We start from the raw sequence: 57,671 nt of genomic DNA on the forward strand, positions 1-57,671 counted from the left end.
GAATCTGGACTTTTATGCTGAGTATCGGACCTATTTTTCTGAACGCATGGCACATCTGATTGAACGCTTAAAAACAGAAGATGATCCGAATGGCGGTAAGATGATTGATTCGACACTTGTCGTACAGGTCACAGATATGGGTGATGGTGGTTCCCATACTGGCTCTGATGCCGCTTTCATGTTTGCAGGTGGTGGAAATGCCGTTAACAGGGGAACGATCATCCCTGCGGACAACCATCATCAGCTGCTGGATACTGCTGCGGAATATATGGGTGTCTACGGAGTCATAAAACCGTATGATGCCAATGGTCCTGTGAGCGGGATATTGGTATAAGATAGCTTTTTTGGCTTTGGAAGAGATTTGATAATGAATAAACTGCTCCTGCCTTTATTGGTAATGGTGCTTTTTTGTCAGGGCTGCGCTCAGGTGAAGCCTTGGGAAAGAGGTAATCTTGCACGGCCTGAAATGGCCTTCAGTTCAGATGCACTGGAACAGAAAATCCAGGACCATATTTATCATGGTAAAGAAGCATCTCAAGCCGTCACTGCCGGAGCAGGCGGTGGTTGTGGTTGTAACTGAGGAAAACAGAATGCAAGATAAAAAATCTGCTCTTTTGAGCTTAAGTGCTGCGGCACTGCTGCTAAATACGCTATCAGAAACTGTGCGGGCGGACCCGCCCAATCAGAATAATGAAGTTGACTTCAGATACAGTCATTATCATGAAGGGGAGGTACCAGCGGGTAATACCAGTACTGGTAAGTCCTCTTCTCGTTATGATATCGATGTGTTTCAGGCAAAAGGTAAGGTTCCGGTAACTGCGGACACGGAATTGACCGTCAGCGGTATCGTCGAGACCATGTCTGGCGCTTCGCCATGGTATGTGGTGCCGGATGAGAAAGGTGATCCTGTACAGGTGATGAGTGGTGCAACCATTGACGACACACGGATGGAGGTCGGCGCAGATTTTCGTAGCTATAACCTGCGAAGTGAGTCCACTGTGTCTGCCAGTTATTCAACCGAAAATGATTACTCCTCACTCTCGTTCGGTTTTTCCGGGATTTGGCGCCTGAATAATAATCTGACGACTCTGAACTATGGTATGAGTGCAGGGAAGGATAATATTGACGCGTCTGATACCGATAAATACCCCACCAGACCAAGTGGAAAAGACAAATCCCGGGTGTCCGGTTTCGTTGGTTTTTCACAAGTCATCGATAAAAACCGCTTGGTAGGTGCTAATATCGGTATGACATCATTACAAGGATTTTTGTCTGATCCTTATAAATGGGTGACAGTTAATGGTATACAGGTTCAGGATTCACGCCCGGATAACCAGAGCCAGTTAAGTGGTTCGTTGCTATTCAGACAGTTCTTTAGTGATTATGATGCTGCTCTGCATACCGACCTGAGTTTTTACTACAGCGATTGGGAAGTGTTTTCACAGACGGCTGATCTTGGTTGGTACCAGAACTTTGGTAACAATTGGCAAATAGTCCCTTCCATGCGTCTTTATCATCAGTCTGCGGCTGCTTTTTACGAACCTTATTATAAAAATACTCGTCAAGATGGTTACTATTCCAGTGACTACCGATTGTCAGAATTTACGGCATTGAGTGGTCGTATCAAGCTGGAAAAACAATGGACGCAGTTTTACGGCAATGTTTCATATGAACATTATGGTGCGTTTGGAGATCATCCGGCATTGGTGAGTTTTGATGTCGTGTCCGTGGGATTTGGCATGAACTTCTAAATCATGTCATCGGCATTTTTACTCCATCATCATCAGTTCCGGGCAATGGGTAGCCCGTGTGAGCTCTATTATTACGCGCCGACTGAAGACAATCAGGAATTACTGGCAGCTGCTCGGCAGCGTCTTATTCAGCTGGAGAACAAATACACTCGTTATCGTCCTGACAGTATTACCAGCAGGATCAATACTGCATCCGGCAACGGTGAACTGATCGAAGTGGATAACGAGACGGTTGGATTGCTGCATTATGCGGCCACTTTGTATGAACAAAGTGAGGGGCTGTTTGATATCACGTCTGGTATTTTGCGCCGGGCGTGGGATTTTCGTTCCGGTTGCTTACCACCCCATGCCGATATAGAAGCTTTGTTACCATTGGTCGGTTGGTCAAATGTGCATTGGCAACCCCCGTTTTTCTGTTTGCCAAAAGCAGGAATGGAAATTGATTTCGGGGGATTTGTAAAAGAGTTTGCGGCTGATCAACTTGCTTCGGTGCTGCGTTACAGAGGGGTGGAACATGGACTGGTGAACCTGGGGGGGGACATAGCGGTTATCGGGCCACATCCGGATGGAAAACCCTGGATGATTGGTATTCAGCATCCCCGTCAGGTCGACCGCGCTATCGTCAAAATTCCCATGACTCATGGTGCTGTTGCCACCAGCGGTGATTATGAGCGTTATATGCTGATTGATGGAAAGCGCTATTGTCACATTCTTAACCCGCATACAGGTTATCCTATTCAGTCGCCATTTGCCGGGGCAACGGTTATGGCCGATCAGTGTTTGATAGCAGGTTCTTTTTCCAGTCTGGCATTATTGAAAAGTGAAGCTGATCCGAATTGGTTGCAGGAATCGGGTGTGGCATATTTGCTGGTGGATCAACAGATGTCGTTCACTTCCAATATTCAGATTGTGGATCAACGTTAGTTCAGCCGTATCTGTTAGCGAAAATAATGATTGTGGTGTTTGTTGACCGATAACAGAACACTTATTGACAGTTTTCGTTTTTTTCGACAGTCTAGCCCGACGTTCATCCAGCTCACTGTTTTTCCCAAATTGGCAGGATGTGCTGTTCCATTCCAGTAGTATTTCGAGTGTTAGCCATGTCATTACCATTAATCGATCTTAGTTTATTAACGTCTCACGACCCAGATATTCAACAGGCTGAAATCCAGCGGTTGGATTACGCTTGTCGTGAAATCGGCTTTATCTATCTGACCAATACCGGTATTTCCGAACGTCTGATGCAGGAAATTTTTGTAGCAGCAAAGCGTTTTTTTGCTCTGCCGCAGGAAGAAAAGCAAAAGATCGATATTGGTACGAGCACCAATCACAGAGGGTATGGTTCGATTGGTAAAGAAAAGCTTGATGAAACCAATCTGTCTGATTGGAAAGAAACATTTGATATGGCGTTGGATTTGCCACCTGACCATCCGATGGTTAGCAAGTATTCCAACATGTATGGTCCTAACCGTTATCCCGAAGATCCAGCCATAGTAGATACCTTGCTCAGCTATTATCAGGCTGCATTTACGGCATCTCAGAGTTTGCTAGTGGCCATGGCAAAAGCGTTAAAGTTGGAAGACAATTTTTTCACTCGTTGCTTCAATACTCATGTAACCGTTTTACGACTTATCCACTATCCACCGAGACCCTCGATGGAGCATGATAATGGTGCCGGGGCTCACACGGATTATGGGTGTGTCACGTTGTTATTACAGGATCAGGTGGGTGGTTTACAGGTACGTGCCCGCAACGGTGAGTGGATCGATGCACCACCGGTGGAGGGGGCGTTGGTGGTCAATATCGGTGACCTGATGCAGCGCTGGACCAATGACGAGTATGTATCGACAGCGCATCGGGTAAAGGCATCCATGCCGGATGTTCATCGCTATTCTGTTCCTTTTTTTGTAGAACCGGATTACGAAACCCTGGTTGACTGTGTACCCAGCTGTCAATCGGAACAAAACCCGGCCAAATATGAGCCTATATACAGTGGCGACTGGATTCAGTCACGTTTTGATGCCACTTATGCGTACCGTCGGGGTGAATAAAGCATGGCACGTGTCTGGATAAAGGAACCATTGGCGGTTTACCAGGATGCTGTTGCGGATTGTCGTGGCGGAATCGTGGTTGAACAATCCAAAATTGTCGAACTGCTGGGGTTGAACGAACAGCCGTCAGCGCCGGTAGACGAAGTTTTTGATGCCAGTAATCTGGTTATTACTCCGGGACTCATCAATACGCATCATCATTTTTATCAAACTCTGACCCGTTGCCTGCCTGAGGCAATGAATAAACCTCTGTTTCCATGGCTTAAAGCTTTATATCGCGTGTGGGAAAGGTTGACGCCGGAACTGCTGGAAGTGTCATCAGAACTGGCAGCCGCAGAACTGATGTTATCCGGTTGTACCACAATTTGTGATCATCATTACGTTTTTCCAAAAGGCCTGGAACAGGCCATTGATATCCAGATTGCCGCTGTTCAGCATCTTGGGGTTCGTGCCACGTTGACTCGGGGTAGTATGAGTCTTGGTGAAAGCCAGGGTGGGTTGCCGCCGGATTCTGTCATACAAACGGAAGCGGACATTATTGCTGATTCCGAGAGACTGTTAAAAAGTTATCATGATCCCAAAGAAGGCTCAATGGTACAGCTTGCTCTGGCTCCCTGTTCACCATTTTCGGTCAGCGAACAATTGATGAAAGATACTGCCGAGCTGGCACAGCAATATCAGGTGTCACTGCATACTCATCTGGCCGAAACCACGGATGAAAATGATTTCTGCGTACAGAAATATGGTATGCGCCCGACTGACTATCTGGAGCATTGCGGTTGGTTGCGTAAAGGTACCTGGCTGGCTCATGGCATCCATTTTTCTGAGCAGGAAATTTACCGCCTCGGTCAGGCTGAGGTGGGTATTGCCCATTGCCCCACATCCAATATGCTGCTGGCGTCGGGCACCTGTCCAACACTAGACCTGGAGCAGGCGGGTTGTCATATTGGTCTGGGAGTAGATGGTTCAGCCAGTAATGATTGCTCGAACATGATGCAGGAGGTTCGTCAGTCGTTACTGCAGCAAAGGTTAAAATATGGGACCGAGAAAATCACCCAACATACCGTTCTGAACTGGGCCACCCGTGGTTCTGCCAAGGTTTTGGGGCGTAGTGATATCGGTGCCATTGAAATTGGCAAGCAGGCGGATCTTGCCCTGTTTGCGTTGGATGAACTGCGGTTTTCCGGTGCTGCCGATCCGATTGCTGCGCTGGTACTTTGTGGTGCCCAAAAAGTTCGGCACTTAATGGTTGCCGGGCAATGGGCTGTGGAAAATGGATTGCTGCATATCGACCTGGAAGCGTTGAGATTACACCATATAGAACTGGCCAGGCGGCTATTATAGACCTCCTTTGCTGAGTCTCGCGTAGGGCTGTCAACGGAGCGAATGCGATACGATATTCTGTGCTCGTATTTTATCGGTCATATCGTCTCTGTTGGTGGAAAAGCGTAGCCTTGTTTTCCTATAATCCCACTCTTTTAAAAATTTTCTGAAACGACAATCGCATAATTGAGAGCATTCCCCCATGGAAAAAACCTATCAGCCTCAGGACATTGAGCAGAAACATTATCAGAACTGGGAACAAAGTGATTACTTTGCTCCCAAGGGAGAAGGCGAAGGTTATTGCATTGTCATCCCGCCGCCTAATGTAACCGGCAGCCTGCACATGGGCCACGCCTTCCAGCAGACCATTATGGATGCATTGATCCGTTACAAGCGTATGAGCGGTCATAAGACTCTGTGGCAGTCTGGAACTGATCATGCTGGTATTGCCACGCAGATGGTGGTGGAGCGTCTGCTCGCGGCAGATGGCAAAACCCGCCACGATCTTGGACGTAAAGCCTTCATAGATCGGGTTTGGCAATGGAAAGAAGAAAGTGGCGGCAACATCACCCGGCAGATGCGCCGTTTGGGGGACTCCGTGGACTGGTCCCGTGAAGCGTTCACCATGGATGATAATCTGGCTGCGGCAGTCAAAGAAACCTTTGTTCGTTTGTATGATGAAGGACTGATTTATCGCGGCAAACGCCTCGTGAACTGGGACCCAAAACTGCACACTGCCATTTCCGACCTGGAGGTCGAAAATAAAGAAGAAAACGGCAAATTGTGGCATTTTCGCTATCCATTGGCGGATGGCGTGAAAACCGCAGATGGCAAAGATTATATTGTTGTGGCAACCACCCGGCCGGAAACTCTGTTGGGAGATACCGCTGTTGCCGTGAATCCTGAGGATGACCGCTATCAGTCCATTATCGGCCAATATGTTGAACTACCGTTGGTTGGCCGCAGGCTGCCCATTGTGGCTGATGATTATGTCGATATGGCATTCGGAACCGGCTGCGTAAAAATCACCCCGGCCCATGATTTTAACGACTATGAGCTGGGTAAGCGTCATCGTGCACCGTTGGTGAACGTGTTTGATGCCAGTGCCAATATTCTGGATACGGCCCAGGCTTTTCATTATGACGGCAGTATCAACCCCGATGTTGCAGGCACTATTCCAGACGGGTATGCCGGCTTGTCTCGTTATGAGGCCAGAAACAGAATCATTGCGGATTTTGAACAGCTGGGACTGCTCGAAGGCATCAAGGATCACACCCTGATGGTGCCCCGGGGTGATCGTTCCGGTGAAGCGATTGAGCCCTGGTTGACTGATCAGTGGTATGTTCGCACTGCACCGCTGGCGGAACCTGCCATCAGGGCAGTAGAGAGCGGCGAGATCGAGTTTGTGCCGAAACAGTGGGAAAACACCTATTTTGCCTGGATGCGCGATATCCAGGACTGGTGTATTTCCCGACAGTTATGGTGGGGGCATCAGATTCCTGCCTGGTACGACCAGAATGGTGAAGTTTACGTGGCCCGTTCTGAAGCTGAAGTACGCCAGAAATATAAACTGGCGGATGATGTACAGTTAACCCAGGATGGGGATGTTCTGGATACTTGGTTCAGTTCTGGTCTGTGGTCGTTTTCGACGCTGGGCTGGCCGGATGAAACTGCGGATTTGAAAGAGTTTCACAGCACCGATGTACTGGTTACCGGCTTTGATATCATCTTTTTCTGGGTGGCACGGATGATCATGATGACTATGCACTTCATCAAAGATGATGATGGCAAGCCTCAGGTGCCCTTCAAAAAAGTGTATGTCACTGGCCTGATTCGTGATGAAAACGGTCAGAAAATGTCCAAGTCCAAAGGCAATGTGATTGACCCAATCGATCTGATCGATGGTATCAGTCTCGACGACCTGCTGACCAAGCGTACCAGCGGACTCATGCAACCACAGCTGGCTGCCAAAATTGAAAAAAATACCCGCAAATCATTTCCCAATGGTTTTGAACGTTCCGGCACCGATGCCCTGCGTTTTACCCTGACCTCATTGGCAGCTACCGGACGTGACATCAATTTTGATGTTAAGCGCCTGGAAGGCTATCGGAATTTCTGTAACAAACTATGGAATGCAGCTCGGTATGTTCGCATGAATACCGTGGAGGCCTATGACTCTGAGGCGCTGGCGGTTCAGGATCTGAACAATGAATCGTATGAGCTGTCGTTAGCCGACCGTTGGATCATTTCCCGCCTGCAGCGTTTGGAACTGGATGTCGCCCGTTACTTTGATAACTATCGCTTTGATCTCATGAGCCAGGCAATTTATGACTTTGTCTGGAATGAATACTGCGACTGGTATCTTGAATTGAGCAAACCGGTGCTGTGGCAGGAAGATGGAGCCGAAATCCTGAAACGTGGAACACGACGGACTCTGGTACGGGTATTGGAAGCCATTCTACGAATTGCACACCCGATCATGCCTTTCATTACCGAAGAAATCTGGTTGAATGTGCGAGATCTGGCCGGACAGGAAGGTGACACTATCATGTTACGTTCTTATCCCGTGGCGGATGAGGCCCGGTTGGATGAAAGCGCAGAGCAGGACATCGAATGGATCAAAGGTGTGATTGTCGGTGTGCGTAATATTCGAGGTGAGATGCAGATTTCACCAGTCAAGGCCATCGATGTGATTCTGAAAGGCGACAGTGTTGTTGATCAGCAGCGTTTACAGCAAAACTCCGAGTTCCTGATCAAGCTGGCCAAGCTTGAGAGTATCTGCTGGCTTAATGAGGATGACGAAGCGCCACTGTCTTCAACCGCGTTGGTCGGCGAGACCCAGGTGCTGGTGCCCATGGCTGGTCTGATCGACGTGGCTGCCGAACAGGCACGTCTGCAAAAGGAAATCACCCGAGTTACGCAGGATCTTCAACGTACCGAAGCCAAACTGAGTAATGAAAACTTTCTGGCCAAGGCACAGGAAACCGTCGTTAAGAAAGAAAAAGAAAAGGCTGCTGATTTGCAGAGTAAACTGGCGAGTCTGCAGGAGCAAGCTGACAAACTGGCTGCGTTAAGCTGATTTGTTCCATTCGAAACCTATTCTCCGGAGCGCGTACCTGTGGCCGCTTCGGAGAATCTCTGTTGCCATGTTGTCTTTTTAAATTTATGAATACTTAAAAGCTTTGATCTGTCTGTACCCGTTGTTTCTATACCAGGGCGCTGCATTTTAATTTGTGGTCATTTAAAGCAACACCCGGCAAATGAAATAGTTTACTAATGTATCGAAAATGCCGTTTAAGCAACCATTGAATGGTAACGGCCAATGGTGTCACGCAGCCATAGTCACATTTGGTATAGACCCATACCGTTGCTTCTGACGCGCAACCGACCGCTATGGGTATGTTCGACAATCATTACATATTCATAAGTGATTTTAACTGCCGATTATGCCAGCCACTTAACAACAGCAGACTGCATATTGAGCCGAGCAACGCATAGGCCATATCCGACTGGGTGTCCCAGACATAACCTTGAGTTCCCAGAAATGCCTCGGCACTGTCACCGGTCGCAATGGCTACCCACCATTCGATCAGTTCATAAAACGCGCTGAAGGCCAGGCAGAAGCAGACAATAAAAAACGAACTCATCATATTGCCGTTAATAATATGTTTGCGTTTGATAATTTCCCGGGCAATCATGGCAGGAACAAAACCCTGGACGAAGTGTCCGAGTTTGTCGTAGTTATTGCGTGCCATGTTGAAGTAGTCCCGAATGACATCAAACAGCGGAACCTCGGCATAGGTGTAATGTCCGCCGACCATCAGTACCAGACAGTGGATCAGAATCAGGCAATAGACTAAAGCGGTCAAGCGGAAGGAACGATAGGTGGCAGCCAGAACGACAGCGCCGATCATGGCTGGGATGGTTTCCAGAAACCAGGTAAATTGATCTTTGGGATGTATGCCTGACCAGATAAGCGTCAGCGTGAAAATACCGATCCAGAGTGCCTTCCCCATAATGCTTTCTATCCTTACTATTTTGATTGGTTGGTGTTTGGACCAGGTTTGCCTGCGTATAAGTCACGAATCTGTTGTCAGAAAACTAACAGGCCTGCGAGCAGAAACGTCATCAATACCAGTATAAATCCCTGTAGAACGGCAATCAGGATACCTTTCACAAAGCTGGTATCCAGTACCATCATGTAGGCCACAGCTGTCAGTGGCAGAGACAACAATATGCCCAGTTGCTCGCTCAACGCAGGAATGATTCTGATGGCAATCAACTGAATAATACTGGCGACAATAATTGCGCCCAGGCAGGTAAAAAAGCCGGTGTTTTTGGCACCGACCATGGATGCCGCGAGTTTAACAGGCACCACCATAACGGTTACCATAATCAGTAAGGCGAGCAGCAGCTCCATGTCGGGTTCTCCTTGAAATCGGGTTATACTGTTGCAGATGAGGGCAAAGCCCGCTGAAGTCAAATGTGCTTTACGCGAACCTGCTTCAGTTTGTTGTACACTGTAGCTCTATTGTGTCATGGGGTTGGAATATGGCTGGTGAAAAAAGCACGCCGGAAAAATTACTGGATCTTGCGGAGACGTATATTCGAACCGGAGGATACAGTTCGTTCAGCTTTCGCGATCTGGCCCGCGATACCGGCATTAAAAGTGCCAGTGTGCATTATCATTTCCCCACCAAAGGACATCTTGCCGCAGCGGTGGCATTGCGTTATCGCAACCGGTTTGAGCAGGCGTTAATGGATCCTGATTTGCCTGATTTTGATCCCGAAGCGGCACTGACTCACTACTTTTACATGTTCTATCAGGAAATGCTCAGTGCCCGGCAAATGTGTCTGTGTGCAGTCCTGAGCGTGGAAAAAACGTTGCTGCCGGAAGCCGTTATGATGGAAGTCCAGGCCTTTTTTACCTTAAATCTGACCTGGCTCAGAAAGACACTTGCGCGTTTTTATGACCTGCCAGAGGAGAGTCAACAGGTCAGCCAGCAGGCCGCTGTGGTCCTTGCGGCTCTGCAGGGTGCTTTGACTGGTGCTCAGGCTCTGGAGGATTCTGAATATTTTAAGCAGGTGGCAGCCGGTCTTTACCAGGGGATTTTCAACACCGGGCTGCTATTTCCTGAGGTATGAAGCCATGATTGCACCGATTAATCCCGCCGTTGATAACAGCAGAATAATGCTGTACAGGCTGATCAGGCCGGCCAATGCCCCCAAACCTCCTACCACGAGCAATACCGCACCGATAACCGTATTGCTCACTGCCACGTAATCAGTCCTTAGGTTCCCTTCAGCAATATCCACGACGTAAGTTTTGCGACCGATACGTACGCCCTGGTGGGCAATACTGAGAAAGAAATAACACACAGGCAGCAACCAGGGTAAGGCCAGCCACTCCGGTCGAAGCCAAACCAGCAGACACACCAGGAATCCCAGTCCAGCGGCAATGAACGACCCGACAGCCATCACCGTGGTGCTGGAAATATCGGCAAGTTTCCCCCAAACCGGCCCAGAGACCAGGCTGGCTGCACCACTGGCCAGAACAAACATGCCCAGTAACTGCAGCGGATTGCCTAATAGTTGCTGCGCCAGCGCCACATAGTAAGGAGCCGTTAACGCTGAACACAACAGCAACGCCCGGGCGACCACAAAGCGTCTGAACGGTCTGTCTGTAATCAATATACGGCTGCGTTGTAATAGCGACTGCATTACGTTATGAGGTTTGTGGATTTCGCCCGGCAGTTCGCGGATCCCGATAAATACCGCCGCCGCCGCTGTCCACAACAGACTGGCCATGAGAATCAGATAACCATAGCTGGAAGCTTCAAGCGGGTGTCCATTGTGTAACAGCAGCATTGTACCCATGATCAGAGTGATCAGACCGGAGAAGCTGGCAGACCAACCATTAACCTCGCCCCGCTGGCTTTTAGGGATAGTCTTGCCCAACACATCTTTGGAAGCTGTGGAGCTGAGGCCACGGGCCAGACTGAATACGCTTAACAGGGCAATGATCAGCCAGCCTGCCAGCGCTCCCGAAGCATGCCACGCTACCAGGCCGATACCGGCAATGGCCAGAGACTGAAAGAGGCTGCCGAAGACCCAAAACCATTTACGCAACCGATACCGGCTGATCCATTCGGCAATCAGTAATTGCGGCAGTAGTGAACCCGCCTCTCGTATGGGAACCAGAAACCCGAGTTGATAGAGTGGGGCACCGACACTGCCCATGATCCAGGGTAGGATGATTTTAGGGTTTGAAACGGCGTCACCCAGCTGTACCAGAAACTGGCTGATCAACAGGGTGACAAAGTTTCTGGGAATTCTGGCCTGTGCTTCCGGTGCCATATCAGCTGCTTTCCGGGTGACAGGATGACGAACCAGCTTTTCATAAATACGTGTACTGACAGATCGATTGGCCACTCAAATACCTGTGGTCTATGGGAAAAGGTTGTTATAGCAAATCCAGGCGCAGAGAACACCCAGTCAATCAATTAATCGTACCCAGGCGATGATCCGGCGACGACGTCGAATCCCATCCATAGGTAGCAAATGTCTCTGTCGTCTCCCTGGATAACCCCGATACGGCTCTGGTCTTCAGTTGAGGTCACGTAGATCAACAACCAGAGCAGCGGCGGTAATACCGGGGCCGGATCTACATAAACTCCACCGGAGGCGGAGGTGTTACAGGCGTGAATATGGCTGGACGATTCCGATTCAGATCTGCTTGACGGTGGTCAGTCCAGTATCTCTCATTAGCATTCAAGGGCATCAAAAAGCCGTCTTGGAATATCCAGTTCTGGTGGCAGTTACCTGCATCGTTGTCCGTTGGAAACTGCTCTGAAATCTAGATGCCCGCCAGATCTGCAATTGATAAACAAGCGTCTAGGCACTGATGCCGCTAAACCGGAATCAGCGACAGCAGCTCCTGCGGGTATTGCAGAATATGGCCGGGACGCTCTTTTTCCAGTTCCGCTCGGGAACCGTAACCCCACAGAACCCCGGCGCTATCGAGATGGTTATGATTAGCGGCATGCAGGTCATTGGAGCGATCACCGATCATAATAGAGTTGCGGCTGATAACACCGTCGTTCAACAGGTTTTCCAGCTGTTGCCATTTTTCAATGCCGATCTCTGCTCCGTTGACAAAGCTGAATAAGTCTATCAGACCAAACATATCGAGGATTTTGACAGCAAAATCACCCCGTTTGGAAGTACAGACCCCCAACTTACAGTTTTGACGGTCATGCAGTTCCATTAGGGTGCTTTCAATGCCCTCGTACAATACATTTTCACTGAAACCGATATCACCATAGCGTTCACGGTATTTCTCCACCAGCGAGGTAATTAGCCCGGGGTCGCTGTTTCGGGTGAGTTCGGCAAAGGTTTTATCCAGGGGAGGACCGATGAAGCGGCTCAGCTCATCCTGTGGTAAGGGATCGAAATGATGGTGTTCAAGAGCGTAGTTGATGGATTGTGTGATACCTGCTTTGGGGTCACTGATGGTGCCGTCCAGATCGAATACCAGATACTCATAATTCATGAAAAATCCAACTGCTGATTTAAAACCCTATTATCTTAGCTACTAACTGACAGTTTGCCAGTTTGATCTTAATGCATAGACAACGGTTTTCGAGCTGTATTTTCAGGAGGATTTGGTTATCCTCTGGCCCCATTTATTTAGGTTTGGCAAACATTATGAGTTTTCAATTCGATCCAAGACAATATATTCGCACCATTCCCGACTGGCCTGCTCCGGGAGTGCAGTTCCGGGACATCACCACGCTGCTGGAACATAAACTAGGTTTTCGCCAGACCATTGATTGTTACGTTCATCGTTATTTTGAAGCCGATATTGATGCTGTTGTTGGTATCGATGCCCGTGGTTTTATTATTGGTGCTCCGATTGCTTACGAGTTGCGTTCAAGCTTCGTTCCGGTGCGTAAAAAAGGCAAACTGCCGGGCGAAACGGTCTGTGAAAGTTATGAGCTGGAGTACGGCAGTGCCGAGATTGAGATGCACACTGATGCTCTCAAGCCGGGTAGCAAAGTGATCCTGGTGGATGATCTGATCGCTACCGGTGGAACAATGCTGGCGGCAGCAAGACTGATCGAAAAGCTGGGTGCCAGTATCGTCGAGGTTTGTGCAATCGTGAATCTGCCGGATCTTGGTGGTAGTCGGAAGCTTGAAGAGGCCGGATATAAGGTATTTTCGTTGTGTGAGTATGAAGGCGACTGACAGGCCCAACCTCTGAAGAATCAGAGGTTGTCGTATGACTGAATAATTTCCTGTTGCAGGGTTTCGGCTGCTTGTCCGAGCCCGCCCAGATTGAGTACCTGGGTGTATCCCATCTGCTCCAGAATTTTTTGTGCATGGTTAGCGCGATTGCCGCTGCGGCAATACAGCAATATCTGCTGGTCCTTATTAATTGGTTGCCGGGATATCTGTTCTGCCAGCTGATCCAGCGGCATGAGTGTAGCGTCCCGAAGGTGACCGGCGTTCCATTCTTGCAGGGTTCTGACATCAACGATCAGAGCCTTTTGATAGTCGAGCTCTTTGGCGGCGACATCGGAGCAGCCGACTATAGCTAACAACCACCACCCAAGCAGAAGTGTTCGTTTTTTCATTTCAATCGTCCATAAGTGTTGACGATAAATATGGTACCGTCAGTGCATAATAGAACAACCATACTTATGGCTCATAGAAGAGTTTACACATGGCAACATTTAAAGCATTTTTAGTAACTGAAGATAATGGTCAATTCAGGCAGGAAGTTGTGCAACGCAGCTTTGATGCTTTACCTGATAACGATGTGCTGATCAAGGTCAGTTATTCGTCCCTTAACTATAAAGATGCACTGTCAGCGAGTGGCCATAAAGGGGTCACTCGTGAATACCCTCACACGCCCGGTATCGATGCTGCCGGTGTCGTGGTATCTGATCGGACCGGACGTTGGCAGCCGGGCACTGAAGTAGTGGTCATCGGTTATGACCTGGGTATGAACACTTCAGGTGGTTTTGCTGAATTTATCAGTGTGCCGGCAGAATGGCCGATACAACTGCCCGACAACATCAGTCTGGAAGAATCCATGATGCTGGGAACGGCTGGCATTACTGCGGCATATTGCCTTGAAAAGCTTCTTGATAATGGGTTGGTGGCTAACAATGGTGAAGTATTGGTTACCGGGGCTACTGGTGGTGTTGGTGCTTTCGCTCTGACGATGTTGGCGCAGATGGGGTTCAGCGTAGTGGCCAGCAGCGGTAAGCCAGAGGCATCGGAATGGTTGCTCGAACTTGGCGCCAGCCGGGTGGTTGATCGCCATGAAATTGGTACACAGTCTTCTCGGCCAATGCTGAAATCAGAGTGGGCTGGGGCGGTGGATAGTGTCGGTGGTCATACACTTGAGAATATTGTCAAAAGTCTTAAATTCGGAGGCAGTGTCGCAGCCTGTGGAAATGTTGCTGGAGTTGACCTGCAAATGACTGTATTCCCGTATATTTTACGGGGAGTCAATCTACTCGGTGTTGCCAGTGCCGATGCCAGCCGGGATGATCGCATCCGTGCATTTGGCAAACTTGCCTCCATGTGGAAGCCTGTACAGTTGCGCAACATGGTGCAACATGTTGGTTTGTCAGGATTGTCGGAACAGATCCGGCAAATGCTGACTGGTCAGCATCAGAAACGGGTCGTCGTGGATCTGGCAAAAGAGTAAGATGCGCGTTTGATTTGCAACCTATACAGGAGGAACTGTTCTGAACACTGCAACTGTCAAACTTGAACCCAGTTGGCTGAGCCGGTTACAGGATCAGTTTGAGATGGATTATATGCAGTCGCTGAAGCATTTTCTGAAACATGAAAAGGCCAGCGGTAAACAGATATATCCCAAAGGTGAAGAATATTTCCGTGCATTTGACCTGACTCCGTTTGACCAGACCAAGATCGTCATTCTTGGTCAGGATCCCTATCATGGCGAGCATCAGGCACACGGCCTGTGTTTTTCTGTGCGGCCGGAAGTTAAAGTGCCTCCCAGTCTGGTCAATATTTATAAAGAGCTGAATCGCGATATTGGCTTCACTGTTCCCAATCATGGTTATCTGGAATCCTGGGCCCGCCAGGGGGTGTTGCTGTTGAACTCGGTGTTAACTGTTGAAGCTGGGCGGGCCGCCGCGCACCAGGGTAAAGGCTGGGAACAGTTTACCGACCGCGTCATTGCCGTGATCAACGAACAACTCGACAACGTGGTATTTATGCTTTGGGGCAGTTATGCCCAGCGCAAAGGGCAGTTTATCGATACTCGCAGGCATCTGGTGTTAAAAACCACTCATCCGTCGCCATTGTCCGCACATCGGGGATTCCTTGGCAGCGGCCATTTTTCCCAGGCCAATGCTTATCTGCAGCAATGTGGCCGAACTCCGGTCAACTGGCAGTTGCCGTTACAGGTCTGACACCCCGTCATGTTGAGCGTTCAGGATCTTATTAATGTCATTGTGCTGGTTATGGTGGTTGCCTGGATCTGGCATTTGCTTGGTATTCGTCAGCGAGCGGTTGTCGCTGCCAGGCGACATTGCCAGAAACTGCAATTGCAGTTTCTGGATGAAAGTGTGCACCTGCTGCGCTTTCGCCTGCGATGGGTAAATGGCATGCTCCGGCTGGTCCGTCATTATGGTTTCGAATTTGCCGTCACCGGCGAGCAGCGTTATCAGGGGGATGTCATCATGCTGGGTGGTCGGGTGCAATTGATTGAACTGGAGCCCTATCCGATGCCGGAAGATGAGTTCGACGACCTCATGCATCGTCTGCATTGACCGTGTTCGAAACGGTTATCCATAACTCTGACGAACAGACTGGTTTGGCGACTAAAATAGTCGGTATATATTGTTTGTTCACATTATCTCTCAGAGTATCCTGTTTGTCTGGTCAGTATCACGGTTTCATTTATTTGGGGTCATCTTTGTGATTGAATGAACCTTTGTTTATGGTTCCCCATATCACTGTTAGTTATATGGTTATTGTTTTTATTGAACGACCGGTCTTTACCATGCTCACTGTAGACATTCATTTGAAAACAAAATTCATTCGCAATACCATCAGCTGTCGGATTGAATGAGTTGGAAGTAATGGATTTGCAATGTAGTCATACTAATCAGAAATCACGCTTGCATGGCGATGGTTTGGGTGTCGGTTATGGTGACAGGACCATTTTGCAGGACGTGGATTTTGCTGTTGCTGATGGCCGTCTGACAGTGCTGGTCGGACCCAATGGCAGTGGTAAATCCACGTTATTGAAAACGATGGCCCGAATTCTGGTACCGCAATCCGGTCAGGTATTGTTGGATGGTAGAGATATTCACCACACCCGTACCCGCGAAGTGGCACAAAAGCTCGGACTGTTACCACAAGGGCCCAGTGCCCCCGATGGTCTGACAGTCCGTGAACTGGTGGCGCAGGGGCGATTTCCTCATCAAAGTCTATTACGGCAGTGGAGCTCCGAGGATGAACGAGCTGTCAACCAGGCGATGGACACGGCCCAGGTGTCCGGTTTTGCTGACCGGCCAGTAGATGATCTGTCCGGCGGACAGCGGCAACGCTGCTGGATTGCGATGGTATTGGCACAGCAGACTGATCTGATTCTGCTGGATGAGCCCACCACGTTTCTGGATTTGAAAGTGCAGGTGGATTTGATGCAGATGCTGGTTCGTTTGGCGCATCAACGGCACCATACTTTGGTGGTGGTGCTGCATGAGTTGAATCTGGCTGCAGCATATGCTGATACGCTGGTTATGATGCGTGATGGTCGGATCGTGGAATCTGGCCCGCCAGAACGGGTATTCAATCGTGAAAACCTCAAGACTGTTTTTGATCTCAATGCCAATGTAATTCGTGATCCTCACTCCGGATCGCTTTTGTGCGTGCCGGTGGTGACCGCCACCGATGGTTATGATGCTGATGTCGCTGGAGCTATCCATGAATCCTGAGAAGTATATTTTTTGTCGTGAAATCAGTCTGGAGCGTTCAGAGCCGCTAGCGGGTACAGGCGTACATCAAAGTTCTAATCTGTTGATCAGCTGGCCCATCGGCAAATGGCTGAAGAGTCTGCGCAAGACCAAAGATATGAGTGACGAACTACTGGCACTGGCCGATGCGATTGTAAGTGCTGGCCGGAGGATCAATCTGATTGACCGTAAAGATCAACCCGAGGATGTACATCGGGCTTATCTGATGCCGGAAAACCGGGTGTACGATGTGCCGCATGCGTCTTTAGTTGATTTTCTCACCGCAGTATTGGAAGGAACGCCTCTGTATCGCTGGTTTTCCGGATCAGTGAAGGGTTCTCTGGTACTGTGCTGCACTCATGGTAATAAAGATAAATGCTGTGCCAAATATGGTTATGCTGCCTATCAGGCGCTCGCTGCGGCGGCCGAGAAACTCGATGCACCTGTGGAGGTCTGGCAGAGTTCCCATCTGGGTGGTTGTCGATTGTCTGCCAGTGCGCTGGTGTTTCCACAAATGCATAAATACGGTCGTATTGAACCAGATCAGGCCGAAGCTTTGCTGACGGCTGAAATCAATGGCGAGATATATCTTCCAAGTTATCGTGGTGCCTGTCATCTGGATCCTCAGCAGCAGGTCGCGGAAGTGGCTGCCCGACAATGGTTGGCAGATCATCAGTTAACCAGCCAGGTCCAGCTTCAGGTGATAGAGCAACAGCCTGAGAAGGTAACTATTTTCTGGAGAGCACAAAGCTGGCGTGGATCGCTCATTGTCAGCGGCTATGAGGATAGTGTACAGCGCTACGGCACCTGCGCCGAGATCGATAACGACGAAGCAATGACGACAGTACCTGTCTGGCGGGTAACGGATGTACAGCCACTCAATCCATTCAATGGCGACGGCGATACAGCAGATAAATAAAGAACGGCGCACCGATTGCTGAAACGAATATCCCTGCTGGCAAATCCTGGGGCAAAAAACCGATACGTCCGATGAGATCTGCCAGTAACACGATCAACGCTCCCATAAGCCCCGAACCCAGAATACGACCAGGCATTGTTTGGCCGCAAATACCTCTGGCCAAATGAGGGGCAATCAGACCGACAAAGCCGATGCCGCCAGCGAACGCAACCGCCGAGCCGGCAAGGGCAACGCTGCCGGCAAGCAGAATCAGGCGGTTACGATTAACCGCCGCACCCAGCCCCACTGCCTGTGGATCGTTCATGCTCATCAGAGCCAGCGAACGTGCCATTACAATGGTCAGAGGCAGCAAAATAATCAGCCACGGTAGCATGCTCAACACGTCCTGCCATTGAGCCCCATACAGGCTGCCAGTCAGCCAGACATAGGTACTTACCGTTGTATTCAGGTCACTCATGACGATTGCGAGTGTGGCAATTGCTTTCAGGGCAGCAGCAATGGCGATTCCCACGAGTACCAGCCGGATGGGAATGACGCCGTTATTGTGTGCCAGACTGTAAATCAGCAACGCAGTCAAACCTGCGCCTGCCAGCGCAAATACCGGTAGCCAATGGATGCTGATGGCTCCGGCAAATATGGCCAGGAACAATACGGCACCGAGTGCAGCGCCATCGCTGATACCAATGATGTCCGGTGACGCGAGGGGGTTGCGAACCACCTGCTGCAGAATCACGCCGGAAATACCAAGAGCCATGCCCACTTCTAGCGCCAACAAGGCCCGTGGTAATCTGAGAATGTATACGGTGAAGGTATGATCACTGTCAGAAGGTGTCATTATTGCCTGAATGATCTGCAGTGGTGTCAACAGTGTACTGCCCAGACACAAATAACCCAGAACGACAAATATTAGAATGCTTAGCAGGCATACTACCCGCCAGAACGTGGTTCGATGAAACGCCAATGCCAGTCGTTCGGAACGGGAACGCAGCAGATAGTAGTGACTCATAAGGCGGGGCTTCGGCGTCGGGCGATTGCAATAAATACCGGCGTGCCGATAAACGCTGTCATGACTCCAACCGGTAGCTCCTGGGGTGGAACGACAAACCGTGACAATGTATCTGCCAGCAGCAATAAAATAGCCCCTAGCATGGCGGCGGCCGGCAGTACCCAACGGTGATCACGACCAAACAACATTCTGGCTAGATGCGGAATTATCAGCCCGACAAAACCAATCATGCCGGCCAGAGCAACGGATCCTCCAGCCAATACAATGACCAGGATGCCGAGCACCAGACGGACAACAATTACTCTCTGGCCAAGTCCCTTGGCGACTTCATCATTCAGTAACATCAGGTTCATTTGTCGGGTCATGATCATGGTCACTGTCCAGGTCAATACAAACAGCGGCAAAAACGGGGTAATCATGGTTATGGTCCGGCTGGACAGTGAACCGCCGAGCCAGAATAAAATACCTTCCAGGCTCTCGCGATTCAGTATTAACAGTCCCTGAGTGAACGCGACGAATAATGCTGTAATTGCCGCACCAGCCAACACAACCTGTATCGGTACAAAACCGATGTTCTGTTGATAGCCCAACACATACACCAGCAGACCGGCAATACAGGCGCCCATGAACGCGACCCAAATGTATTGCTCCAGTGAGGTGAGTGAAAAAAAACTGAATGCTGCGACAATGAAAAATAATGCCCCGGCATTAATGCCAAACAGACTTGGTGATGCCAGAGGGTTGCGGGTCAGAGCCTGTAGCATGGTACCGGCGCAAGCGAGGTTGATGCCAATCACCACAGCCAGTAATACCCGATTTAACCGACTTGACTGGATGATGATGTGTTCGGTGATATGGCTGTCGTAATGAAGCATTGCATCAATCACGACTTGTAAAGGGATACGGGTTTGTCCGAATGCAATGCTCGCTATTGCAGCGACGAGCAATACCAGGGAACAAATCAGCAAACCAGCGGTTTTGGCAGTAGTGGTATGCAGCACAGCATTGTTCCGGTTGTAACAGTTGGCACGATACTTCCGTGTATCGCAATTGCAGTAATGTGTGAGGCGGGTGTTTACTCGCTCAATTGATAGTGTTTGAAAATACTGTCCAGCATACGGCTGGCAGCCAGTGGACCCCCACCCATATTCCAGTCCACTTCGTTCACTTCATAAACATGTTGCTGTTTGACGGCATCAAGGGTTTTCCAGAGTGGGTGTTGAGTCCATTGCTGATAAGTCTGCATCACTGCTGGATCGGTTTTGGTCATGAAAATAAAGAATACATCTGCGTTCATACTGGGAATGCTCTCCTTGCTGGTCAGTTTGACTCCCCAGGTATTTTCACGGTGTGCGGGTGGGCGGGAGAAACCCAGCTCATTCAGGATCAGGCCGGCAAAACTGTTGTAGTAAATACGTGCATGATCACTGCGAAAATTCAGTAGTGCCACTTTTTGTGGCCATTGAATATCCGGGTTACGGGATACTGCATTGCTGAAATGCGCCACTCTGGCATCCCAGTCCGCCAGCCACGCTTGGGCCTGTTGTCTGTGACCGGTGGCCATGCCCATCATGTGCAGCGTTTCCTTGAACTTATAAACGGTTTCTAAAGTGATGGTGGGGGCAATCTGACTCAGTTGAGGATAGATTTTCTCATGGCGTAATTTAGCAGCAATAATCAGGTCGGGCTTCAGTTTGGCGATCTCCTCCAGATTGGGCTGGGTTTCCAGGCCGACATGAGGTACATCCTTCAAAGGTTCACGCAAATAGGTATACATGGGTTGTTCGACCCAGGACTCCACCACACCAACGGGTGTGATACCCAATGCGACGGCTGCATCGGTCGCACCCTGGAATAATGTCACGATACGCTTTGGAGGGTCATTCAGTACGGTAGTGCCCATGGCGTGATATATGGTGACTTCGGCATGCGCGCTGAATGCAGCGATAGCCATGGCAACAAACAGCCCAAGGCGTTTGACTGAAGCACGGAAATTTAACATAGCATCCTCTTAACAGGGCGGGGTAAAACAATTCAGTGAATAGCTGCGTCCGCCCAAATACGATTGAAGTAATCTGGCAGGATGTTATTGGACCTGCAGACCTTGGCTAACGATAGTCATGTTATTGATAGTTATTATCGTTTTCAATGAGAGCGGTCACAGAATATGTCTGCGGATTGAGGTTTGTCGCCCTCCCTGGCAAGAATCATCCTTAGTCACTGCTCACGGTCATGGGGTGCTCAGATAATCGGCTAAATTGATCACCCAATCGCAGACGCTGGACAATTGTTCATGATCATGACTGATCAGTATCAGGGAGCACTGTTGCTGTCGGCAGGCTGATACCATCAACTGTGTTACCGTCTGGGTAGTGAGAGGATCGAGTCTGGATGTGGGCTCATCGGCGACTAGCAATACCGGGTCCATTAGCAGTGCCCGGAGTATGGCAACTCGCTGTAACTCACCACCGCTGACCTGACTGCAGCTGCGTTGCAACAAATCGGCAGACAGCTGTAATTGCTCAAGTAGTACGGGAATCCGCTGTTCATCCAATTGATGCAGATCGATGAGATCCTGCAATAACTGCCTGAGTGGCGGACCATCGGCAAATGCGCTTGGAGGATCCTGATAGAGCTTCAGACATTGATGACGGTTCACCGGTTGCAGGTAGCGTATCTGGCCATGATCCGGTTTGAGCAGACCCAGAATGATATCTCCGAGAGTGCTTTTGCCACAGCCACTGTCCCCACACAGCCCAATAATTTCGCCGCGATTTATAGTGAGATTCAGGTTGGCGAACAGATCGTGTCCACCGCGCCGCATGGATAGATTTTCCAATTGCAGCAAGGGTTGCGGAGCAGCGAGGGTGTCCGGTTTATTGACTGGCCAGTTTCGCGGGGATGCAGCGATTAGCGCACGCGCGTAGTCTGACTGTGGATGATTCAAGATTTGATCGGCATCCCCCTGCTCAAGCACGCGGCCCTTTTGCATGACCATAATCTGGCCACCCAGCTGGCGCGCCACCTCGACATCATGAGTGATGGTCAGCAGCCCACCGGTGTTTGCGTGCTGTTTCAGCAGTCGAACAATGTCGTCACGGCGACTGGCATCCAGGCCTTTAGTGGGCTCGTCTGCCAGCATGATGTCGGCACCACCTGCGGTCGCTGCGGCAAATGCGACACGCTGGGCCATGCCGCCGGATAATTCACCTGGTCGTTTATGTCCGGCCTGTTGCAGGCCAAGAAACTGAAGCTGTTGTTCTGTGGCCACTAATGCCGGCACAGATGCCAGACCGCGAACATAACGAAATACATCTGCGATTTGCCGGTACGCTTTCATCAATGGGTCCAGAGAATGCCAGGGTTCTTGTGGCAACATCACCAGCGTGCGCCCCCAAAGTGCCTGTAACTCTGATCCGCTGTAATGATTGACATGTTTGCCAAGGATGTGGATATGGCCACTGCGGGTCAGGCCTTCCGGTAGCAGTCCCATAATTGCCTGTGCCAGCAGGCTTTTGCCGGAGCCGGTTTCTCCGAGGATCGTCAGTGGAGTGCCCTGTATCAGCTGTAATGACAGATCCTCGACGATAATATCGTCCCGACTGTGGATATGCAGATGGTCGATCTCGATCAGAACCGTCATGAGGATTTCCTCGCCAGCAGATTGAATCCCAGCACCATCATAAACAGTGCCAACAGTGGTTGGGCCAGCGCCCATGGGGCATCGGCATAGTATGGAAACAGCTCGACGATCATGAGCCCAAGTTCGGAGGCCGGTGGTTTGAGTCCGACATAGACGAATCCGACCGAGGCCATGGTCAGTACCGAAGTTGCGGCTCCAAAGGCTGCCAGAGTGAAAACATCCTGCTGAATCGAAGGCCAGATATGGCGGCGAAACAGATACCAGCGTCCGAACCCGAGCATGCTTGAAGACTGTATCTGTGGTCCATTTATAATGCTGAGCACCGAGGCTCTAACGATACGGAAATATTCCACCCACAGGGTCATGGCGATGGCAAAATAGAGCATAAAAAATGAACCCGGTACCAGAGCCGCACACAACAGCACCAGAACCAGTCCCGGCAGTGCCAGAATGGTGTTCACCAGAAAGTTCAAGCCATGGTCGACCCAACCGCCTCGCCAGGCTGCCCAGACTCCAAAACCAGTGCCGATGACGGCTGATGTTACCACGCAGGAAATACTCAGTATGAACGACAGACGAACCGCAGCGGCCATCCTGGCTACCATGCTGCGACCGAACTGGTCAGTGCCCAGCAGGTGTTCTCCACCGGGTAGTGCGAAACGGTTTTGCAGTGCCTGCCGGGCAGCATCATGGTGCCCAAGCAGGCTCTCTGCGATAGCGAACAGCATTAACGCCAGCAGCACTGCCAGCCCAAGGCGTTGAGCGCCGGAAAGACGGATAAACCAGTATCGGATCATGACCGTTGCCCCCGCGGATCCAGTAAATGACAGCTGGCATCCACCAACGTGTTCAATAAGACAAACAAAATCCCCATGACCAATGCGGTGCCCTGGAGCATGGGAATATCGCGGGAAAATACTGCATGGGACAAGCCATGACCGATACCCGGCCAGGCGAACAGGCTCTCGATCATAATCACTCCCTCGATCAGTCCTACCAGTTGTATGCCCATGAAGGCCACTACTGGCACTGCCATATTACGCAGCCCATGACGCAGAAATGTGGTGCCTCTGCCCAGCCCCTTCACTCTGGCAAACTGGTAGTACGCAGACGCCGCCACGTTGCGGACGCTGCCGCGAATCACCCGATTGGATATCGCCGCCAGACTCAGGGCCAGAGCCAGCGATGGCAATACCAAATGAACCGGATGACCAAACCCGGCGACCGGAAACCAGCGCAGTTGTATGGCGAAGAACAAAACCAGAATCAGCCCCACGCTGAAAACCGGTTGCGCCCGTATCAGTGTCGACAGGGTCAGCGTGGAATAATCCAGCCAGCCATTGGGACGCAAACCAGACAGGATGCCAATAGGCAGGGCAATGAGTGCGGACAACAGCAGGGCACAGACAGCCAGCAGTAATGAGTGGCCCAGTTGATGCTGAATTTCTTCGATCACCGGCGCGCCACTGATCAGACTATTGCCCAGATTCAGGGTAATCAGGTCACTCAGCCAGCTCAAATATTGTTCCCAGGCCGGGCGGTCCAGCCCCAGTTCTGCCCGGACTGCTGCAGCGGCCGCCGAGGACACAGCGTCCTCGCCATAGCGGCCGGCAGCTATTTTATAGGCCATGTCTCCTGGCAGCGATCGGGCCAGTACAAACGTCAGGGTGCCGACGCTCCAGGCCATCATGATGGCCTGAAATAATCGGTTAAGAATCATTCTGCTCATTGGTTGATCAGGCTCATTTGTGCGATGTGAAAAGAGCGCTCAAACGGATCAAAGTGGAATCCCTGTACCCGGTTGGCCACCGCGCTTTGTTGTACATAGAACGACACCGGAATCATGGGCAGGTCTTCTGCCAGTAATCTGGACAGTTGCTGGCGTTGTTGTGCCAGCACATTAGCATTGGACTCGGTCTTCATGGCTGTCAGTAGCGAAAATGCCTCTGTGTTGTTCCAGTTCATGGGCCCCCAGTCACCACCGGCTGCGGTACTGAAATCCGCCTGTATGGTGGCCAAAGGATCAGGTATGTTAGCGAAATTCCGGGCAATCAGTGCCAGTTGCAGAGAGCCATCGTTATGCCCCGAAGGAATGGCGCTGGCATTTTCCATGGAAACATCCAGCTGAATACCCAATTCTGCCCATTGGGCCTGGATGGCAGTGGCCACGAGCATGAGTTCAGGGCGGTTGGCGTAGGTAATCATGCGCACTTGAAACGGCTGACCGTTACGCACTAATGTGCCATCTTTGGATGGCTTCCAACCAGCTTCGGTAAGTAGCGTTTTTGCCTGTTTGAGGTCTTGTACAGGTTCTGGCAGGTCGTCCAGATGCCATTGATTCATGGTCGGGCCAAAAAACTGACTGGCTCCAGTACCGGGCGCGCCTAGGATGTTCGCAGCGATGCTTTGACGATCGATGGCCAGACTCAGGGCTTTGCGGGTCTTCAGATCTTTGAAAAAAGGATGTGCGTTATTCACTTTGATGAGAATGGAGCGCGGTATCATCGTGGAATCAATCTGTACCTGATCACTCTTTTTCAGCAGATCGACACTGGCTGGATCAAGGTTATAAACGATATCGGCTTCACCACTCTTCACCATCAGGGCCCGGCTTTCGGAGCGGTGACCGGTCAGATACTCAGCTTGCGCAATATTGGCCGGTGTGCTCCAGTAATCATCGAAACGACTGACTTTGACTTTGTGTGGCGGGATATATTCCGTCAGTTGATATGGGCCAGTGCCATAAAGTTCTACTACATCACCATTATCTGCATAGGATTCTGGTGCCAGAATGGCAGTACTGTAGTGCGCCAATACGGCAGTAAACGGCAAATAGGGTTGTTGTAGCTGAATGACCACAGTATTCGGGTCGGTCGCGCGGATACTGTCGATGCCTGCTTTCAGTAACGGTCCCGGATTGTTCAGAGCTGTTTTTAGGCTGTGAACAACCGCCTCAGCGGTCAAGGGCGTGCCATTATGAAAGGTGACCTCCGGGCGCAGATGCAGAGTCCAACGACGGTTTTGATCGTCGATATCCCAACTCTGGGCCAGACCGGGCAGTAGTTTCCCGGCATCATTGGCATTAATCAGGGTTTCCAGTATTTGCATTCGGGTGTAGACGTAGCCGGACTTCGAGGGTGCCAGACTAACTGCTTCAAACGGACCGCTGATGGTCAACAGGTCATCCGGCTGACGGGGATGACAGGCTGATAATAATAATGCGACCAACAGAGCGGACACAGATGTGCTCAATGACTTGTATAGCTTTGGGGACATGGGTATCAGATCCTTCAGTTCTCAAAATCGAAGTGAACTGGAAATTATGTTATAACATAACAAATCTGAAAAGAACTAATTTGTACGATGGTAATTTTATAAACAATAGTGTTTCGCAATGCCTGATGAGTAGGATAAAAATGTGCCTTGTCGGGCTCCGTATGAATTTGTTGACAGACAGGGTGGGTTGGCGCCTATCACAACTGAGCCGATGATAAGAATGACCGCCGGGCCTATGTCTGCAAATGAATAACTATCAGCGCGCGACGGTCGTTATGGCCATGATGGAGGCTATCGGTGAAAACACCTCCTGTGGGTGTTTCAGGGGTTGCAGGTTGCCGTCGGCGTATCCGCTACCACGGTGGCATAATGATAACTGTAGTCTCCATCGATAGCCTGAGTGCCTTCAGTGCCGGCAAACTGACCAATAATATAGGTTTCTGCTTTTGGAATACCTGCGTCGGCATAGGCTTTAATATCCGTCTGGGCATTGCCATAGGCGCGGATGATATTTACTCCGTTGTCGATGAGCTTTTGGAGGTAACGGGTTTTATAGCCTTGGGTATCGGGCGGAATCGGGCCATCACCATAGGGATTGGTGTGCAGGTGCCAGGCTGGAATCTGCTGAATGTCGAACCACTCGCGGGTATCTTTAGCTTGCCAGTATGGTCGTCCGGTGAGGTAAATCAACCGATAGTTCTTGTCTTTATAAGCGTTGACGGTCTCGGTGGCGTAAGAATGTGCCAGCGCCGTACGGATGCCAAGATAGTCTCCCACCGCTTCAAAGTCTGTCAGGGTCAGTGTTCCATCAATATCAAACAGGATGGCTTCGGTACCGGGTTCCACCACGCTTAAGTATCCTGTCGCACTGGTCAGATCGCCGGCAACGACCATGCGTACCAGATATTCACCGGCATCGCGATTGCCCACCGGCACATAGATTTTGCCGTCACTGTCAGTTCGAAAGCTACCGAGATATTCCCAGTCACTCATGCCGGTACCGTAGATGTAAGCATAAATCTGTTCGTCTTCCAGATCTTTGTGTAGAAAAATATCGTAGTCGAATTTGCCGACCATCGTTCCGGTGTCACCGGTAGCCACCAGTTCATCGTGAACCATATGATAGGGCTGATGAAAAGAGGAGAGAATTTTGTTGCCCAGATGTCTAAAGCTGATTTTTTCAGGCTGCGGTGGTTCGGGACTGTTATAGACGCTGTCCAGATCAGGGCAAATAAATGCCTGGGAAAGAGTGCTGAATCCAGTCATGGTGAGAGTAATTATTGTCCGGATAAAGAATTGTCGCATTTTGATTCCTCAGATTGTTGTTGTCATCCTTTTTTCACGGCTCCTGCATACATGCTATGTATCAGTGATGACGGTTTTATGGCTAAGGAGCCTCTGAAAAATGGCCTATTTTCGCGCAGGACGTTGTCAGCCCCGTCTCACATCCTCATTTATGCCAGTAAATTGCGGTGTTGCGAGTGGTGCTTCCTCGCCTGCATCAACACTATTCCTATTTTTCAGAGGCCCCCTAACACTGCATAGCTTTGTCGTAGATAAACTATCAAACCCTCATATATTTGTAGGAATGTCCTGATTATTTTGCTTCATAGTTTGCATATAACTTGGTATCCGGCCAGCAAACGTCACCGGCGGCCAAATTTATTATGAATTAAAAATCGTGATGTTAATCAAAATCATTCGGTAACGTTGAATGTTTGTCATAAGTGCGGCAAAACGGTTGTCTGTGATTCTTCTGCATGTGAGCGTGTTATGGTCGGATCAGTAACGCGATTTTTGGTTTATAACCTAACCGATAAAACATAAATGGAATCAACTTTAAGCCGATTGACAGAGAGGAATTTTGGGTGCTAACAAATAAGAAAAATTCGGGAAAATAGTATGAAAACTTCTCTCTCAGTATTCAGAACAATTGCCTCTATCGTGTTGGTGGCGATGACTGTGATGGTTTCCAGTAATAGCTGGAGCACTCAGGTTTACCAGATTGGTGCCGGTAAAGTGGATATTACCGGTCCGTTTGCGGCGTCCAGTACCGGTTATAACAGTCCAGGTGATGAAATGTCAGGACTGGCTATGCGCCTCTATAGCCGAGCATTTGTGATCGAGCAGCCCGATGGCAAGATGGTAGCAATTGTGACCGCTGATCAACTGCACATGTATCAGAGTATCAAACTGGGGGTCATCAGTCGTTTGCAGGTGCTTGGTTATGGTGATCGTTTTAATGACAGCAATGTGCTGTTATCAGCCACTCACACCCATTCGGCCACATCCAACACTTCGTGGTATACCCTGTTTAATCTGTTTAATGGAGTTATCGGCTTTGACCGCCTGCACTATCAGGTTGTGGTGGATGGCATTACCCGTTCCATTATTGATGCCTATACCGCACGGCGAGCAGCGACCATCCGATACGCCGAAGGGGAGGTAATCAATGGCGTGTACAATCGCTCCAGCCTGGCTTATGGTGAGAATCATGATGCGGATCAATTCGCTTCCAACGTCGATAATCATATGCGGTTACTGCGCTTTGATGGTGTGGATGGTTCTGAAATTGGCCTGTTGAACTGGTTTGCGGTGCATGGCACTTCACTGGGGATTGAAAATCACCGTATACATGGAGACAACAAAGGTTGGGCGGCATACCGTTTTGAGCAGTTGAAAGGTAACGGCTTTGTCGCTGCGTTCGCTCAGGGGGCAGTGGGGGATTCCAGTCCTAATGTCCCGGATCCCGACAATATCACGCACCCGTTTTTACGCCCTGCTGATCTTGATCCCACTCTGGATGCTATGGAAAACCCCATTGTCGCCGGTAATCATCAATATGAAACCGCACTGTCTCTGTATCAGCAAGCAGGTGCAGTAAAGCCGGTCAGTCTGGATTATCGTCATACCTACGTTAACTTTAATCAGGTAGCCGTTCAGCAGGGTTATATCCAGGATCAGGTAATGCCATGGGATACTGATGCTTCGGATAATAATGCGACTACTTGTATCGCAGTCATCGGTGCCGGTTTTCTGGCAGGAGATGAAGAGGGGGCACCGGTGGATCTCGCTGCCGAAGGGGAAATTAAAAACCGCTATGTGTTTGGTGGCGGAACCTGGATACAGCATAAATATGATTTGACGACCTTGCCGGAAAGTGACCTGGGTAATGCCCTTGGTGCACTTTGGCCGATTGCCAGAGCCGCGTTGAAAACTGATCAGTATGATGCCTGCCAGAAAGAAAAATTCGCGCTATTGCCCGTTGGTAAAGTCGACGACTATTGGTTTCCGAACCCCAATGTACCGTTTGTACCAGTGGATATTCCTTTGCAGGTCATTCGTATTGGTGACATGGCTGTGTTGGCCACGCCGTTTGAAATGACCACCATGACCGGCCGACGCTTGCGTCAGCAGTTGACTGATACACTGGCTGGTGGTGGTGTGAGTACGGTCGTGTTGGCTGGAATGGCGAACTCTTATGGGCAGTATCTGACCACCCGTGAGGAATATGCCGCCCAGCATTTTGAAGGTGCCTTTACCCTTTATGGTCCCTGGCAAATGGCAGCAGTGGCACAGGAACTGGACAGGATCAGTGCCGATCTGGTCGCTGGCCGGACTTCTCAGACCGGGCCGACGCCGCCGGATTTGTCCGATCAACAATTGATTCAAACCTGGATTTCCAGCAATGGAGTGGTGACCGATGGAGGGGATTTTGGCGCAGTGCGGGAAGATGTTCATGATACGTATTCTGCTCGGCACGATATCGTTAAAGTATCATTTCGGGCCGCCCATCCGCGGACGATTCTGGAGAAAAAAATGGATGGCAGTCTGGCTGAATTCTATGATCCTGAGCAATACAGCTTTCTGGAGATCCAGCATCAGGAGGGGCAGCAGTGGGTCACGGTGGCCAGAGATACTGACCCTTACACCAGTTTTGACTGGACTCGCGACGGTGGCCCGAACAGCTTGTCTGACCGCTCCACTGCCACGGTGACCTGGCTGGTCCGTGAGCAAACGCCTGGGCTCTATCGCATTAAATATAATGGTTTGGCAAAACGCTGGATGGTGGTGACGACGGTTTATGAAGCATTTTCAGGATATTCGTCAACGTTCGAATTGAATTGAACGGCCGTGTTGTGGCGTTTCCGATGGATGAACCCATGTTGTCGGACATGTAGGATTGTGTCCTTGAGTCGCTTACATGAATTGAGAGCAGGATGTTGCTGTTAGCGTTGATCAGTTTAGTATGAGCGTTGCTGATATTTTTTAACTGTAAAGGCAACAATGACACCGACAAAGTTTTCTATTACGGCAGGGGTTCCTCTCCTGAATGCCCTGCCGAAAGATTTTATCTGGGGGGCTGCCACCTCCGCTCTGCAAATCGAGGGTGCGACTGGTCTGGACGGTCGAGGCCGGTCCATATGGGATACCTTCAGTAAACGCCGCGGTAAAATCCGCGCTGGTGATCATCCGGAGCAGGCCTGTGAACACTATCATCGGTATTCTCAGGATATTCGGTTAATGCGACGACTGAATTTGCAGGCCTACCGGTTGTCGATAGCCTGGCCGCGCATCTTTCCGCGAGGTCGTGGCCGCATCAATCACGCTGGACTGGACTACTACAAGCGCCTGACTGATGAGTTGCTGAATGCCGGAATTCGGCCATTTGTGACACTGTTTCACTGGGATATGCCGCAGGCACTCTATGACTCGCATAGGGGTTTTTTGCACCGGGACATGGCTGCCATATTTGCCGATTATGTTGAAACGGTGGTTCGTGGGCTTGGCGACCGGGTAAAAGACTGGATCACTCTGAATGAACCGTTCGAACACGCAGCACTTGGACATCTGACCGGTGATCATGCTCCGGGACGTCGCAGTTTGTCGGGATACTTCACTGTCATGCACCATCAGTTGCTGGGTCATGGTCTGGCCTTGCAACGAATTCGCGCACTGGCACCGGATGCCCGGGTTGGTATTACCCTCAGTCAGACGCCGATACATCCGGCGAGTGGTCGTCAGCGGGATCAGTGGGCCGCCGGTTTTGCCAATCAGCTGATCAATCGTATTACGCTTGATCCACTGCTTAAGGGGAAGTACCCCGAACAGGTGCAACGCCGCATGCGCTGGTTTTGGCCTAAGGTCACCGCTGCTGATCTCAACTGTATTCATCAGCCTTTGGATTTCCTGGGTATTAATCATTACAGTTGCGAATTTGCCAGCTATCGCTGGTATATCCCTTTTCTTCGTTGCTGGATCAATGGCGCTGCTGTGGCAGAACAGGAAGCCGAGATTGATGGTCGACGCTATACCGCCATGGGCTGGGAAGTTAAACCAGAGGGGATGGCAGAGGTCTTGCGAATGTTGCGACAGGAATATGCCAACCCGGAAGTCATTATTACCGAGAATGGCGCAGCGTTTGAAGATCAGCTGATTGATGGCCGGGTGTCCGATCCGAAACGGATCGACTATTTGCGGAGTTATATTGCCGAAGTGAACAGGGCCAGGGCAGATGGCTCAAATGTGACCGGTTATTTCGTCTGGTCGCTAATGGACAATTTTGAATGGGCAGCCGGTTATCAGAAGCGCTTTGGGTTGATCCACGTGGATTACCCATCACAGCGCCGTACCATCAAGGACAGTGGGTACTGGTATGCTCGTCTGATTGCCGAACATAAGTGATAACAGAGAATCAAACGTGGAATCGCAGTATGACGGTACGCGATAAACTGACGCTGGTCATTCTGGTGTTCATGACCTTTTTTCTGATGTGCGACCTGTATATTACACCGGCCATTATTGATGATCTTGCCGCTGAATATCAGGTCAGCCATGTCTGGCTGAGTTGGGTGGGTTCTGCGTTTGCCCTGGTTGGGGCGCTGGTCAGCCTTGTGATTGGTTACAAAGCCGACAGCACCTCACGTAAAAAGCTGTTGATATGGACGGTTCTGATTGGTGAGTTGCCGTGTTTTTTAACCGGACTTCAGCTTTTTACCGACACATACAGCGGGTTTTTCCTGTTGCGTGTGTTGACCGGCATTGGGGTAGGGGGTGTTTATCCGATCACGTTTTCCCTCATTGGCGATTACTTTCACGAGCGTCACCGTGCCAAGGCGAGTGCCGGTATTGACCTGGCCTGGGGGCTGGGCATGATGGTGGGGCCATTACTGGGAAGGTTGGCGTTGACAACGGACTACGGCTGGCGAAATGCATTTATCTGGGCATCAGTGCCAAATTATCCTCTGGTTATATTGTTTGCACTGATAGCCAATGATCCAAAACGCGGTCAGACCGAGAATGCTCTGACGCATGTTATTTCTGACGGAGCAAATTACCAGTACCGCATTCAGTGGCGCGATCTTAAAATGATTTTTACCAATCGTACCAATTTGTTCTGTTTTTTACAGGGTATTCCGGGCTCCATTCCCTGGGGACTGTTTCCATTTTGGCTGATCGTAATGCTCGGTCAGATCAAAGGACTGTCACGCGAGGATGCTACCTGGGCCTGGGAGTTGTTTGCTATCTCAGCGGGAATCTCGGGAGTTATCTGGGCAATCATCGGCGATTGGTTATTTGTGCATAAGGCCGCCTATTTGCCGGCCATCTGTTGTGCGGGAGTCTTTATTGGCATGGTTCCCATGCTGTTGTTATTCAATCTGGAAACGCTGTCTCTGCATGGGCAGTTCTTCTTAATGGTCGTTGCCGGCATATTAATATCGGTGCCGGCTTCGAATATCAAAGCCATCATCATGAATGTCAATCGACCGGAACACCGTGCCACGGTATTCTCATTGTTTAACCTGGCTGACAATATCGGCAAAGGAACTGGTCCTGCTATTGGTGGGTTGTTGCTGTCTGTCAGTGGCAGTTATGTGGCTATGGCGAACTATGCCATTGGTTTCTGGCTATTATGCGGTTCAATGCTGTTGGTAGTGACTCTGAAGATTGGCAGAGACCATAGGACATTAACGATGCTGCTTGAGCAAAGAGCAGAGCATATGGAAACACGTATTCAATGACGCTGATCGTGACGATGAAATCGACCGTACTGTCTGGCATAGTCACCATGTTGCCGCTTGCTGTCATGGTTCGGGCGGACACTCCCCCGGCATTGCAGTTACTCCAGGCCCATGTGCTCGATTGGCCGCAACGGCTGGATGCGTCCGGACTGAGTGAGTGCGGAGGAGCTTTACTGGCGGTGGCGGATAATATTGATCACGATATTTTTAAGATCGACCTGTCTGGCACAACTGCGACAATCCACCCCTACGTGTCACTCACGGTGACCGACCGGCCTGCGGTGGATTTTTCCATCAAGCATCGCCTGCAGCATTTTGCCGATGGCCTGTTTAATCATCATCGTTTCGATTGGGAAGGCATTGACTGTACTGATCAGGGCTATGTGCTGGCCAGTGAAAGTGATGCCCGGTTGTATTATTTTTCTAATAACGGAATCCAGACCGGTTACACGGATATTTACCCTCAGGCCGTTAAGGCTGGATGGTTCCAGGTGTATAACGCGTTCATAGAAGGCATTGCCTATTGGCAAGGAACGTTTTATGGCGCAGCTGAGCGGGACCCCCGGGGGATGTTTACCGTTCACCGCGATTCCGATGCCGTGGTGTTTTCTGATCTACCCAACGATACCGGTCTCACGTTTGTTCGAAACTCACTGGATATTGCTGATCTGGATATCTTTGACGGCGATCTGTATACCCTGGAGCGCAATGCCTCCGCCATATGCAAGCGAACGTTGGAAGGGTTTACTTCGTTATCCTGCTACAGTTATGAGGCCGTTGAATGGAGTGATCAGTATGGTTATCGCGATACTCAATACGGTATTGGAGAGGGGGTGGCGGTCACTGCCACCCGGCTCTATGTCTTGTTGGATAATAATGGTAAAGGCAGGATTGCTGATTCGGATGACACCCGGGCAATACTGCTGGAATTTATCAAACCGGAACACTTCTGAGGTTGTCCAGCCCTGACATGGATATTGAGTTCAGGGCCGGATGTTCCAAACGAGTCAGTAACGGTTTACTGTCCTGCTGCCAGTCCTTCACGGCGAGTATCGACACCTCCCAGATAGCCTTCTGGAGTCACTTCGATCGCATGCAGACCGCTGTTGAGATCTATCACCTTCACATTATGCCCATGCTGACTGAACCAGCTTTCCTGGTCGGCCAAAGTTGTGTCCTGCTCCAGAGCAGTATAGTCATTTCGATTGGTGATATGCGGCAGATTGACGGCCATACCCACGGGGGCATTACCCGCCAAAACTGCCAGCATCGGCTGCGCCACGTAGTCGATGATGCGACTGCCGCCGGGAGAGCCAATCAACAGTTTCAGTCGTTGTTGCTGATCCAGCACAATGGTCGGAGACATTGAGCTGCGTGGCCGCTTGCCGGGTTCAACACGATTGATGACTGGCTTGCCATCACGACTGGGAATGAAAGAAAAGTCGGTCAATTGATTGTTGAGCAGGAAACCGTTCACCATCAGGCCTGAGCCAAATCCCATTTCGATACTGGTGGTCATGCTAACGGCATTACCTTGCTGATCAACGATAGACAGATGGCTGGTACTGGGAAATTCACCCACATCGCCTTCCGCCCAGACGTGTTGTTGCGGCAGTTGTCCGGGTTCCATTTTACCGTGGTCCTGATCTCCGTTCGCGAGTTTGGCACGATCATGCAGGTAAGTGGTATTGAGCAGGGCCTGCTGTGGCACCTGCACAAAATCCGGGTCGGCGATATAGAGATCACGATCCGCATAGGCCAGGCGCGATAACTGGGTGAAACGATGCAGTGTGGACAGGTCATTGATGGCTATGCCACTCATATCATAATTCTGTGCCATCATCATTATTTGCAGCACGGTCAGGCCTCCAGAGCTTGGTGGCCCCATACCACAGATCACATAGGTCTGGTAAGGACCACAGACTGGTTGGCGTTCGATAGCCCGATAACCGGCCATATCCAGCTCGGTCATCCCGCTCGGATTAACAGAGCTGTTGCGTACAGCAGCCACAAGTTGCTGGGCCAGTGGGCCATGATAAAACGCTTTCGCCCCTTCGCTGGCGAGTATTGACAGTGTTTTTGCGTAAGCGGGGTTTTTAAGTAATTGCCCGGCCTGCAATGGTTGGTTGTCCGGATAAAAATAAGCACGGGTGTCAGCAAATGGCTTCAATCCGGGGTAGTGTTCCTGAGCCAGTAGTTTGGCCAGTCTTGGTGAGACTTCAAAGCCCTCTTGTGCCAGTTTGATAGCCGGATCAAACAGGCTTTTCCATGGCAGGCGGCCATGTTTTTGATGGGCCATTTCCATCATCGCTATGACTCCCGGTACGCCAACAGAACGCCCACCGACCAGCGCCTCAAAAAACTTTTGTGGAGTACCATCCGCTTTTAAAAACATATCCGGGCTGGCGGATGCCGGAGCAGTTTCCCGACCGTCAAAGCTGGTGACGGTTTTTTCCCCAGCATCGTAGTACACCATGAATGCACCGCCGCCAATACCTGACGACTGGGGTTCTACCAGTCCCAGCACCAGTTGCGCGGCAATCGTGGCATCGACGGCACTGCCTCCCTGGGCCAACATGGCAACGGCGGCTTCCGTAGCATGGGGGTTGGCGGTAACAGCCATGTATTTTCGGGTGACAACCGGTTTGTATTCCGCCTTGGTGACGGTATGTTCCGGATCAACATCGGCAGTTGCGGCAAATATCGTGGAACTGCCCAGCAGGCAGCCGAATAGGGTCAGAGTCTTGATTCGAATCATTAAGCTCTCCTGAGTGATGTGATGTCATCGCCCATGGAAAATCGCACAGAGTATGAATGCCCTGTGGAAAAGCAGTCATGTAGCGTTTTGGATGTCTGGTGTCGGATATGGCAATAATACGCACCAGCGAATGCGTCAGTATGCTAGGTAATGGCAACGGAATAAACTGAATAATCGCGATCACTGGAAAAACATTTGATCCGTCAATGGGAACCCAAAGTCTGGATTCCCGGAAAATAGCCGTCCCTGTGGTGTGATCGGCCCGGCACTAGTATCCGCCGGCAAGACCCAAGCAGAGCCGTCAGCTGGGATTTAAGAAAGCCATCAGTTCTGTGTCTGTGTCCATACTTTTTTACCGTTCAGTCGGATATTGAAGATACCGCTGAAGACCTGCCAACTGATCGCCAGCACACCTACAATGAATACCATATCGCCGATACCGCGAACCCAGCGCAGAGTTTGTAACAGTTCGGATTGCATGAAGCTTTCGCTGCGGGCATACCAGAGTCCCTGACTGGCACTGGCAAAGAACTGCATTAAACCGATTGGAAGCAGGCTGGTGGTGATCATCAGAGCGAGTCCACCATTGAGTGACCAAAAAGCTGTTTTCATCAGAGCGTCGCTGAATACCAGTTGTGGTCTGATATAGCGCAGAATCAGCAGGGTGAAACCGATGGCCAGAAAACCATAGACACCAAACAACGCTGCATGGGCATGAACCGCGGTGGTATTTAGCCCTTGAACATAGTACAGCGATATCGGTGGGTTGATCATAAAGCCAAAGACTCCGGCACCCAGCATATTCCAGAAAGCCACGGCAACGAAGCAGGCCAGTGGCCATTTAAGATGCTCCATCCAGAGGGCACTGCGGCGTAGACGCCAGTTTTCCCAGGCTTCATGGCCCAGCACGATCAAGGGTACGACTTCGAGCGCACTGAAAGTGGCACCAATGGCCATGACCGGGGTGGTGGTGCCGGAGAAATACAGGTGATGAAAGGTGCCGGGAATGCCGCCGACCAAAAATAAAGAGGCAGAAGCCAGGCTGGTGGTCGTGGCCATGGGTTTGGAGATCAGCCCAAGGGAACAGAAGATAAAAGCCAGAGCTGCGGTCGCAAACACCTCAAAGAAACCTTCCACCCATAGATGCACAACCCACCAGCGCCAATATTCCATGATGGAAATGTTTGTGTGCTCACCATAGAAGAAACCGGAACTGTAGAATAAACCAATGGCCACCACTGAAGCGGTTAGCAGCACCAGCAGGTTTTTATCTCCAGGCTGTTTTAAGGCATTTTCGATACCTCTAAGCATTAGCACGAGCCAGAATGCTACCCCGGTAAATTTTCCGATCTGCCACAGACGGCCAAGGTCGATATATTCATAACCCTGGTGACCCAACCAGAAGTTTAGCTCAGGTGGCATAATTTGGGCGATGGCCAGCCAGTTACCAATAAATGAACCGGCCACGACCAATACCAGTGCCCAGAATAAAATATCTACCCCCAGTTTCTGGTAGCGGGGATCTTTGCCGCCATTGATGATGGGAGCCAGAAATAGCCCTGCAGCCAGAAATCCCGTTGCTATCCAGAATAAAGCACTTTGGATATGCCAGGTGCGTACCAGTGAATAAGGGAGCCATTTGGAGAGATCCAGGCCATAGAACTGTTGCCCTTCAACAGTATAGTGCGCAGTGATACCACCGATCAGAACCTGAAAACACATGAGTGCCACGACCAGCACCAGATATTTTCCGAGGGCCTGCTGTGAAGGTGTTAGCTGGATAATACTGAGAGGATCCCGGTTGGCCGGTACCACGGCTTCATCCTGATGATGCAGGAATGACCATGCCCAGACCAGCGCCCCGATGCCGGCGACCAGAAGCACCACGCTGACGATAGACCAGGTGATGTTTTCCGCTGTCGGCGTATTGTCAATCAATGGTTCGTGGGGCCAGTTATTGGTGTAGGTGGCATGACTGTCCGGCCGGTTGGTGGAAGCTGCCCAGGCGGTCCAGAAGAAGAATGCGGTAAGGTCCTGACGGCGCTGTGGATCCGGAAGCGTGTTTTCTTTCATTGCGTAATGTTCACGGGTGCTGTGCAGTGCCGGATCATCGGCAAACAGGTTTTGATAGTAAGCAGCGGTCAGTGCGATGGCCTTGGCCCTGCGCTCACTGATGAGTACGGAATTGTTTTTCAGAGAATTATGACGATATTCGGTTTTCAATCGATGTTGCAGCAGCATCTGTTGTTCGTCATCCAGTGAGCGGTAAGGTTTTTCATATTCTTCACCGGCTGCAATTTCAAGCCATTGGGTCAACTCCCGATGCAGCCAGTCGGCTGTCCAGTCAGGTGCCTGATAGGCGCCATGCCCCCAGATTGAACCAAGCTGCATACCACCGACAGACTGCCAGGCGCTTTGCCCTGCCAGCACGGTATCGTGGTCGAACAGAAGTTGTCCTGATGGAGTTTCGAAACTGTCCGGTATCGGTGGTGCCTGACGATAAACCTCCCGCCCGAAGTAGCCCAATAATGAAAAAGTAATGATGACAACGACGCAGAGCAGTAACCAGAGTTTTTTATACGCTCCCATGAGATACCTCCAGTGCATCGACAAACAGGATATTGTTTTCCAGATGGATGTGCTGCATCAGGTCTGCGCGTAATTGTGCAAGTCCACTGTATAGTGCTCGCCAGGTATTGCAGGCCCCTTTGGGCAGCGTGATGTTGTTGGTGATCTCGGCGAGGTGAGTAAGTTCCTCACCGTGGTGGTCGTGCTCAATCCGCATGACCGAAATCGGGCCTCCCACTGCTCTGCCGCAGGCACCCTGGCGTAGCATCGGGAACAGTATATTTTCCTCTTTGAGCATATGGCTTTCGAGGGCTTGCTGCATTTCATGCAGCTGTGTGCTGAGTCCCTGAGGGCAATCTGGGCGATCCCCATGCACTTGTTCCACTCTCAAAGCCAAACGGATGAGTTCTGGAAACTGCCGGCGATGGTGTTCATGGTAACGTTCGAGAATATGATCAATGAGTTCATCGATGGTGGCGTTTGACCAGTCCTGTTCGACCTCAGTAGCACTTAGCAGTGCTTCGAGGCGATTGAGGACGACTTCCGTCGGCAGAGACTTCTGTTGGATGGCGTCCTGCAGAGACTGCTGACCTCCACAGCAAAAATCAAGATCGAACTCATGAAAGATTTGTGTGCTGCCCGGTATATTGCGGGCGAGCCAGGCAACGGATTGATCAAGTAAATTCATGGAATGTTCCTTTGGGTAAATACTCGTATCCTTTATTGGCAATGGTTGTGCCATTCCATAACTTATTGATTTTAAAGAATAAAAATTAAATATGGTAAATAAAACCATTTTTAGATAGGGTTATAAATACCTTTATATGGTAAAAAATACCCATGATTGAAGATACTCTGCTGGCCGATCTTGTCACGGAATTGCCTCAGGGCATTCGCTTGCAGCGTCTGGTTGACACCATTCGCACGCAGTTTCGCTGTGGTGCGGTTGCCCTGCTGCGCCTGGATGGGGACAGTTTGCAACCGGAAGCGGCTGTTGGACTGGTGCATGAAACGCTGGGGCGGCGTTTTCAGGTGTCTCAGCATCCACGCCTGACCGCCATCCTGGCTACCCGGCAACCCGTTAGTTTCGATCACGATACCACTCTGCCGGATCCCTATGACGGCTTGTTGGAAAGCAATATCGGTGAGCCTCTGCCGGTGCATGACTGTATGGGAATCAGTCTCTACGTGGATGGAGAGCAATGGGGGGCTTTGACGCTTGATGCTCTGACACCTGGGACATTTGATTGGCAGGCACGTGATAATCTGGCGCGGTGTTCGTTGATTGTTGAAGCGGCCATCCGGGTGACGCGGTTGGAGCAGGAACGCCGGCATTTGAGGCAGTTGCCCTGGGGGGCGAATGTTGTCAGTCCGGTCATAAATGATACTAGTGAGCTGTTGGGGCGCAGCCGGGTGATGCAGTCTTTGTTGGCAGAAATTGATGTGGTTGCAACGGCGGACCTACCCGTGCTGCTGACCGGTGAGACCGGGGTCGGTAAAGATTTATGCGCCCGGCGATTGCACTATCGTTCTGCCCGCGCCGATGCCCCCCTGATACACGTAAATTGTGCCGCACTACCGGAATCACTGGCCGAAAGTGAATTGTTTGGTCATATCAAAGGCGCATTCTCCGGGGCAGAAAGTGGACGGGCCGGCAGGGTTGAGGCGGCCAGTGGCGGAACACTGTTTCTGGACGAAGTGGGGGAGTTGCCATTAACGGTTCAGGCCAAGCTGTTGCGTACCTTGCAGAACGGTGAGATTCAGCGCTTGGGTGAGGATAAACCCCGACATGTGGATGTACGCATAATTGCCGCCACCAACCGACAGTTGCAGGAACGTGTACGTGAAGGTCAGTTCCGGGCCGATCTGTACCATCGTTTGTCGGTGTATCCTCTTCCAATTCCACCATTGCGGGAACGTGACAATGATGTGCTGCTGTTGGCCGGATTTTTCCTTGAGCAGAACCGGGCTCGATTAGGTATTCGTAGCTTGCGATTGTCTTCAGCGGCGGAGCAGATGATTTTGCGTTATCCCTGGCCGGGAAATGTCCGTGAACTCGAACATGTGCTTAGCCGGGCGGCACTGAAAGCCGTCAGTTTCGGTGCCCAGAGGGATACAATTGTCACGCTGGATGCTGATTTATTGGACTTGTCTGTCACGGTAGTGACACCTGTGACGGCTTCTGTTGCGGTCACAGATGCATCCATTAAGGCGTCCGACCAGGTCGGGCTGTCATTGCGACAGCAGGTGGAAAATTGTCAGCGGCAGATTATTCAAACCGCTCTTGAGCATCATCATCAGAATTGGGCTGCAGCGGCCAGAGCGCTGGAACTCGATCCCAGTAATCTGCATAAACTGGCCAGAAAGCTGGGACTAAAATAATAATCGCAGTTTACTCAACGACAAATTGAGTGGTGACCTGTTTAAGTTGTTCCGACAACTGAGTGAGCTTCTGACTGGCGCTCAGCAGTTTGTGTGAATCTGACAGGGCGGTTGCGGAAACGTTTTTAATATCACCTATTTTGCCGTCAATCTCAAATGCCCGCTGCGATTGTCCCTGTGCCTCGCTGGTTACCATCCGGCTTTGTTGGTCAATAGAGACGATGTTCTGATGAATCCCGGACAATGCCTGGTGGAGATTGCTGATGTGCTCAACTGACGATGAGGTCAGTGTTCTGCCTGCCTGCATCGCTTTCACCGCTGTTTCAGACTGTTGTTGCAGCTGATGAATCATGGTTTCCGTTTCGTGGATGGAATCCTGGGTCCGGCTGGCCAGGGATCGCACTTCTTCCGCCACGACCGCAAAACCGCGCCCCAGTTCACCGGCGCGGGCGGCTTCAATGGCAGCATTCAATGCCAGCAGGTTGGTCTGCTCTGCGATATGCTGGATAACATCGAGTATGGCACCGATATTCTGTGTGTTTTGCTGCTGGCGGGTGATGACCTCACAGGCATGATCCACACTCTGTTCCAGATCGTTCATGATGGCTCGGGTGTGTTCTGCCAGTATCTGACTCTTGGTGGTCTCCTCCCTGGCTACCTGAGTTTCATCATGGCTGGAACGGGCATGGTTGAGAATTTCTTCGGCGGCGTGAAAGTTTTGTTTCAGAGTGATGTTCAGTACATCAATATCCTGGTTGTGATTGTTAAAGCACTGGTCCGATTGCTCTGCCATATTCTTTAACTCTGTGGAAGCCTGGGCAATATGGCGTCCTGATTCAGCGATCCCCTGAATGCTTTCCTGGAAGACCGTGAGCATGGCATTGATGCCGGTGGCAATCTGACCGATTTCATCCTGGTGCCGGATATTGGTACGCAGTGTCAGATCGCGGTTTACGGTGATCTGTTGAATAACGGCCAATAGATCGCGGATAGGATGAATCAGATAACGTAGAAACAGCAGTGATCCCAATATCAGAATGGCCAATATCGTCAGACAATAAAGTGATGATTTCAGTGCACTGTTGAAGAACAGATGGTTTACATCTTCAAGATCGATATCAGTACCAATGATCCAGTGCCAGTCAGGGTAGTTACGAATATAGGTGAGTTGCCTGCTGATATGGGTTTTGTCGGGATCGTCCTCAATGGTGTTTTCATTTCGGCGTGATAAAAAACCTTCTCCGTCGGTTTCTGCCATACGGATAATCTCACGATAAATGTTCCTTCCATCTGGATCGATAATGTTGGACACATTTTTGCCTTTTTGATTTTTATGCAAAGGATCCAGAATCAGGTTGCCCTTATTGTCCAGAATCCAGAAGTATTGGTTGCCGTCAAAACGAAGATATTTGATGGTTTTCAGGGCCTCTTTTTGTGCTCTGCCGGTGGTCATGAAACCAGCGTCTTCTCGACTGCGATAATAACTGACAATTGCCTGTGCGGTTTCGATCAGGGCTTTGGCTTTGTCCTGACGTTCAAGAATGAGATTTGAACGCATGTTCAATAATGTCAGTGCCTGCATAAAAATGATGGCAGTGGAGGTAAAAATAATTAGTGCAATCAGCTTGATCTTAATACTGCTATGGAATGTCATCGATACAACCATTGGGTCGAAAACGGAATCGGCGGATATTTAAGAGTTAAAAGTTTGCGTTTTTATTAATTAGCCGAAGTTTTTTTGACGGGATAAACAAAGGGCAGGGGGTTGTCCAGCTGCTTCCGGTGAATTGTCTGGAAATCTGACGGAAGTTCAGCAGAAAGTTGTCGAAAATGTTAGCGGTGTACTGATGTCATGGTATGAGTGTAATTATCTGTAGCAATTTCTGCGCTAAAGGGCGTATGTAAATTTTTAGCAGAGATAGGTTTGTCAGCCATAAAACCCGAGCTGACGGTCATTTGGTGAATGGTCGGTTTGAATAAAGTGTAAACAATTCCCGGCTAATTATTGTTGATATTCCTGGTCTGTTCCGCTGTAGCCCTCTGTGAAAATGCTGTAGGCCATTCACACGAAAATGTCCGTAGGTGTAGGTATGGTAATTTGTTGTCTATCGCCAGAAGAATCCGACAGCAGCCTCCAGCCATTGTCGGATATGGATTACTATAATTTGAACTGCTGAACCAATTGGTTTAGCAATTGAGACAACTCATGTAACTGCCGGCTTGAGTCGGTCAACTGATCAGCAAATTCGGCGGTTTCGCTGGTGAGGTGATTGATGTCTTCAACATCTCGGCTTAATTCGCTGACCACGGTAGCTTGCTCTTCTGTGGCGGTCGCTACCTGAATGTTTACATCGCTGATGCTGCTAATGTATTCCGTAATGCTGCCAAGTGAAGTATTGGCTTCGTCTGCCTGTTCTACTACTCGCAAGCTATGATCCTGGCTTTCTTTCATCACGCTGACTGTCTTGGCTGACTGGTCCTGCAGGCGATTGATCATGGTTTGTATTTCTTCTGTGGATGCAGCTGAACGACTGGCCAGATTACGCACTTCATCGGCGACTACAGCAAAACCTCGTCCTTGTTCACCGGCACGGGCAGCTTCAATAGCAGCATTCAGCGCCAGCAGGTTGGTTTGTTCAGAAATGCCGCGAATGGTTTCCAGAATACTGCCGATCGAGTTGGTCTGTTCTGCCAGCGAACCGATAACGGTACTGACGTTACTGATTTCTTTAGACAGGGTATTAATGCCCTGGCGGGCATCTGCCACGACTTTGGCCCCCTGGGAGGAACGTTCACTGGCTTTTTTAGCGGAATCGGCTGCCAGAGAGGCATTTTCGGCAATGTTTTCTATCGTTGCCCCCACTTCATTGATGGCGGTCGCCATTTGCGTGGTCCGGTCACGCTCGTTGAGACAGTTTTCATGAGTCATATGGGCTTTGCTGGCCACTTCACCGGCAGTTGTTGCCAGTGTTTGGGAGTTCTGGGCGACCGCTTCGATCGCTTTATGAATTTTGCTCAAGAGTTGATTAAAGTGGCTCGCGATCTCAGCCAGTTCATCTTGACCACTGAGTTCAATGTGGGTCCTGAGATCGAGATTTTCGGAAGCATCCACAACGTAATTACGTAGCCCCTTGACTCGTTTGCTTAAGCGACGCAGGATCAGGGTGGCCAACAATAATGAAGCGGCAATCGCGACAATCACCAGGACTATCATATAATTGCGACTGCTTTCATACGTCGTGATGCTGTTGGTATATCGTTGCTCTGCCTGCTCTAGTAGTTGATCCAACAGCTTGTTCACAGCGACCCGCATGTCACCATAGCTCTTCGCATATTTGTTACTGTAGATATCATGGGCAGTCGGCAGATCGTTTTTCTCAAGTGCTTTGAACATAGGTTCAAGTTCATTGGCTTTAACATTGCTAAAACGATCGATGATTTTTTTCACAGCTGCTCGGGCCTCATCAGAGACCTGTGCATCCAGTGCGTCCCGTAAGGCGGCATCCATTTCTGCAATATCTTCACTGCGGGCTTCTTTCACCCGGGTCAATACACCTCTGGAATCTTTTAAGCCATCCACTTCCTGTAACAGCATCATATCGATACCCACTCGCATTCTTGGAATGCGGGAAGCAACCTCAGCCAGAGATCTCATTGGCGCACTGGTATTTTCGGCTAAAGCGTGTGTTTGTTGCTGAAGTTTGCTAATACCGTTAAGGCCTGCCCAGCTGACCAGTAGCAACGCTATACATGGTAGTGTGATAACTACCACAAATTGACTTCTAAGAGTCATTTTTCCGATAAACACGTTAGTTAGTCTCCACACTTAAAGAGCAAGTATTTGCTTAGAGTCAGTATAGACAATAGATAACAATAGTAGTAAGTGAATGGTTTTTTATATGGTAAAACCAGTCGAGTATTGAACTTATTATATTGTAGTATGCTTGCTAATCATTAACGGCAATAAATATGATAAGTTGAGAAATATCGAAAAAATAAAGTGTTAATTTGGATGATACGAGATACTTAAAAGTTACTGTAACGCGCGCTCAGGTCCCGCAAGTAGCAAAATGCGACGGTTTGACATTTAAGATAAAAACCTGAGTTTCCTGAGTAACTATGGAGTTTTGGGGTTATTTGTGTAGTCGATTAAATTTTGCTATTGATAGATTGGAAGTGAATGAGTCGTCTGAATTTTGTTTAGTGCATTCTGGTGTGTCATCTGACAGTCGGTCTGGAAAATAATGGCTGGTGACAGGAAGGAATCAAATCATGCTTTGTCATGTGTTTGAATTGGGTTTTGGTTGCATCATTAATAGCATAAAGTTTGGAGTTAATATCTCGATTCTATCTTTTTAACAAAGGTATCCACTCTCGTTTGCGATGCATTTTCACTTTTATAAAATGATAGCATCTGGAACTTGCATTTTTTAGCGCATGCGCCCAGCAACGCAATTTTAAGAATTCTTTTGACCGGTTGTCGCAATACCAGTTTGTCTACCCACCAGGGGGATCCAAGCGTTGTGATGACTTTTACCTCTTTAAGATTATCCAGGCGTGGTGTAATCGCACCCAGGTCCGAGGCATGGTTATATGCATGACCAGGCGCCCAAACCCGATCGAACCAGCCTTTTAAAATAGCGGGAAAACCAAACCACCATGTTGGAAACACCAGTACTAGTGACTCTGCCTGTTTCAGTTGCATGATTTCAGCCTGGACAAGATGATCATTAAATTGGGCCTGGTAATAACTCAGTCTTTCCTCACTGGTTAATGCAGGCGCAAACTTATCTTCGTACAGGTTGAGCAAGGTTATTTCGTAGCCTTTAGACGTTAAGTGTGATGCCGTTTTATTGGCCAGATAGTCACACAGACTGCCTTTGAGCGGATGAGCCAGTACAATCAGGCATTTCATCGAAACCTCCTTAAACTCTAGTGAGTTCACACCACCTGGATTTATATTGGGGCATGAGAGAGCAATGTGTACTCAATGCTCTCAATTATGGTTGGAAAACACCCGGTTAAATTCACCAACCGGAGGGGGTGTTCAGGTCGGGTGTTTAGTAAACTCTTGATCCTGCTTAGGCTGGTTTGAAGCTGTTTGGATTCGCCAAAAACAATTGATAGGCTGGATTACCGGTTTCTTCCCAATAGGGGTAGTCCAGCTCTGCCAGGAAGCTTTGAAAGGCTTTTTTATCTCCTGGTGCTACCTGCATACCACATAGTACCCGGCCATAAGCAGCACCATGATTCCGGTAGTGGAACAGGGAAATATTGAATTTTCCACCGAGTTTCTTCAAAAAGTTCATCAACGCTCCGGGCCGTTCGGGGAATTCAAACCGGTAGATCACCTCATGTTCGACGATGCTACTATGACCACCCACCATATGACGAACATGAGATTTGGCCATGTCATTATCGGTTAGATCCAATACTGGATAATCGTGTTTTCTGAGTAATGCGGCAATGTGTTCCCGGTCAGCCAGATCACTGGTTTGCAGGCCTACAAAAATCTGTGCCACTTCGCCATCAGTATATCGGTAATTAAATTCTGTTACCGGGCGTTTACCGATAACGTTGATAAACTGCTGATAACTGCCTGGGTGTTCAGGAATGGTGACCGCGAATACGGCCTCCCGGTGTTCGCCAACTTCTGCCCGTTCCGCGACGTAGCGAAGGCGGTCAAAATTGATGTTGGCACCTGAACATATGGCCACCAGATTCTGGCTGTTTATCTGGTTTTCCTCGACATATTTCTTCAAACCAGCGACTCCGACTGCGCCAGCAGTTTCCGCCACGGAGCGGGTGTCGTCAAAAATATCCTTAATGGCTGCGCAGATCTCGTCGGCGGTAACGGTAATGACATCGTCCACATAGTCTTTGCAGACTTTCCAGGTTTCTGCTCCGATCTGAGCGACCGCGATGCCTTCGGCGAATATGCCCACCTGAGACAGGGTGACTCGGCGGTTATGTTCTTTGGCTGCTTTCAGGCAGGCGGACTCCTCAAACTCCACACCAATGACTTTGGTGGTTGGGCGGATGTATTTGGTATAAGCAGCAATTCCGGCAATCAGACCGCCGCCGCCGACTGGAACGAAAATAGCGTCAACTTCCTGGGTCTGGTGAAAAATTTCTCTGGCGATAGTGCCTTGCCCGGCAATGACCTCGGGGTCGTCATAAGGATGAACGTAGGTATAGCCCTTTTCTTCGGCCAGCTGTCGCGAGTAGGTTGCTGCCTCTTCAAATGAGTCTCCATGCAGGACGACTTTGCCACCCCGAGCCCGAACCGATTTGACTTTGATTTCAGCCGTTGCTTTAGGCATAACGATGGTGGCTTTCACATTCATGATTTTGGCAGCCTGAGCCAGGCCTTGAGCATGATTGCCGGCTGAGGCACAAACAACGCCTTTAGCTTTTTGTTCGTCGGAGAGCTGGGCCATTTTGTTATAGGCGCCGCGGAGTTTGAATGAAAATACCGGTTGAAGATCTTCACGTTTGATCCAGACCTGGTTTTTCAGGCGGTTGGAAAGGTTGGGTGCGGGATCGAGTGATGTTTCGACGGCTGCTTCATAGACTTTGGCATTGAGGATCTTTTTGACGTAATTTTCCAACATAATGAGTGGCTACCTGTATTTAACAACACTTCCCAACGGGCCGGACGGCGCAGTTTAGCGGAAGGGTGGGGATGTTTCATCATTGCATCATGACTTTAATCATGAGTGACCTATAATGGCTGCATATATTGCTGTGAGGATTCCAAAATGACCCAAGACGAACTAAAACACCAAGTGGCACTGGCTGCGATTGAATATATCAAGACTCTGATTAAACCGGATTCTATTGTTGGCGTGGGAACCGGTTCCACCGCGAACCTGTTCATTGATGAGCTGGCGGCTATCAAAGATAAGTTTCAGGGCGCTGTTGCCAGTTCAGATGCATCAACGGAGCGTCTTAAGGGCCACGGTATCGAGGTTTATGATTTGAACTCGGTCGATGAAATCGTGGTTTATGTGGATGGTGCCGATGAGGCGAATAAAAGCCTTTGTCTGATCAAAGGTGGCGGCGCGGCACTGACTCAGGAAAAAATTGTGGCGCAGGTGGCCAAGCAGTTCGTCTGCATTGCTGATGAATCAAAAGCGGTCGAAATCTTGGGTGCATTTCCGCTACCTGTGGAAGTGATCCCAATGGCGAGGGCGCTGGTGAGCCGGGAACTGGTTAAGTTGGGTGGTGATCCGGTCTGGCGTGAAGGGATTATTACGGATAATGGTAATCAGATTATTGATGTGCACGGTCTGAAAATTATCAATCCTGATGATTTAGAAGCCAAAATCAATATGATTCCCGGCGTGGTGACCAATGGTTTGTTTGCACATCGCGCAGCGGATGTTTTGCTGCTGTCGACTCAGGAAGGTGTGAAAACCTATTCTGTTATGAATACTGTCTCTGCAGAAGGGAACTATTTTTAGGGAACCTCTGAAAAATGGCCTATTTTTCAGAAGCCCCTTAGATTTCAGAATATTTATGCGTGCTTCAGGGCAGGTTGTCTGACCTGCTTTAGGCCTTTATTCGACCCGGTTCCAGACCTGTGTTCTGCCAATGAGTGAAAATCCGATGAAGCCACGGACTTCTAGATTTTTACCGCCATTGGTGACCATCAGTTTGGCTTTATATTCTTTCCCATTGGCTGGGTCCAGAATTTTGCCACCTTTCCATTCCTTGCCGTCTTGAGTCAGCCCCCAGATAAAATTCATGCCTTCTATCGGTTGATTGGCACGGGAGCCCTTGCATTTTTTACAGATTTTTCCTTTATCTTCAGTTGCCAGTAATTTAACGATATCGCCTTTGAGTTCATCACCATCCATGTAGATTCGCACTACGCTTTTGGCTTTGTTGGTTTCATCGTCAATGGTTTGCCACTGACCAATGGGGGAGTTCATGTCTGCTGCCGATGCATGCATGGCCAGAGTGGTGAGCAAAGCAAATATTATTATTATCGTGTTCTTCATATTGTTCTCCAGATACTAAGAGCCATTGTGAATAGCTGGCCCGCTGCTGCACGTTACCACAACGTATTGAAGAGACAAGTTCGTTGATTTCAGGGCAAAAATTACCCTTGAATATCGGCCAGTTGAGCATTGATGAGTTTAATCAGGTCGTCCGGTGCCATTTCTATCTGCAGTCCGCGTTTACCGGCACTGAACAGCATGGTGGTTAATCTTGAGCAGGATTGATCAAGCACAGCCGGCAGTCGTTGTTTTTGCCCCAGTGGACTGATGCCGCCAACCACATATCCGGTCGCTTTCTGGGCCTTTTGCTGATCCGACATCTGGGCTTTTTTCCAGCGTAAGACTTTGGCAACAGCCTTAAGATCCAGGTTGAAAGCCACCGGTACAATGGCCATAGCCAGTTTGGGATGCTGGCTGTCAGGCGTGATGATCAGTGTCTTGAATAGTTGTTCTTCCGGGCGCCCTAGATAAGCAGCAACGGCATTGCCATAACCCGGGCCGGACATTTCAACTTCGTATTCGTGTATTTGAAACGGTATCTTCTGTTTCTTAAGCAGTTGTATTGCGGGAGTCATCAGGCCAGGCCTTTGTTGTTGAAGCCAGGATTGTTCAGGGCTGTCAGTATATGATCCCGCCATGCTCCATTCAGATAGAGATAATCTCTGGCGTACCCTTCGATTGTAAATCCCAGTCGCTTAAGCAGTGTTCCGGAGCGTTCATTGACAGGTTGGTAGTTGGCCATGATCCGGTGCAGGCAAAGAGTATCGAAGGCAAATTTCAGTGCAGCCTCCATGGCTTCTCGCATCAGCCCTTGTCCTTCATATTGCTGGTCAATTTTGTAGCCAATTAATGCTGCTTGGAATACGCCGCGGATAATGCCGGATATTTGGATTTGGCAGATCAGCTGCTGGGTTTCCTTATGATATCCATAAAGGCCGTATTCGGTTTCATCGTTCCATTTCTTTTCTTCCAGCTGTAGTTTCTTGTACCAGAACTCTAGGTCGCTGCGATCCAATACGCTGGCAGGTGAGCCCAGGCGGAAATGATGGCGGTTTTCCAGGTGGAGTTTGAGTACGGCTTCAGCCATATCTCTATGAGCAGGCTTTATGATAAGACGTTCAGTGAGAATATCTGTACGGTCAGTCATGAATCGTCCTTATGTGAGAATGCCAGCGCAGGCTGGCAGTTTATTACAGACTGAAAAGAGAGAATCAGCCGATCATATCACGGCTGTGGCAGATGTTTAGTGCTGTCATTTTCCAGCCGGGGAGACTGTTTGATTTCCGGCACGTTGATAGAGGGTAATTGAATCTGAAATTCCAGGCCGCCACCAATATGGTTTTTGGCCGACAGAGTTCCATTATGACTGCTGATGACCTGCTCGGCGATCGAGAGCCCAAGGCCGGCGCCTCCGTCTGCGGTATTTTCTACCGCCCGGAAAAAAGGTTCAAACAGATGCTGCAGAACTTCTTCGGATGTTCCAGGACCATGATCCCGGATTAGAATTTCCACTTTGTCTGCTTTTCCAAAGGCCATATCACGGGTTTCAATCTCTACCGTGGTATGTTCTTTGGTGTAACGAATACCATTACGGACGATATTTTCCAGTGCGCTGTGCAGTAGTGAAGACTCGCCTCTGATCCATTTTGAATGGCCTGTTTTCAGGGTGACTGATTTGTTAACGGCCATGGCTTCAAAGTTGGCGTCGTCTGCCAGCTGGATCAACAGTGGAGTCAGGTCCATTGGAGCCCATTCCATGCTCTGCATTTTGTTTTCCAGTCTCGAAAGTTTGAGTACCTGTGCAATCATCTGTTCGAGTTTTTCGGTTTCCCGTTCAATGCGTTCAAGAATGCCATGTGCCTCCGGACCGCATTTCTGATGGGCAATACCAAGGGCAACCTGAATCCGGGTGATCGGGGAGCGCAGCTCATGACTGACATTGCTGAGTAATCGTTGTTGTGCGTAGACCAGATTTTCCAGCCGACTGGCCATATAGTCGAAGTCTCTTCCCAGATGACCGAATTCATCCATGCGTTTGGTTAGCGAGTGGCCGATGCGAGTATCGAGTTTTCCACCCGCCAGTTCCCGGTATGCCCGACCAAACTTGGTTAGAGGGCGCGAAAACGACCACGCTAGAAATGCACTGAGTAAGCCGCTTAGCAATAACGACAGCATTAAGATGACGGTTTCGTTCAGATATTCCTGAGGCAGTGACGATGGTGGTGAGGCATTCCATCCGCGCAGTAATAAGTAGTAACCTTGATTACCAATTTGAAGTGTAGCTGGGCCAAGCCAGACTTCATTGCGCCAAAAGCCCAATACCGGACGGGTTTCATCCAACATGGTGCTGAGCAGTGGAAAGGCTGATCTCGGCGGACGGGGTAACCCAATAATCCGAAATTCTTCGTCGACAAGATAGATCTGTACCCGTTCCAGTTCGTTGATGCGTTGTAACTGTGTTACCGCTTCGCTGCCGTAACGGGCATAGATCTGTAGAACCCTGCGGGCCTGACTGGCAAGTGCTTCAATAGATTCAGAATTGGCAGGCTCTATTTGATACGGACGATTGATAGATTTGACCACCACCGAGGTAATGGCGATGATCAAAATACAAGTAATCCAGAACCAGAGAAAGATCTTTCCAAATAAGGTGTGCCAGGGGTTCAGCCGGGAAGCAATTTTCCTCCAGCTCATTCATCCTCACCTGTGATAAACATATAACCAACGCCACGAATGGTTTTGATTTTCTGATCATCAGTAATAATGGCAGACATTTTCTTTCTAAGATTACTGACGTGCATGTCAATGGAGCGGTCGTACAGTTCGATCGGTCGACCCAAAGCCGCAATGTTCAGTGAGTTCTTGTCTATGACGGTACCGGCTTCCTGCATCAATGCCTGCAGAACGCGAAACTCAGTTGTAGTCAGTTCCAGTAATTGCCCCTGAACTTTAACGGTATGCGTTGCGGTATCCAAAACGACCTCATTGATTTCCAATGTGATGTGTTTTGGAGATTCATCGTTATCCATGTTGGCGCGACGGATCAGTGCTCTGATACGAGCAACCAGCTCCCGGTGAGAATAAGGTTTGGCCAGGTAATCGTCGGCGCCAAGCTCTAGCCCGAGTACTCTGTCCATTTCATCGCCTTTGGCGGTTAGCATGAGAATGGGGGTGCGATTCTGACGCTGGCGTAGTTGCTTCAGAACATCAAAGCCACTCATGTCTGGCATCATTACATCAAGCAAAATCAGTTCATAATTTTTATCTGCTTTTTGTAGACCGGTGACGCCGTTGGGAGCCATTTCCAAATGAAATCCTTCCACTTCAAGATATTCCTGAAGTAACTGGCCCAGGCTTTGATCGTCGTCGATTAATAAAATACGAGTGTTGTGACCTTTGTTCATAATATCGTCCCAGTAAATTCAGTGCCCAATTGTAAAGGCGCGTAGAACCCGTAATATCGGTTTACCCAGATTTTACAAGCTTCCGACACAACTTTGCCGCCCTTAAATTAAACTCCTAAATACGTTAAATCGTCTATCCATCTGTCTCTTGATGAGCAGGTGTGGTTTAAATTTACCATCATTGTTCAGTCGGGAATGACTCAACTTCCACGAGTCAATTCAACGCCGCCAGGTAGTATAAGTGCGGCTTTTTTTCTTCCTTTCAATTCAGTTATAAACTCTTTCGATTCGAGCTGAAAGTCTGGTTAGTAATTCATATCCAATTGTGCCCACATGACTGGCAACATGATCAACACTTAAATTTTTGCCCCACAACTCGACATCATTGCCAATATCAATTCCTGCAATATCTGTAATGTCGATGGTTAGCATATCCATCGATACGCGCCCGACTACAGGTGCAATATGCCCGTTTATCCAGGTTGGGGTATTGTTGCCAGCATGACGTGGATAACCATCGCCATACCCAATGGCTAGAGTCGCTATCGTGGAGTTTCTTTCAGCACACCAGTTTGCACCATAACCGACATGCTGGCCCTTTGGGATCTGGTGTATGGCAATGACAGGAGCCGTGAGAGTCATTGCTGGAACCAGATTAAGTTGCTGTGCTGACTTATCTGAAAACGGGCTGGCACCATATAACGCAATGCCGGGTCGGATCCAGTTGCCACGACTTTGAGGAAGAGAGAATATGGCCGCAGAATTAGCCATACTGAATTCGCAGCCCATTTGTTTGGTAAAAGGAGCGAAACTGTTCAGCTGAAGCTGATTGAAAGGGTGCTCAGGTGTATCAGCACAAGCAAAGTGGGTGATATACGCCACTTTGCATCGATACTCCTGCGTGAGTTTTGTTGCCCATAGTGTGCCTACTTCCGGAGATAAGCCCAGACGGTGCATGCCGGTGTCTATTTTGAGCCAGATCTTTTGGCTGGACAGATTGCTGATCTGTGTTAACCAATCCAGTTGTATTTCATTGTGAATGACCATTTCCATATTGCGGGATATTGCTTCTTGTGTCTGGTCCAGAGTGACGCAACCTTCCAGCAATAGTATGGGACGGGTTATGCCCGCTTGTTGGAGTTCCAGTGCTTCCACAAACGTTGAGACCGCAAAACCATCTGCCAGGCTTGTAAGTGCCTTTGCCGTGGAAATGGCACCATGGCCATAACCGTTGGCTTTTACAACTGCCCATATTTTGCTCTCAGGGGCATGTTGTCGAATGGTATTCAGATTGTGTTTGAGGGCTTTGATATCAACAGTTGCTAAGGTGCCGCGGCTCATTCGTCGTAACTACTTTGGTATTCAGGGGCTAGATCTTCAAAACGAGTGTATTTACCGATAAAGGCCAGGCGGTCTGTACCAATTGGACCATTTCTTTGTTTGCCGGTAATGATTTCGGCAATGCCTTTGTCAGGTGAATCTTCGTTATACACCTCATCCCGGTAAATAAACAGGATAATGTCGGCATCCTGCTCAATCGCACCAGACTCCCTAAGGTCGGAGTTAACCGGTCGTTTGTTGGGTCTTTGCTCCAACGATCGATTAAGCTGTGATAGGGCAATCATCGGGCAATCAAATTCTTTGGCAATACTCTTTAATGAGCGTGAGATTTCCGAGATTTCATTGGTGCGACCTTCGGTGAAGCCTTTGATTTTCATCAGCTGAAGGTAGTCGACCATCACCAGTGCCGGGTTCCCGTGTTCACGTACCAGGCGTCGGATCCTTGAGCGCATTTCAGTTGGACTGATGCCTGCGGTGTCATCGATAAATAATGGGCGACTGTTTAGCATGTTAACGGCCATGGTCAGTTTGGGCCAGTCATCAGGTTCCAGTTTCCCTGTTCTGACCTTCGTCTGGTCAATACGTCCCAGCGAGGATAGCATCCGCGTGACCAGCTGGTCAGCTGGCATCTCCAGGCTGAAAACAAGAACCGGTTGGTCTTGAGCCATAACCGCGGCTTCAACCAGGTTCATGGCAAAGGTCGTTTTTCCCATAGAGGGGCGAGCTGCCACGATGACCAGATCGCCCGGATTGAAACCAGAGGTGCGGCGATCAAGTCCTGTAAAACCGGTGGTGATACCGGTTAATGGACTATCACTCTCGAACAACTGCTGAATTTTGGCTACGGATTTCTTCAATAATGGGTTAACGCCGATCAGACCACCCTCATTAGGGCGATCTTCTGCGATTTTGAAGACTGTTCGTTCCGCCTCGTCAAGCAGAGTTTCAGCATTCCTGCCTTTGGGCTCATATGCCGCAGATGCGATTTCGTTGGCGGCTTGAATCAGCCGTCGCTGGACACTACGTTCGTGGATGATCTGAGAATAGGCAACCACGTTACTGATGCTGGGAGCCTGTTCGGCCAGGTCTGCCAGGAATATGCGTCCCCCAATCTTATCCAGATCATTGTCACGTTCCAGATCATTGCCAACAGTAACCACGTCGAACGGTTGAGCCTGTCCAGCGAGTTTCTCCATAACCCGGAAGATAAGGCGGTGGGGTTGCTGATAAAAATCGTCAGCAGTAATAATTTCGCTGACATTGTCCCACTGATTGTTATCCAGCAGCAGGGCACCTAAAACAGACTGTTCGGCCTCAATCGAGTGGGGAGGAACTTTAATCTGACTGAGTTCGTCAGTATCTGAGAAAAGATCGTTGTTTGGTAGAGTGTTACTATCCGGCACGTTTTACTGACCCACAAAATGGATTCGTAATGGTAAGTGATTGTGTTAGTGCAATAAATAAAAAAGGCGCATGAAGCGCCTTTTTTGCTTGGTTCTCTAATGTACTTATTCTTCTGGAATAATGATCAGTTTGAGAACTGAGTGTACTTCTGGGTGAAGCTGAATATCAACTTCGTATTCACCAGTAGAACGTAAAGCGCCACCAGGCATTTTGACTTCAGACTTGGAAACCTCAACACCAGCTGCTGTAACCAGTTCTGCAACGTCGCGAGGACCCACAGAACCAAACAGTTTGCCGCCATCGCCGGCAGGTGCTGCGAAGGTCAGTTCCAGTTCATTGATTTTGTCAGCGCGACCTTGAGCTTCATCCAGTTTGGATTGAGCAACTTTTTCAAGTTCTGCACGACGTGCTTCAAAATGTTTGATGTTTTCCTCTGTGGCTGGAACGGCTTTGCCTTGAGGGATCAAATAGTTTCTAGCGTAGCCGGCTTTAACAGAAACCTGGCTGCCCAGATCGCCTACACGGCCAACTTTTTCTAATAGGATTACATCCATCTTTCATAACCTCGTATTTTGACTGCCTAGTTGCTGCTTGGGCGAATTCTGGTTCTGAAATCAAACCAGGCATCAGCAATGGCTAGCAACAATATGAATGGCAGTGCGTAAAGGGTAAACAGTAACAGTGCAATATAAAACACTGTAAGCCAGACCCCACCTAACTCTTTTTTAGCAACGATCCCGTGAATCAGTGCTGTGCCTGAAATCAACAATGGCATTATTGTTGGTTCCAAAGCAAATAGACTCCAAAGTGATATCAGCCCGGCCATTGCTATCAGCGTCAAGACCATCCAGGGTTGCAGTCTCAAAGCATGAAACTCAACTCTGAATCCACCCGGATTAAACAGGGCAGATTGCCAGTAACGAGCCAGAATCAGTGACAGAATAGCCATGTCTACAGAGCCGCCCGCCATTAGCATTGGCAGTGCATTTTTTTCTGTGAGCGTCATGATTAACTGCTCATACAGACCGTTTTGCCCTGACTGCTGAACGAAATTGACCAGTTCCTGGTTGATGGCTTTGAACGGCTCCTCCAGCGCAAATGCAGCTGTTATAGCCAGAACAATGCCGCAGCCTGACGCAGACATCAGCGTCCACGCCCAGGACTGAGTATTTCTGAGCACCAGTGCCAGAATGACGACCACCGGACACATCAGAATAACTGTCACATAGGCAGTAAGGGAGCCGGTTGAAACGGCGCCAATGACAATGCCTAATATGGCTCCTGATAAAGCCTTTATCCCTTCGGTTTGCCCCTTTCTAAGGGTCACTAATCCTACTATTGCAGCTGCTAACCAAAAGGTCAGCGGTAATGCTGCACTGATCGCGGAAATCACAAAGGCATTGACCGGCTGTTTCATTGCAAGTTCTGCAAGGAACTTCATGTCAATGCTCCCAATGATTATTCGTGGCTGTCAGTGTAGGGTAACAGGGCGATATAACGGGCGCGTTTGATCGCAGTTGCAAGCTGACGCTGGTAGCGTGCTCTGGTGCCGGTAATACGGCTTGGTACGATCTTGCCGGTTTCTGTAATGTAGCCCTTCAGAGTTTCCAGATCTTTGTAATCGATCTCGCTGACACCTTCAGCAGTGAAGCGACAGTATTTACGGCGACGAAAAAAACGTGACATATTCAATATCCTCCCAATGATTATTCAGCTTTGGTTTCAGCTTCGTCTTCAGAATCATCGGCATCTTCAGCTGAATCATCATCTTTAACGTCGCTCGCATCGTCGTCACTGTTTTCTGCTTCAGTTTCAGTTGGACGTTCTTTGCGGCGGCTGTCCTTGCTGCTTTCTTTCATCATCGGAGATTGTTCTGTTATCGCTTCTTTACGACGGATAACCAGGCTACGAATGATGGCATCGTTAAAACGGAAAGTACTTTTCAGTTCTTCGATTGTTTCTTCGTCGCATTCAATGTTCATCAGCAGATAGTGAGCTTTGTGAACTTTTTGAATGGAATAGGCAAGCTGGCGACGACCCCAGTCTTCGTTACGGTGAACTTTGCCACCTTTGTCTGTAACGATACCGGTGTAGCGTTCCACCATTGCTGGGACCTGTTCTGATTGATCAGGGTGCACCAGCAGTACGACTTCGTAATGACGCATAAATGCTCCTCATGGGTTCTAGCCTTCTGAGCTAATGTTATTGGTTAACCAGTAAGGCAAGGAGTGATCGGATTGTAGTTCCCGGTCCAGCTCTTGAGCCGGATTTAAGGGAGCGCGGATGCTACAGTAAACCTGGAGTAATTTCAATGCAGATCCAGCAACTGTTCTTGCTCCAATATCAGTGGTGGCATTGGGCACCCAAATACGATGGCGATGGTACGGAGGTAGTCGTATTCGCTGACATTCACCTGCAGGTCGGAAAGTATGATATCGCTGCAGGACTGTATGACCGTTCTCTTCAGAATAAAACTAAGGGCATTTAGTTCGTTTATGGCTGGTTGCAGCCGGGTCAGTGGGATAGCGCTTCGACTCAATAACCAACGATCAGTGAAGCCCATGCTGGCCATTGCCTGTTTATAGGTATGGCTGGCTTTTTGTAAATCAGTATTGAGATAAACCAGAGATGACAGCAGCAATTGTAATTCTTCACCAAGATTTTTGAGTGAATGATGTTTAATCCGGTCCCGTGTTTTATGAACCGGATTCAGGTGGTAATCCAACAGCGACAAGACTATCCACTCCATCAGCACAATCTGCTGATCCCATTCGCACAGCTGTTGTATGCGTTGCAGAAATTTCAGGATATCTTC

52 protein-coding genes (1 of these 52 running past the window's edge) are annotated in these 57,671 nt (G+C 49.6%); 20 read left to right on the forward strand and 32 right to left on the reverse strand.

Annotation, left to right across the window (positions count from 1 at the left end; all coding sequences use genetic code 11):
• The 7 genes from ACQY6I_RS01045 to ACQY6I_RS01075 all read left to right on the forward strand — a co-directional run.
• On the forward strand, positions 1-334 hold a 334-nt coding region (locus ACQY6I_RS01045), incomplete at its 5' end, for a hypothetical protein (RefSeq protein WP_428239615.1).
• Positions 335-367: 33 nt separating this feature from the next.
• Positions 368-580 carry a DUF4266 domain-containing protein gene (locus ACQY6I_RS01050; RefSeq protein WP_428239616.1) on the forward strand — a complete coding sequence of 71 codons (213 nt, stop codon included), beginning with the start codon at positions 368-370 and terminating at the stop codon, positions 578-580.
• A 10-nt stretch (positions 581-590) separates the two neighbouring features.
• On the forward strand, positions 591-1,751 hold the full coding sequence (locus tag ACQY6I_RS01055; RefSeq protein WP_428239617.1) for a DUF3570 domain-containing protein: 1,161 nt from the start codon (positions 591-593) through the stop codon (positions 1,749-1,751).
• A 3-nt stretch (positions 1,752-1,754) separates the two neighbouring features.
• Positions 1,755-2,675 (forward strand): FAD:protein FMN transferase, encoded by a 921-nt coding sequence (locus tag ACQY6I_RS01060; protein WP_428239618.1) that lies wholly within the window; start codon positions 1,755-1,757, stop codon positions 2,673-2,675.
• Positions 2,676-2,851: 176 nt separating this feature from the next.
• A complete protein-coding gene (locus ACQY6I_RS01065; RefSeq protein WP_428239619.1) occupies positions 2,852-3,802 on the forward strand; it encodes an isopenicillin N synthase family dioxygenase in 951 nt (316 codons plus the stop codon).
• 3 nt (positions 3,803-3,805) lie between these two features.
• Positions 3,806-5,146 (forward strand): 8-oxoguanine deaminase, encoded by a 1,341-nt coding sequence (locus ACQY6I_RS01070; RefSeq protein ID WP_428239620.1) that lies wholly within the window; start codon positions 3,806-3,808, stop codon positions 5,144-5,146.
• A gap of 181 nt (positions 5,147-5,327) precedes the next feature.
• Positions 5,328-8,204: a valine--tRNA ligase gene (locus ACQY6I_RS01075; protein WP_428239621.1), complete on the forward strand. Its 2,877-nt coding sequence runs from the start codon at positions 5,328-5,330 to the stop codon at positions 8,202-8,204.
• A gap of 334 nt (positions 8,205-8,538) precedes the next feature.
• Here the strand turns inward: ACQY6I_RS01075 and ACQY6I_RS01080 are convergent, their stop codons facing one another.
• Together ACQY6I_RS01080 and ACQY6I_RS01085 are read right to left on the reverse strand one after the other, a co-directional pair.
• The gene (locus ACQY6I_RS01080) at positions 8,539-9,141 is read right to left on the reverse strand and encodes a DUF2238 domain-containing protein (RefSeq protein WP_428239622.1); all 603 of its coding nucleotides are present in this window, start codon (positions 9,139-9,141) and stop codon (positions 8,539-8,541) included.
• Between the two features lie 77 nt (positions 9,142-9,218).
• Positions 9,219-9,545, reverse strand: coding sequence for a hypothetical protein (locus ACQY6I_RS01085; protein ID WP_428239623.1), 327 nt, complete (start codon positions 9,543-9,545; stop codon positions 9,219-9,221).
• Between the two features lie 131 nt (positions 9,546-9,676).
• Between ACQY6I_RS01085 and ACQY6I_RS01090 the strand changes: the two genes are divergently transcribed.
• Positions 9,677-10,270, forward strand: a complete 594-nt coding sequence (locus ACQY6I_RS01090) for a TetR/AcrR family transcriptional regulator (RefSeq protein ID WP_428239624.1) — start codon at positions 9,677-9,679, stop codon at positions 10,268-10,270.
• On the opposite strand, the gene ACQY6I_RS01095 is transcribed toward ACQY6I_RS01090, so the two are convergent.
• Both ACQY6I_RS01095 and ACQY6I_RS01100 read right to left on the reverse strand, forming a co-directional pair.
• The gene (locus ACQY6I_RS01095) at positions 10,253-11,557 is read right to left on the reverse strand and encodes an MFS transporter (protein ID WP_428239625.1); all 1,305 of its coding nucleotides are present in this window, start codon (positions 11,555-11,557) and stop codon (positions 10,253-10,255) included. The genes ACQY6I_RS01090 and ACQY6I_RS01095 overlap by 18 nt on opposite strands.
• 478 nt (positions 11,558-12,035) lie before the next feature.
• Positions 12,036-12,677, reverse strand: coding sequence for an HAD hydrolase-like protein (locus ACQY6I_RS01100; RefSeq protein WP_428239626.1), 642 nt, complete (start codon positions 12,675-12,677; stop codon positions 12,036-12,038).
• Positions 12,678-12,832: 155 nt separating this feature from the next.
• Here ACQY6I_RS01100 and ACQY6I_RS01105 point away from each other — a divergent pair, with 155 nt between their 5' ends.
• Entirely contained in the window at positions 12,833-13,372 is a 540-nt protein-coding gene (locus tag ACQY6I_RS01105; RefSeq protein ID WP_428239627.1) for an adenine phosphoribosyltransferase, read from the forward strand.
• Between the two features lie 20 nt (positions 13,373-13,392).
• Here the strand turns inward: ACQY6I_RS01105 and ACQY6I_RS01110 are convergent, their stop codons facing one another.
• Positions 13,393-13,761 (reverse strand): rhodanese-like domain-containing protein, encoded by a 369-nt coding sequence (locus ACQY6I_RS01110; RefSeq protein WP_428239628.1) that lies wholly within the window; start codon positions 13,759-13,761, stop codon positions 13,393-13,395.
• An 89-nt stretch (positions 13,762-13,850) separates the two neighbouring features.
• Between ACQY6I_RS01110 and ACQY6I_RS01115 the strand changes: the two genes are divergently transcribed.
• From ACQY6I_RS01115 to ACQY6I_RS01135, 5 genes are all read left to right on the forward strand, one after another.
• On the forward strand, positions 13,851-14,846 hold the full coding sequence (locus ACQY6I_RS01115) for a YhdH/YhfP family quinone oxidoreductase (protein ID WP_428239629.1): 996 nt from the start codon (positions 13,851-13,853) through the stop codon (positions 14,844-14,846).
• Positions 14,847-14,886: 40 nt separating this feature from the next.
• Positions 14,887-15,579 (forward strand): uracil-DNA glycosylase, encoded by a 693-nt coding sequence (ung, locus tag ACQY6I_RS01120; protein WP_428239976.1) that lies wholly within the window; start codon positions 14,887-14,889, stop codon positions 15,577-15,579.
• Between the two features lie 9 nt (positions 15,580-15,588).
• Positions 15,589-15,939, forward strand: coding sequence for a DUF3301 domain-containing protein (locus tag ACQY6I_RS01125; protein WP_428239630.1), 351 nt, complete (start codon positions 15,589-15,591; stop codon positions 15,937-15,939).
• A gap of 312 nt (positions 15,940-16,251) precedes the next feature.
• Complete coding sequence (locus tag ACQY6I_RS01130) at positions 16,252-17,109, forward strand: ABC transporter ATP-binding protein (RefSeq protein ID WP_428239631.1); 858 nt, start codon at positions 16,252-16,254, stop codon at positions 17,107-17,109.
• On the forward strand, positions 17,099-18,046 hold the full coding sequence (locus tag ACQY6I_RS01135; protein ID WP_428239632.1) for a sucrase ferredoxin: 948 nt from the start codon (positions 17,099-17,101) through the stop codon (positions 18,044-18,046). The genes ACQY6I_RS01130 and ACQY6I_RS01135 overlap by 11 nt, the downstream gene beginning before the upstream one ends.
• On the opposite strand, the gene ACQY6I_RS01140 is transcribed toward ACQY6I_RS01135, so the two are convergent.
• The 8 genes from ACQY6I_RS01140 to ACQY6I_RS01175 all read right to left on the reverse strand — a co-directional run bounded on the left by ACQY6I_RS01140 (position 18,015) and on the right by ACQY6I_RS01175 (position 27,276).
• A complete protein-coding gene (locus tag ACQY6I_RS01140; RefSeq protein WP_428239633.1) occupies positions 18,015-19,052 on the reverse strand; it encodes a FecCD family ABC transporter permease in 1,038 nt (345 codons plus the stop codon). The two genes, ACQY6I_RS01135 and ACQY6I_RS01140, sit on opposite strands and share 32 nt — an antisense overlap.
• Positions 19,049-20,053 (reverse strand): FecCD family ABC transporter permease, encoded by a 1,005-nt coding sequence (locus tag ACQY6I_RS01145; protein ID WP_428239634.1) that lies wholly within the window; start codon positions 20,051-20,053, stop codon positions 19,049-19,051. The genes ACQY6I_RS01140 and ACQY6I_RS01145 overlap by 4 nt, the downstream gene beginning before the upstream one ends.
• A 74-nt stretch (positions 20,054-20,127) precedes the next feature.
• Positions 20,128-21,054: an ABC transporter substrate-binding protein gene (locus tag ACQY6I_RS01150; RefSeq protein ID WP_428239635.1), complete on the reverse strand. Its 927-nt coding sequence runs from the start codon at positions 21,052-21,054 to the stop codon at positions 20,128-20,130.
• A 228-nt stretch (positions 21,055-21,282) separates the two neighbouring features.
• A complete protein-coding gene (locus ACQY6I_RS01155) occupies positions 21,283-22,695 on the reverse strand; it encodes an ABC transporter ATP-binding protein (RefSeq protein ID WP_428239636.1) in 1,413 nt (470 codons plus the stop codon).
• A complete protein-coding gene (locus tag ACQY6I_RS01160; protein ID WP_428239637.1) occupies positions 22,692-23,492 on the reverse strand; it encodes an ABC transporter permease in 801 nt (266 codons plus the stop codon). Before ACQY6I_RS01160 ends, ACQY6I_RS01155 begins: the two co-directional genes overlap by 4 nt.
• Positions 23,489-24,424 (reverse strand): ABC transporter permease, encoded by a 936-nt coding sequence (locus ACQY6I_RS01165; protein ID WP_428239638.1) that lies wholly within the window; start codon positions 24,422-24,424, stop codon positions 23,489-23,491. The genes ACQY6I_RS01160 and ACQY6I_RS01165 overlap by 4 nt, the downstream gene beginning before the upstream one ends.
• Positions 24,421-25,971: an ABC transporter substrate-binding protein gene (locus tag ACQY6I_RS01170; protein WP_428239639.1), complete on the reverse strand. Its 1,551-nt coding sequence runs from the start codon at positions 25,969-25,971 to the stop codon at positions 24,421-24,423. The genes ACQY6I_RS01165 and ACQY6I_RS01170 overlap by 4 nt, the downstream gene beginning before the upstream one ends.
• A gap of 321 nt (positions 25,972-26,292) precedes the next feature.
• On the reverse strand, positions 26,293-27,276 hold the full coding sequence (locus ACQY6I_RS01175) for a lipin/Ned1/Smp2 family protein (protein ID WP_428239640.1): 984 nt from the start codon (positions 27,274-27,276) through the stop codon (positions 26,293-26,295).
• 597 nt (positions 27,277-27,873) lie between these two features.
• On the opposite strand from ACQY6I_RS01175, the gene ACQY6I_RS01180 reads away from it, so the two are divergent.
• The 4 genes from ACQY6I_RS01180 to ACQY6I_RS01195 all read left to right on the forward strand — a co-directional run bounded on the left by ACQY6I_RS01180 (position 27,874) and on the right by ACQY6I_RS01195 (position 33,946).
• Positions 27,874-30,099, forward strand: a complete 2,226-nt coding sequence (locus tag ACQY6I_RS01180) for a neutral/alkaline non-lysosomal ceramidase N-terminal domain-containing protein (protein WP_428239641.1) — start codon at positions 27,874-27,876, stop codon at positions 30,097-30,099.
• 159 nt (positions 30,100-30,258) lie between these two features.
• Positions 30,259-31,656 carry a GH1 family beta-glucosidase gene (locus tag ACQY6I_RS01185; protein ID WP_428239642.1) on the forward strand — a complete coding sequence of 466 codons (1,398 nt, stop codon included), beginning with the start codon at positions 30,259-30,261 and terminating at the stop codon, positions 31,654-31,656.
• 29 nt (positions 31,657-31,685) lie between these two features.
• Positions 31,686-32,993, forward strand: coding sequence for an MFS transporter (locus tag ACQY6I_RS01190; RefSeq protein WP_428239643.1), 1,308 nt, complete (start codon positions 31,686-31,688; stop codon positions 32,991-32,993).
• Complete coding sequence (locus tag ACQY6I_RS01195; protein ID WP_428239644.1) at positions 32,990-33,946, forward strand: hypothetical protein; 957 nt, start codon at positions 32,990-32,992, stop codon at positions 33,944-33,946. Before ACQY6I_RS01190 ends, ACQY6I_RS01195 begins: the two co-directional genes overlap by 4 nt.
• Before the next feature lie 65 nt (positions 33,947-34,011).
• Here ACQY6I_RS01195 and ggt read toward each other — a convergent pair whose 3' ends face one another.
• The 3 genes from ggt to ytfE all read right to left on the reverse strand — a co-directional run bounded on the left by ggt (position 34,012) and on the right by ytfE (position 39,007).
• Positions 34,012-35,751, reverse strand: a complete 1,740-nt coding sequence (gene ggt, locus ACQY6I_RS01200; protein WP_428239645.1) for a gamma-glutamyltransferase — start codon at positions 35,749-35,751, stop codon at positions 34,012-34,014.
• Between the two features lie 324 nt (positions 35,752-36,075).
• A complete protein-coding gene (locus ACQY6I_RS01205; protein WP_428239646.1) occupies positions 36,076-38,340 on the reverse strand; it encodes a nitric-oxide reductase large subunit in 2,265 nt (754 codons plus the stop codon).
• A complete protein-coding gene (gene ytfE, locus ACQY6I_RS01210) occupies positions 38,327-39,007 on the reverse strand; it encodes an iron-sulfur cluster repair protein YtfE (protein ID WP_428239647.1) in 681 nt (226 codons plus the stop codon). The genes ACQY6I_RS01205 and ytfE overlap by 14 nt, the downstream gene beginning before the upstream one ends.
• A 152-nt stretch (positions 39,008-39,159) precedes the next feature.
• On the opposite strand from ytfE, the gene norR reads away from it, so the two are divergent.
• Positions 39,160-40,701, forward strand: coding sequence for a nitric oxide reductase transcriptional regulator NorR (norR, locus tag ACQY6I_RS01215; RefSeq protein WP_428239648.1), 1,542 nt, complete (start codon positions 39,160-39,162; stop codon positions 40,699-40,701).
• A gap of 10 nt (positions 40,702-40,711) precedes the next feature.
• On the opposite strand, the gene ACQY6I_RS01220 is transcribed toward norR, so the two are convergent.
• The 4 genes from ACQY6I_RS01220 to ilvA form a co-directional block, all read right to left on the reverse strand.
• On the reverse strand, positions 40,712-42,355 hold the full coding sequence (locus tag ACQY6I_RS01220; RefSeq protein ID WP_428239649.1) for a methyl-accepting chemotaxis protein: 1,644 nt from the start codon (positions 42,353-42,355) through the stop codon (positions 40,712-40,714).
• A gap of 504 nt (positions 42,356-42,859) precedes the next feature.
• Positions 42,860-44,509, reverse strand: coding sequence for a methyl-accepting chemotaxis protein (locus ACQY6I_RS01225; protein WP_428239650.1), 1,650 nt, complete (start codon positions 44,507-44,509; stop codon positions 42,860-42,862).
• A gap of 525 nt (positions 44,510-45,034) precedes the next feature.
• Positions 45,035-45,616 carry an NAD(P)H-dependent oxidoreductase gene (locus ACQY6I_RS01230; protein WP_428239651.1) on the reverse strand — a complete coding sequence of 194 codons (582 nt, stop codon included), beginning with the start codon at positions 45,614-45,616 and terminating at the stop codon, positions 45,035-45,037.
• Between the two features lie 166 nt (positions 45,617-45,782).
• Entirely contained in the window at positions 45,783-47,315 is a 1,533-nt protein-coding gene (ilvA, locus tag ACQY6I_RS01235; RefSeq protein ID WP_428239652.1) for a threonine ammonia-lyase, biosynthetic, read from the reverse strand.
• A gap of 147 nt (positions 47,316-47,462) precedes the next feature.
• On the opposite strand from ilvA, the gene rpiA reads away from it, so the two are divergent.
• Entirely contained in the window at positions 47,463-48,167 is a 705-nt protein-coding gene (rpiA, locus tag ACQY6I_RS01240; protein ID WP_428239653.1) for a ribose-5-phosphate isomerase RpiA, read from the forward strand.
• Positions 48,168-48,263: 96 nt separating this feature from the next.
• On the opposite strand, the gene ACQY6I_RS01245 is transcribed toward rpiA, so the two are convergent.
• The 12 genes from ACQY6I_RS01245 to ACQY6I_RS01300 all read right to left on the reverse strand — a co-directional run.
• Positions 48,264-48,707, reverse strand: a complete 444-nt coding sequence (locus ACQY6I_RS01245) for a DUF2147 domain-containing protein (protein ID WP_428239654.1) — start codon at positions 48,705-48,707, stop codon at positions 48,264-48,266.
• A gap of 101 nt (positions 48,708-48,808) precedes the next feature.
• Entirely contained in the window at positions 48,809-49,282 is a 474-nt protein-coding gene (ybaK, locus tag ACQY6I_RS01250) for a Cys-tRNA(Pro) deacylase (protein ID WP_428239655.1), read from the reverse strand.
• A complete protein-coding gene (locus ACQY6I_RS01255; protein ID WP_428239656.1) occupies positions 49,282-49,854 on the reverse strand; it encodes a GNAT family N-acetyltransferase in 573 nt (190 codons plus the stop codon). The genes ybaK and ACQY6I_RS01255 overlap by 1 nt, the downstream gene beginning before the upstream one ends.
• 77 nt (positions 49,855-49,931) lie before the next feature.
• Positions 49,932-51,401: an ATP-binding protein gene (locus tag ACQY6I_RS01260; protein ID WP_428239657.1), complete on the reverse strand. Its 1,470-nt coding sequence runs from the start codon at positions 51,399-51,401 to the stop codon at positions 49,932-49,934.
• Complete coding sequence (locus tag ACQY6I_RS01265) at positions 51,398-52,111, reverse strand: response regulator transcription factor (protein WP_428239658.1); 714 nt, start codon at positions 52,109-52,111, stop codon at positions 51,398-51,400. Before ACQY6I_RS01265 ends, ACQY6I_RS01260 begins: the two co-directional genes overlap by 4 nt.
• A gap of 267 nt (positions 52,112-52,378) precedes the next feature.
• A complete protein-coding gene (gene alr, locus ACQY6I_RS01270; RefSeq protein ID WP_428239659.1) occupies positions 52,379-53,452 on the reverse strand; it encodes an alanine racemase in 1,074 nt (357 codons plus the stop codon).
• Positions 53,449-54,855, reverse strand: a complete 1,407-nt coding sequence (dnaB, locus tag ACQY6I_RS01275; protein ID WP_428239660.1) for a replicative DNA helicase — start codon at positions 54,853-54,855, stop codon at positions 53,449-53,451. The genes alr and dnaB overlap by 4 nt, the downstream gene beginning before the upstream one ends.
• A gap of 105 nt (positions 54,856-54,960) precedes the next feature.
• A complete protein-coding gene (gene rplI, locus ACQY6I_RS01280; RefSeq protein WP_428239661.1) occupies positions 54,961-55,410 on the reverse strand; it encodes a 50S ribosomal protein L9 in 450 nt (149 codons plus the stop codon).
• A 26-nt stretch (positions 55,411-55,436) separates the two neighbouring features.
• Positions 55,437-56,297, reverse strand: a complete 861-nt coding sequence (locus ACQY6I_RS01285) for a hypothetical protein (protein WP_428239662.1) — start codon at positions 56,295-56,297, stop codon at positions 55,437-55,439.
• A gap of 17 nt (positions 56,298-56,314) precedes the next feature.
• The gene (gene rpsR, locus ACQY6I_RS01290) at positions 56,315-56,542 is read right to left on the reverse strand and encodes a 30S ribosomal protein S18 (protein WP_044616904.1); all 228 of its coding nucleotides are present in this window, start codon (positions 56,540-56,542) and stop codon (positions 56,315-56,317) included.
• Positions 56,543-56,562: 20 nt separating this feature from the next.
• Entirely contained in the window at positions 56,563-57,021 is a 459-nt protein-coding gene (gene rpsF / locus ACQY6I_RS01295; RefSeq protein WP_428239663.1) for a 30S ribosomal protein S6, read from the reverse strand.
• A gap of 143 nt (positions 57,022-57,164) precedes the next feature.
• Positions 57,165-57,671, reverse strand: partial view of a M48 family metallopeptidase gene (locus tag ACQY6I_RS01300; protein WP_428239664.1) — the 3' portion only. 1,440 nt of this gene lie beyond the right edge of the window; only the last 507 of its 1,947 coding nucleotides appear in the window; the start codon falls outside the window, past its right edge; it ends in the stop codon at positions 57,165-57,167.

It is taken from the genome of Gynuella sp. (assembly GCF_050297175.1).
GTDB lineage: Bacteria > Pseudomonadota > Gammaproteobacteria > Pseudomonadales > Natronospirillaceae > Gynuella.

Coding starts and splice junctions, on each gene's coding strand:
- ACQY6I_RS01050 (WP_428239616.1), top strand. CDS start 368: ATGAATAAACTGCTCCTGCCTTTATTGGTAATGGTGCTTTTTTGTCAG.
- ACQY6I_RS01055 (WP_428239617.1), top strand. CDS start 591: ATGCAAGATAAAAAATCTGCTCTTTTGAGCTTAAGTGCTGCGGCACTG.
- ACQY6I_RS01060 (WP_428239618.1), top strand. CDS start 1,755: ATGTCATCGGCATTTTTACTCCATCATCATCAGTTCCGGGCAATGGGT.
- ACQY6I_RS01065 (WP_428239619.1), top strand. CDS start 2,852: ATGTCATTACCATTAATCGATCTTAGTTTATTAACGTCTCACGACCCA.
- ACQY6I_RS01070 (WP_428239620.1), top strand. CDS start 3,806: ATGGCACGTGTCTGGATAAAGGAACCATTGGCGGTTTACCAGGATGCT.
- ACQY6I_RS01075 (WP_428239621.1), top strand. CDS start 5,328: ATGGAAAAAACCTATCAGCCTCAGGACATTGAGCAGAAACATTATCAG.
- ACQY6I_RS01080 (WP_428239622.1), bottom strand. CDS start 9,141: ATGGGGAAGGCACTCTGGATCGGTATTTTCACGCTGACGCTTATCTGG.
- ACQY6I_RS01085 (WP_428239623.1), bottom strand. CDS start 9,545: ATGGAGCTGCTGCTCGCCTTACTGATTATGGTAACCGTTATGGTGGTG.
- ACQY6I_RS01090 (WP_428239624.1), top strand. CDS start 9,677: ATGGCTGGTGAAAAAAGCACGCCGGAAAAATTACTGGATCTTGCGGAG.
- ACQY6I_RS01100 (WP_428239626.1), bottom strand. CDS start 12,677: ATGAATTATGAGTATCTGGTATTCGATCTGGACGGCACCATCAGTGAC.
- ACQY6I_RS01105 (WP_428239627.1), top strand. CDS start 12,833: ATGAGTTTTCAATTCGATCCAAGACAATATATTCGCACCATTCCCGAC.
- ACQY6I_RS01110 (WP_428239628.1), bottom strand. CDS start 13,761: ATGAAAAAACGAACACTTCTGCTTGGGTGGTGGTTGTTAGCTATAGTC.
- ACQY6I_RS01115 (WP_428239629.1), top strand. CDS start 13,851: ATGGCAACATTTAAAGCATTTTTAGTAACTGAAGATAATGGTCAATTC.
- ACQY6I_RS01125 (WP_428239630.1), top strand. CDS start 15,589: ATGTTGAGCGTTCAGGATCTTATTAATGTCATTGTGCTGGTTATGGTG.
- ACQY6I_RS01130 (WP_428239631.1), top strand. CDS start 16,252: ATGGATTTGCAATGTAGTCATACTAATCAGAAATCACGCTTGCATGGC.
- ACQY6I_RS01135 (WP_428239632.1), top strand. CDS start 17,099: ATGAATCCTGAGAAGTATATTTTTTGTCGTGAAATCAGTCTGGAGCGT.
- ACQY6I_RS01140 (WP_428239633.1), bottom strand. CDS start 19,052: ATGAGTCACTACTATCTGCTGCGTTCCCGTTCCGAACGACTGGCATTG.
- ACQY6I_RS01150 (WP_428239635.1), bottom strand. CDS start 21,054: ATGTTAAATTTCCGTGCTTCAGTCAAACGCCTTGGGCTGTTTGTTGCC.
- ACQY6I_RS01155 (WP_428239636.1), bottom strand. CDS start 22,695: ATGACGGTTCTGATCGAGATCGACCATCTGCATATCCACAGTCGGGAC.
- ACQY6I_RS01160 (WP_428239637.1), bottom strand. CDS start 23,492: ATGATCCGATACTGGTTTATCCGTCTTTCCGGCGCTCAACGCCTTGGG.
- ACQY6I_RS01165 (WP_428239638.1), bottom strand. CDS start 24,424: ATGAGCAGAATGATTCTTAACCGATTATTTCAGGCCATCATGATGGCC.
- ACQY6I_RS01170 (WP_428239639.1), bottom strand. CDS start 25,971: ATGTCCCCAAAGCTATACAAGTCATTGAGCACATCTGTGTCCGCTCTG.
- ACQY6I_RS01175 (WP_428239640.1), bottom strand. CDS start 27,276: ATGCGACAATTCTTTATCCGGACAATAATTACTCTCACCATGACTGGA.
- ACQY6I_RS01180 (WP_428239641.1), top strand. CDS start 27,874: ATGAAAACTTCTCTCTCAGTATTCAGAACAATTGCCTCTATCGTGTTG.
- ACQY6I_RS01185 (WP_428239642.1), top strand. CDS start 30,259: ATGACACCGACAAAGTTTTCTATTACGGCAGGGGTTCCTCTCCTGAAT.
- ACQY6I_RS01190 (WP_428239643.1), top strand. CDS start 31,686: ATGACGGTACGCGATAAACTGACGCTGGTCATTCTGGTGTTCATGACC.
- ACQY6I_RS01195 (WP_428239644.1), top strand. CDS start 32,990: ATGACGCTGATCGTGACGATGAAATCGACCGTACTGTCTGGCATAGTC.
- ggt (WP_428239645.1), bottom strand. CDS start 35,751: ATGATTCGAATCAAGACTCTGACCCTATTCGGCTGCCTGCTGGGCAGT.
- ACQY6I_RS01205 (WP_428239646.1), bottom strand. CDS start 38,340: ATGGGAGCGTATAAAAAACTCTGGTTACTGCTCTGCGTCGTTGTCATC.
- ytfE (WP_428239647.1), bottom strand. CDS start 39,007: ATGAATTTACTTGATCAATCCGTTGCCTGGCTCGCCCGCAATATACCG.
- norR (WP_428239648.1), top strand. CDS start 39,160: ATGATTGAAGATACTCTGCTGGCCGATCTTGTCACGGAATTGCCTCAG.
- ACQY6I_RS01220 (WP_428239649.1), bottom strand. CDS start 42,355: ATGACATTCCATAGCAGTATTAAGATCAAGCTGATTGCACTAATTATT.
- ACQY6I_RS01230 (WP_428239651.1), bottom strand. CDS start 45,616: ATGAAATGCCTGATTGTACTGGCTCATCCGCTCAAAGGCAGTCTGTGT.
- ilvA (WP_428239652.1), bottom strand. CDS start 47,315: ATGTTGGAAAATTACGTCAAAAAGATCCTCAATGCCAAAGTCTATGAA.
- rpiA (WP_428239653.1), top strand. CDS start 47,463: ATGACCCAAGACGAACTAAAACACCAAGTGGCACTGGCTGCGATTGAA.
- ACQY6I_RS01245 (WP_428239654.1), bottom strand. CDS start 48,707: ATGAAGAACACGATAATAATAATATTTGCTTTGCTCACCACTCTGGCC.
- ybaK (WP_428239655.1), bottom strand. CDS start 49,282: ATGACTCCCGCAATACAACTGCTTAAGAAACAGAAGATACCGTTTCAA.
- ACQY6I_RS01255 (WP_428239656.1), bottom strand. CDS start 49,854: ATGACTGACCGTACAGATATTCTCACTGAACGTCTTATCATAAAGCCT.
- ACQY6I_RS01260 (WP_428239657.1), bottom strand. CDS start 51,401: ATGAGCTGGAGGAAAATTGCTTCCCGGCTGAACCCCTGGCACACCTTA.
- ACQY6I_RS01265 (WP_428239658.1), bottom strand. CDS start 52,111: ATGAACAAAGGTCACAACACTCGTATTTTATTAATCGACGACGATCAA.
- alr (WP_428239659.1), bottom strand. CDS start 53,452: ATGAGCCGCGGCACCTTAGCAACTGTTGATATCAAAGCCCTCAAACAC.
- rplI (WP_428239661.1), bottom strand. CDS start 55,410: ATGGATGTAATCCTATTAGAAAAAGTTGGCCGTGTAGGCGATCTGGGC.
- ACQY6I_RS01285 (WP_428239662.1), bottom strand. CDS start 56,297: ATGAAGTTCCTTGCAGAACTTGCAATGAAACAGCCGGTCAATGCCTTT.
- rpsR (WP_044616904.1), bottom strand. CDS start 56,542: ATGTCACGTTTTTTTCGTCGCCGTAAATACTGTCGCTTCACTGCTGAA.
- rpsF (WP_428239663.1), bottom strand. CDS start 57,021: ATGCGTCATTACGAAGTCGTACTGCTGGTGCACCCTGATCAATCAGAA.